Annotated in this window: 49 protein-coding genes (2 of these 49 only partly in view); 18 read left to right on the top strand and 31 right to left on the bottom strand. The window is 43.7% G+C overall.

Annotation, left to right across the window (positions count from 1 at the left end):
• The 3 genes from IDJ75_RS12115 to IDJ75_RS12105 form a co-directional block, all read right to left on the bottom strand.
• On the bottom strand, positions 1 to 657 hold the start of the coding sequence (locus IDJ75_RS12115; RefSeq protein ID WP_191175881.1) for a penicillin acylase family protein. 1,533 nt of this gene lie to the left of the window's left edge; only the first 657 of its 2,190 coding nucleotides appear in the window; its start codon is at positions 655 to 657; the stop codon falls past the left edge of the window.
• Between the two features lie 424 nt (positions 658 to 1,081).
• Positions 1,082 to 2,164, bottom strand: a complete 1,083-nt coding sequence (locus tag IDJ75_RS12110; protein WP_191175880.1) for a DUF3810 domain-containing protein — start codon at positions 2,162 to 2,164, stop codon at positions 1,082 to 1,084.
• Positions 2,165 to 2,280: 116 nt separating this feature from the next.
• On the bottom strand, positions 2,281 to 2,796 hold the full coding sequence (locus IDJ75_RS12105) for a DUF2911 domain-containing protein (RefSeq protein WP_191175879.1): 516 nt from the start codon (positions 2,794 to 2,796) through the stop codon (positions 2,281 to 2,283).
• A 261-nt stretch (positions 2,797 to 3,057) separates the two neighbouring features.
• Between IDJ75_RS12105 and IDJ75_RS12100 the strand changes: the two genes are divergently transcribed.
• A complete protein-coding gene (locus tag IDJ75_RS12100; protein ID WP_191175878.1) occupies positions 3,058 to 4,710 on the top strand; it encodes an ArnT family glycosyltransferase in 1,653 nt (550 codons plus the stop codon).
• A 4-nt stretch (positions 4,711 to 4,714) separates the two neighbouring features.
• Here IDJ75_RS12100 and IDJ75_RS12095 read toward each other — a convergent pair whose 3' ends face one another.
• The 4 genes from IDJ75_RS12095 to IDJ75_RS12080 all read right to left on the bottom strand — a co-directional run bounded on the left by IDJ75_RS12095 (position 4,715) and on the right by IDJ75_RS12080 (position 10,569).
• Positions 4,715 to 7,141, bottom strand: coding sequence for an MG2 domain-containing protein (locus tag IDJ75_RS12095; RefSeq protein ID WP_191175877.1), 2,427 nt, complete (start codon positions 7,139 to 7,141; stop codon positions 4,715 to 4,717).
• Positions 7,142 to 7,335: 194 nt separating this feature from the next.
• Positions 7,336 to 7,524 (bottom strand): hypothetical protein, encoded by a 189-nt coding sequence (locus IDJ75_RS12090; protein ID WP_191175876.1) that lies wholly within the window; start codon positions 7,522 to 7,524, stop codon positions 7,336 to 7,338.
• A gap of 60 nt (positions 7,525 to 7,584) precedes the next feature.
• Positions 7,585 to 10,065 carry a TonB-dependent receptor domain-containing protein gene (locus IDJ75_RS12085; RefSeq protein WP_191175875.1) on the bottom strand — a complete coding sequence of 827 codons (2,481 nt, stop codon included), beginning with the start codon at positions 10,063 to 10,065 and terminating at the stop codon, positions 7,585 to 7,587.
• Positions 10,066 to 10,155: 90 nt separating this feature from the next.
• A complete protein-coding gene (locus IDJ75_RS12080; protein WP_191175874.1) occupies positions 10,156 to 10,569 on the bottom strand; it encodes an EamA family transporter in 414 nt (137 codons plus the stop codon).
• Between the two features lie 177 nt (positions 10,570 to 10,746).
• Here IDJ75_RS12080 and IDJ75_RS12075 point away from each other — a divergent pair, with 177 nt between their 5' ends.
• Together IDJ75_RS12075 and IDJ75_RS12070 are read left to right on the top strand one after the other, a co-directional pair.
• Positions 10,747 to 11,775 carry a fatty acid desaturase gene (locus IDJ75_RS12075; RefSeq protein WP_191175873.1) on the top strand — a complete coding sequence of 343 codons (1,029 nt, stop codon included), beginning with the start codon at positions 10,747 to 10,749 and terminating at the stop codon, positions 11,773 to 11,775.
• Positions 11,776 to 11,845: 70 nt separating this feature from the next.
• Complete coding sequence (locus IDJ75_RS12070; protein ID WP_191175872.1) at positions 11,846 to 12,757, top strand: hypothetical protein; 912 nt, start codon at positions 11,846 to 11,848, stop codon at positions 12,755 to 12,757.
• On the opposite strand, the gene IDJ75_RS12065 is transcribed toward IDJ75_RS12070, so the two are convergent.
• Together IDJ75_RS12065 and IDJ75_RS12060 are read right to left on the bottom strand one after the other, a co-directional pair.
• Positions 12,750 to 13,490 (bottom strand): hypothetical protein, encoded by a 741-nt coding sequence (locus IDJ75_RS12065; protein ID WP_191175871.1) that lies wholly within the window; start codon positions 13,488 to 13,490, stop codon positions 12,750 to 12,752. The two genes, IDJ75_RS12070 and IDJ75_RS12065, sit on opposite strands and share 8 nt — an antisense overlap.
• Positions 13,491 to 13,516: 26 nt before the next feature.
• Complete coding sequence (locus IDJ75_RS12060; RefSeq protein ID WP_191175870.1) at positions 13,517 to 14,395, bottom strand: AraC family transcriptional regulator; 879 nt, start codon at positions 14,393 to 14,395, stop codon at positions 13,517 to 13,519.
• A gap of 182 nt (positions 14,396 to 14,577) precedes the next feature.
• On the opposite strand from IDJ75_RS12060, the gene IDJ75_RS12055 reads away from it, so the two are divergent.
• Genes IDJ75_RS12055 through IDJ75_RS12040 form a run of 4 tightly spaced genes read left to right on the top strand, consistent with a single transcriptional unit; the run spans position 14,578 to position 18,069 of the window.
• Entirely contained in the window at positions 14,578 to 15,219 is a 642-nt protein-coding gene (locus tag IDJ75_RS12055) for an RNA polymerase sigma factor (protein WP_191175869.1), read from the top strand.
• Positions 15,216 to 16,547 (top strand): hypothetical protein, encoded by a 1,332-nt coding sequence (locus IDJ75_RS12050; RefSeq protein WP_191175868.1) that lies wholly within the window; start codon positions 15,216 to 15,218, stop codon positions 16,545 to 16,547. Before IDJ75_RS12055 ends, IDJ75_RS12050 begins: the two co-directional genes overlap by 4 nt.
• Before the next feature lie 7 nt (positions 16,548 to 16,554).
• Entirely contained in the window at positions 16,555 to 17,097 is a 543-nt protein-coding gene (locus IDJ75_RS12045) for a YceI family protein (protein ID WP_191175867.1), read from the top strand.
• A 24-nt stretch (positions 17,098 to 17,121) separates the two neighbouring features.
• A complete protein-coding gene (locus IDJ75_RS12040) occupies positions 17,122 to 18,069 on the top strand; it encodes a DUF5777 family beta-barrel protein (protein ID WP_191175866.1) in 948 nt (315 codons plus the stop codon).
• A gap of 85 nt (positions 18,070 to 18,154) precedes the next feature.
• Here IDJ75_RS12040 and IDJ75_RS12035 read toward each other — a convergent pair whose 3' ends face one another.
• From IDJ75_RS12035 to IDJ75_RS11975, 13 genes are all read right to left on the bottom strand, one after another.
• Complete coding sequence (locus tag IDJ75_RS12035; protein ID WP_191175865.1) at positions 18,155 to 19,399, bottom strand: NAD(P)/FAD-dependent oxidoreductase; 1,245 nt, start codon at positions 19,397 to 19,399, stop codon at positions 18,155 to 18,157.
• 118 nt (positions 19,400 to 19,517) lie between these two features.
• Complete coding sequence (locus IDJ75_RS12030; RefSeq protein WP_191175864.1) at positions 19,518 to 20,519, bottom strand: 4-hydroxyproline epimerase; 1,002 nt, start codon at positions 20,517 to 20,519, stop codon at positions 19,518 to 19,520.
• 82 nt (positions 20,520 to 20,601) lie between these two features.
• Entirely contained in the window at positions 20,602 to 22,173 is a 1,572-nt protein-coding gene (locus IDJ75_RS12025; protein WP_191175863.1) for an aldehyde dehydrogenase (NADP(+)), read from the bottom strand.
• A 227-nt stretch (positions 22,174 to 22,400) separates the two neighbouring features.
• Positions 22,401 to 23,348: a dihydrodipicolinate synthase family protein gene (locus IDJ75_RS12020; protein ID WP_191175862.1), complete on the bottom strand. Its 948-nt coding sequence runs from the start codon at positions 23,346 to 23,348 to the stop codon at positions 22,401 to 22,403.
• Between the two features lie 126 nt (positions 23,349 to 23,474).
• On the bottom strand, positions 23,475 to 25,481 hold the full coding sequence (locus IDJ75_RS12015; protein ID WP_191175861.1) for a glycoside hydrolase family 127 protein: 2,007 nt from the start codon (positions 25,479 to 25,481) through the stop codon (positions 23,475 to 23,477).
• 400 nt (positions 25,482 to 25,881) lie between these two features.
• Positions 25,882 to 26,478 (bottom strand): hypothetical protein, encoded by a 597-nt coding sequence (locus tag IDJ75_RS12010; RefSeq protein WP_191175860.1) that lies wholly within the window; start codon positions 26,476 to 26,478, stop codon positions 25,882 to 25,884.
• Between the two features lie 30 nt (positions 26,479 to 26,508).
• A complete protein-coding gene (locus tag IDJ75_RS12005; RefSeq protein WP_191175859.1) occupies positions 26,509 to 27,840 on the bottom strand; it encodes a TldD/PmbA family protein in 1,332 nt (443 codons plus the stop codon).
• A gap of 3 nt (positions 27,841 to 27,843) precedes the next feature.
• On the bottom strand, positions 27,844 to 29,481 hold the full coding sequence (locus tag IDJ75_RS12000) for a TldD/PmbA family protein (RefSeq protein ID WP_191175858.1): 1,638 nt from the start codon (positions 29,479 to 29,481) through the stop codon (positions 27,844 to 27,846).
• A 127-nt stretch (positions 29,482 to 29,608) separates the two neighbouring features.
• Complete coding sequence (locus IDJ75_RS11995; protein WP_191175857.1) at positions 29,609 to 31,321, bottom strand: hypothetical protein; 1,713 nt, start codon at positions 31,319 to 31,321, stop codon at positions 29,609 to 29,611.
• 44 nt (positions 31,322 to 31,365) lie between these two features.
• On the bottom strand, positions 31,366 to 33,489 hold the full coding sequence (locus tag IDJ75_RS11990) for a hypothetical protein (protein WP_191175856.1): 2,124 nt from the start codon (positions 33,487 to 33,489) through the stop codon (positions 31,366 to 31,368).
• Positions 33,482 to 34,936, bottom strand: a complete 1,455-nt coding sequence (locus IDJ75_RS11985; RefSeq protein WP_191175855.1) for a BatA domain-containing protein — start codon at positions 34,934 to 34,936, stop codon at positions 33,482 to 33,484. The genes IDJ75_RS11990 and IDJ75_RS11985 overlap by 8 nt, the downstream gene beginning before the upstream one ends.
• 3 nt (positions 34,937 to 34,939) lie before the next feature.
• A complete protein-coding gene (locus tag IDJ75_RS11980; RefSeq protein WP_317173765.1) occupies positions 34,940 to 35,818 on the bottom strand; it encodes a DUF58 domain-containing protein in 879 nt (292 codons plus the stop codon).
• 77 nt (positions 35,819 to 35,895) lie between these two features.
• Complete coding sequence (locus tag IDJ75_RS11975) at positions 35,896 to 36,891, bottom strand: AAA family ATPase (protein ID WP_191175854.1); 996 nt, start codon at positions 36,889 to 36,891, stop codon at positions 35,896 to 35,898.
• A 340-nt stretch (positions 36,892 to 37,231) separates the two neighbouring features.
• On the opposite strand from IDJ75_RS11975, the gene IDJ75_RS11970 reads away from it, so the two are divergent.
• The 6 genes from IDJ75_RS11970 (at position 37,232) to IDJ75_RS11945 (ending at position 43,597) form a co-directional block, all read left to right on the top strand.
• A complete protein-coding gene (locus IDJ75_RS11970) occupies positions 37,232 to 37,858 on the top strand; it encodes a DUF4159 domain-containing protein (protein ID WP_191175853.1) in 627 nt (208 codons plus the stop codon).
• Between the two features lie 49 nt (positions 37,859 to 37,907).
• Entirely contained in the window at positions 37,908 to 38,540 is a 633-nt protein-coding gene (locus IDJ75_RS11965) for an RDD family protein (RefSeq protein WP_191175852.1), read from the top strand.
• A gap of 245 nt (positions 38,541 to 38,785) precedes the next feature.
• Complete coding sequence (locus IDJ75_RS11960) at positions 38,786 to 39,541, top strand: DUF2971 domain-containing protein (protein ID WP_191175851.1); 756 nt, start codon at positions 38,786 to 38,788, stop codon at positions 39,539 to 39,541.
• A gap of 363 nt (positions 39,542 to 39,904) precedes the next feature.
• A complete protein-coding gene (locus IDJ75_RS11955) occupies positions 39,905 to 41,539 on the top strand; it encodes a TldD/PmbA family protein (RefSeq protein WP_191175850.1) in 1,635 nt (544 codons plus the stop codon).
• A gap of 4 nt (positions 41,540 to 41,543) precedes the next feature.
• Positions 41,544 to 42,881, top strand: coding sequence for a TldD/PmbA family protein (locus IDJ75_RS11950; RefSeq protein WP_191175849.1), 1,338 nt, complete (start codon positions 41,544 to 41,546; stop codon positions 42,879 to 42,881).
• A gap of 233 nt (positions 42,882 to 43,114) precedes the next feature.
• Positions 43,115 to 43,597 carry a hypothetical protein gene (locus IDJ75_RS11945; RefSeq protein ID WP_191175848.1) on the top strand — a complete coding sequence of 161 codons (483 nt, stop codon included), beginning with the start codon at positions 43,115 to 43,117 and terminating at the stop codon, positions 43,595 to 43,597.
• A gap of 193 nt (positions 43,598 to 43,790) precedes the next feature.
• Here the strand turns inward: IDJ75_RS11945 and IDJ75_RS11940 are convergent, their stop codons facing one another.
• The 6 genes from IDJ75_RS11940 to IDJ75_RS11915 all read right to left on the bottom strand — a co-directional run bounded on the left by IDJ75_RS11940 (position 43,791) and on the right by IDJ75_RS11915 (position 50,597).
• Entirely contained in the window at positions 43,791 to 46,463 is a 2,673-nt protein-coding gene (locus tag IDJ75_RS11940; protein ID WP_191175847.1) for a TonB-dependent receptor, read from the bottom strand.
• Positions 46,460 to 47,392 carry a GLPGLI family protein gene (locus tag IDJ75_RS11935; protein ID WP_191175846.1) on the bottom strand — a complete coding sequence of 311 codons (933 nt, stop codon included), beginning with the start codon at positions 47,390 to 47,392 and terminating at the stop codon, positions 46,460 to 46,462. The genes IDJ75_RS11940 and IDJ75_RS11935 overlap by 4 nt, the downstream gene beginning before the upstream one ends.
• A 131-nt stretch (positions 47,393 to 47,523) precedes the next feature.
• Positions 47,524 to 48,192, bottom strand: a complete 669-nt coding sequence (locus IDJ75_RS11930; protein WP_191175845.1) for an RDD family protein — start codon at positions 48,190 to 48,192, stop codon at positions 47,524 to 47,526.
• A gap of 46 nt (positions 48,193 to 48,238) precedes the next feature.
• On the bottom strand, positions 48,239 to 49,240 hold the full coding sequence (locus IDJ75_RS11925) for a LiaI-LiaF-like domain-containing protein (RefSeq protein WP_191175844.1): 1,002 nt from the start codon (positions 49,238 to 49,240) through the stop codon (positions 48,239 to 48,241).
• 2 nt (positions 49,241 to 49,242) lie between these two features.
• Positions 49,243 to 49,857 (bottom strand): PspC domain-containing protein, encoded by a 615-nt coding sequence (locus tag IDJ75_RS11920; RefSeq protein WP_191175843.1) that lies wholly within the window; start codon positions 49,855 to 49,857, stop codon positions 49,243 to 49,245.
• A 26-nt stretch (positions 49,858 to 49,883) separates the two neighbouring features.
• A complete protein-coding gene (locus IDJ75_RS11915; protein ID WP_191175842.1) occupies positions 49,884 to 50,597 on the bottom strand; it encodes an SDR family oxidoreductase in 714 nt (237 codons plus the stop codon).
• A gap of 94 nt (positions 50,598 to 50,691) precedes the next feature.
• On the opposite strand from IDJ75_RS11915, the gene IDJ75_RS11910 reads away from it, so the two are divergent.
• The 5 genes from IDJ75_RS11910 (at position 50,692) to IDJ75_RS11890 (ending at position 55,389) form a co-directional block, all read left to right on the top strand.
• Positions 50,692 to 51,423: an MlaE family ABC transporter permease gene (locus IDJ75_RS11910; protein ID WP_191175841.1), complete on the top strand. Its 732-nt coding sequence runs from the start codon at positions 50,692 to 50,694 to the stop codon at positions 51,421 to 51,423.
• Positions 51,420 to 52,172, top strand: coding sequence for an ABC transporter ATP-binding protein (locus tag IDJ75_RS11905; RefSeq protein ID WP_191175840.1), 753 nt, complete (start codon positions 51,420 to 51,422; stop codon positions 52,170 to 52,172). Before IDJ75_RS11910 ends, IDJ75_RS11905 begins: the two co-directional genes overlap by 4 nt.
• Positions 52,173 to 52,283: 111 nt before the next feature.
• Positions 52,284 to 53,171, top strand: a complete 888-nt coding sequence (locus IDJ75_RS11900; RefSeq protein WP_191175839.1) for a class I SAM-dependent methyltransferase — start codon at positions 52,284 to 52,286, stop codon at positions 53,169 to 53,171.
• Between the two features lie 68 nt (positions 53,172 to 53,239).
• Positions 53,240 to 54,304: a hypothetical protein gene (locus tag IDJ75_RS11895; RefSeq protein WP_191175838.1), complete on the top strand. Its 1,065-nt coding sequence runs from the start codon at positions 53,240 to 53,242 to the stop codon at positions 54,302 to 54,304.
• A 122-nt stretch (positions 54,305 to 54,426) separates the two neighbouring features.
• Entirely contained in the window at positions 54,427 to 55,389 is a 963-nt protein-coding gene (locus tag IDJ75_RS11890; protein ID WP_191175837.1) for a Gfo/Idh/MocA family protein, read from the top strand.
• A 165-nt stretch (positions 55,390 to 55,554) separates the two neighbouring features.
• Here the strand turns inward: IDJ75_RS11890 and lepB are convergent, their stop codons facing one another.
• The 3 genes in view from lepB to IDJ75_RS11875 are tightly spaced (at most 36 nt apart) and all read right to left on the bottom strand, a layout consistent with a single transcriptional unit that may run on beyond the window.
• Positions 55,555 to 56,691: a signal peptidase I gene (gene lepB / locus IDJ75_RS11885; RefSeq protein ID WP_191175836.1), complete on the bottom strand. Its 1,137-nt coding sequence runs from the start codon at positions 56,689 to 56,691 to the stop codon at positions 55,555 to 55,557.
• Between the two features lie 30 nt (positions 56,692 to 56,721).
• Complete coding sequence (gene dapB / locus IDJ75_RS11880; protein WP_191175835.1) at positions 56,722 to 57,471, bottom strand: 4-hydroxy-tetrahydrodipicolinate reductase; 750 nt, start codon at positions 57,469 to 57,471, stop codon at positions 56,722 to 56,724.
• A 36-nt stretch (positions 57,472 to 57,507) separates the two neighbouring features.
• Positions 57,508 to 57,671: the final stretch of a DUF5683 domain-containing protein gene (locus IDJ75_RS11875; protein ID WP_191175834.1), read on the bottom strand. Its footprint extends 532 nt past the window's final position; only the last 164 of its 696 coding nucleotides appear in the window; the start codon falls outside the window, past its right edge — the gene reads right to left on this strand; its stop codon occupies positions 57,508 to 57,510.

The following is a 57,671-nucleotide window of genomic DNA, read 5'->3' as shown; positions in this document are numbered from 1 at the left end:
ACTTGCCGACCGCGACGGCGCAATTGCAAACCCATTGGAGCCTATCTCCCGCTCGCCCGTATCTTTGATAAGCGGCTGCGACTGGTATGTTGCCCCTGTTTTATAAGTATCACCAGTATAAAATGCCTGTGTTTCGCGCGGGCTGATATCGCCGGTTTCTGTAGCGGCAACACTGCCATCAGTAAACATAAGGGCATACCAGGGTTTAAATTTTGTAAAAACAAGCGGCTTAACTTCGGGATGTTTATACAGGTAGTAGTTGATACCATCAGCAAAGGCATCCATCAGCTTTTTAAAATATGGGGAGCTTTGGTTGTAATCTTTTATGGCATCAGCACTATCGGCAATAAGTTGCAGCTGTACATCTTCAAACAGCTTGCCTTCGCCATCGGCTTCGGCCTGGCGCCCCAGTTGGTACAGGTAATTACGTTCTATGCCTTTAAAATTATCTTCGCATTGCGTATACATTAGTCCAAAAACCACTGATGCATCTGTACTACCATAAATATGCGGCACTCCGTAATTATCGCGGATGATGGTAACCGACTTTGCTTGCTGCTTATAACGGCCTATCTCGGCAGTAGAAAATTTGCGTACCTGTGCAGTCGCATTAATACTTATTGTATACAATAAAAACAATGTGTATAGTTTTTTCACAGTAATGAATTTAAGCCGTTGGGTTAAAATTAATAAATCATTAACACTAAACAGCACTTACAAAAGCTCCATGTTGATTTTACAAATGTCATTTTAAAACAATAAAAAATGTATTTGTAACATTTGCATGTTAAAAAACGACATAGTAGATAATATGTTTTAAAGCGCCCCGTTCATTGTGTATCTTTGACACATCTATTCTTTGGAAAGATTAGGAACAGTTTTTGCATTCTAACATACAGAATATAAATACATTAAATATAATATTATGCTACCGCAGTGGTTTAGCTATAAAGAACTTGGGTAAACTTGCATAGTTATCTGAGGTTTAGTTGATCAACATTATTTGAATGATGTTGTAGTGCGTTCCGGGGTGAGATACGGAACGCATTTTTTGTCCCGTATTTTCCTGATCCCAAACTCCTCACTTACTTTTATACATTGCCATAATGAGCAATACCATCCTGTTATAAGTATCAAGGCCCTGGGGCTGGTTATTCACCTTTAAAAAGTTATCGTAAAAAATGCTGGTAAAGGTGTTTAGTTTATTTTGATACGATAGCCAGTACAACCGTTCCTCTTTAAAATCGGCCAGTACCGCGGGCGATATCCGGGTTTTAAGCTGCTTAAACACCACCGTATCTGTATACCGCATGGTGTGCATAAATTCGTTCAAGGCTACATTATAAGCCGAATAGCGCAGCAATTTATCATCCGAGCGGCTTGATGCTAAAAAGCCTACAAAGTTTGCTTCATCCTCGGCGCCATACCCCATTTGGTGCGACATTTCGTGGCAGGCCACAAAAGGGCGGTTAAACACCGGCATCTGGTAGTTTATTTGCGCCTCGCCGGTAAAGGGGTTGTAATAACCCGATGTACTGATGTAGTTAAGCAATGGCGTAAGTAATGATGGCTTTACCGCCGGGCTGTAAGTACTAAACTCGGCCGATGTACCCGAGAGTTTCACCACTGCTCTTACTGCCGTTTTATATATAGAATCATTACCACGCCTCAGATCGGCCGGGGTTACTCTTGCCCGGCTGGCATTGGCGCTGTCTATCAGTATAGTGGTTACCTTTTGCAGTTCGGTTTTGGTGTAGGTACTGTCGCGCAGGTTTAGCCGCTCCCCTGCCGAAGGCCTGAAGTAGTTTAGGCCCCAAAAAAGGTAAAACATAAGTACACCCGCAAACACACCAATGCCAACGCCCGTAGCTAAAAGCCCTGCCTGCATAAATCTTTTTTTAATGCAATGGGCAATGAGGCGGATAAACGCATAAATTAAATAAACAATAATAACCAGGTAAAGTACATCACCAAAACTAAACGGGAACAGGTTAAACACCGGGTGCAGTATATGGCAAATAAAAGGGTAAAGGCCCTCTGAGTAATACCACTCTACCGCCTTGGGGTGATCGGCAAAAACATTTAACAGGTAAATAGCTACGATAAGGGCAAGTATAGCCACCCCTCTTTTTATTAAAGCCTTTTTACCCTTTTGTTTATTCATTTTATGGCGATAAATATAGTATTTAAATTAAAGGCAAATATTAAGCTTTATTATAATTTGACCCAACAAAAAACCCCGGGCAAAGCCGGGGTTTAGTATTTTAAATAATCTGTTGGTTATTTCACTTTAACCGGAACAGATAATTTATCCCAATTTAAAGAGAAGCCTTTGGCGTTTATTTTATAAACCAAACGCTCGTTCATTTTGCTTTTTACAGGCTTAACCGTTACCCGCAAAGCATCCTGTGCTTCATCATATTTGTAAGCGCCCCATTGTTTAGCCACTTTGTTGAAAATGATTGTCCAGGTGGTTGCTGTTGGTATAGCAAAAAGGCCATAGGTGCCTGCAGGTAATTTTTTACCTTCAACCAATATATCCTTGCTTGTTGTAAACACAGTAGCTTCGTTTGCACCAGCGCGCCATACTTTACCATATGCTTCCAGTTCGCCAAAAACCTTACGGCCTTTTACTGACGGGCTGCCATAGTTAATGCTGATAGTAGCACCGTGAATGGTTGCGCTAACACTATCGCGCGGGCTTTCAACAGGTTTAGTTTGGGCAAATGTAACGGCTGAAAACAGCATAGCAAACGCAAACAGCGCTGCCGCTTTTAATTGAATTGTTTTTTTCATGATAGTATAATCGTTATAGTTTATGTGCGTAAAGATAGACGTAAACAAATAACAATATGAAAAAAGTTTGCAACCGGTTATCTGTACAAAAACTTTCACTAAAACAGTGTGTTATACAAACTGAACTCGCATTGCAGTTAGGAATTGACCGAAAGGTTAAACAATTGTTGTGAGTTTTTGGCCCCCGCCTTGCGGCGGGGGTTTTTTATACCTGTACTTCAATAAACTTTGGTAGCATTAAACTTATATTTGCTGCCAGTGATGACCAATAATTACAAGCCTTTTTACCTGCTGATCTTTATACTGGCACTAATGGTTAGTTTTGCCGGCATCACTACCGATTTTTTTACCGACGACCAGGGCCTGTACGCAGCCATTGCAAAAGCTATGGTACAGAAGCATGATGCACTGCAACTTTTTACCTATAACCGCGACTGGCTCGACAAACCGCACTTTCCGTTTTGGATGGTGATGCTGAGTTTTAAAGTATTTGGTATTAGTACCTGGGCCTACCGCCTGCCTGCCTTGCTATTTTTTTTATTGAGCCTGCTTTATACCTACTTATTTGCCCGGAGGTTTTATAGTAAAGAAGTTGTCTTAACCGCAGTTTTAATATTGATGACAGCGCAACACGTATTGCTATCAAACCTTGATGTACGTGCCGAACCTTATTTAATGGCACTTGTAATTGGAAGCATTTACCATATTGCCCGCTATAACGACAAGGCTATTTTCAGACACCTTATACTGGCCGCCCTCCTTACTGCATGCGCCATCATGACCAAGGGCCTATTTGTTATTGTAGCCATTTATGGCGCTCTCCTGGGCCAGCTTATATTCCAGAAAAAACTTGTGCAAGTTTTTTACGGCAAGTGGCTGCTGCTTTACCTGCTCACCTTTATTTTTACCCTGCCCGAGTTTTACGCTTTATATATACAGTTTGACCTGCACCCCGAAAAGCTGGTTTTTGATCGCCACCATGTAAGCGGTATCCGCTGGTTTTTATGGGATAGCCAGTTTGGGCGCTTTGTAAACAACGGCCCCATCAAGCAACAAAAATCGGGCGATATCTTTTTTTTCACACATACCATGCTGTGGGCCTTTTTACCATGGTGCCTGCTTTTTTATTATGCCGTTTATAAAAGCCTGAAAAACATTAGCCAAAAAATAAAACTGCCCGAATATTACACCTTAAGCGGCGGGCTGTTACTGTTGCTTATCTTTTCAGTGTCGCGGTTTCAGCTGCCGTTTTACACCAATATTTTATTCCCGCTTTTTGCCATTATAACAGCTCCGTATTGCTTTAAACAATTAAGTCGCGCAGGCCAATATTACAGGCAGGTGGCTTTATGGTTATTTATAGTGGCATTACCGCTGGTTATTGTGGTAATACATATTTATTTAAAGCCGCAATCAAATATATTTTTTGTGGTAGATTGCCTCATTTTTGGAGCGATAGTTTTGCTTATCACACTGAAAGTAAAAACCCGCAGCCACAAAACCTTCATGTTCACCTGCTGCTCGGTTTTGTTTGCTAATTTTTACCTGAATACCGTTCTATTCAAAACTATTGCTTCCTACGGCGGGCAGGTGGATGCGGCTAAATACATCAATCAGCCACAGTTTAAGGATGCAATTATTTATTCATTACGGCCATCAAACAACATCTTCCAATTTTACAGCAATAAGCCTGTTAATTATATCCCGATGGAAGATTTTGGTAAGCTTATCTCTATCGGTAAAGATATCTTTTTTGTTAACCAGCCTACGGTTGATTACCTCACCCAAAACCATCAGGATTTTAAGGTGATCGCATCGTTTACAGATTACCCGCAGGAAAACATCTTACCCAGGTTTGTAAACCATGCTACACGCAACACGGTGCTGGCAAAGGTTTACCTTATCAGTAAATAACGGCTTATTTCACCGTGTACTTGTATACAGCCCTGCCTATATTGCCTGCATTATCAATACCCTCAACAATAACACGATATTGCCCGGGGCCATCGTTAAAATAATCAAACATAGCGTTACCGGCATCGTTAGTTATCAGGTTTGGTTTCCAATATATAGTGGCGCGGTCTTTTTCAGGCCATTTTTTAGCAGCCTCATAAACCGGCGAATAAAACTGGCGCGCAACATAAAACCCTTTAGGGCTTATAGATAAGATACCAGAGGACATCTCCTTACTTATCACCTCATCATTAGTGCCGCCCATCCTGGTATTGATAACTATTACGCCTGCCCCTGCGCCTAAACCATAGGCAGATGCATTTGCCCCTTTTAATATTTCTATATTATCAATATCGGTTGGTAAATAGCTATCAATGTTGCCATTTTGCGTAATGGCACCATCTACAACTACCATCATCGGTTCCTGTACAACGCTCTTACCTGAAAATACCGCATTGTTACGAATATAGGCCTTACCTTGTACAAAATCGATATTACGGGCTATTCCTACCAAACCCTGAGACAACGACGGGGCAGCTAAAATATCTTTTCTTAATATTACCTGGTCGGCATTACCCGCCCCACCCAAACTTGATGAACGGTACGTCACCTTGTCTTTTATATTAACTACTTTCAGTTTACGTACTTTATTCCGATCGGCGTCAGGCGCATCTTCATATGTCCCGTTATAATCGGGCAGCTTCATATCTATTTGCCTTTCGGGCGAATTACCTTTATTTATAGGTAACCCGGCCCCCGCCTTATCCAACAAAAATTTGGCCCTGTTGCGAATAGATTTATTCTCGATATTAAGTAAAAAGCTGGTTTTATCTGTAAAATCCAGGTCCGGGAAACTAAACCTGCCGTTTGCATCCGTCACCGCATTCATAGATTGCATGGTAGATGCCAGCATAAGTGATATTTTTTCGTTTGGCACAGGCTTGCCTGCATTAGTTACGAGAGCGCCTTTTATATCCATCCCAACCTCGGGCTTGTAAGCAATTGGGGTCGGTGCTTCATTTAAAAGCTGCTTCCACTCAAACCGGCGGTAACCTTGCGTAAGCATTAAAATATCCAGGTTGTTGCGGGTATCGGCATTTACATTATTAAAGTAGTAACCGGGCTGCTCTACATAGCCACGCAGCTCAGATGTAAGCAACAGATCTGACAGTATAGAGCTTTCCATATCTTCGTTTATTTGCACTTTGCTTTCGTCCACCACAGCCACAGAGAAATTGCCTATGGATGCTTTATCGGCCGAGGCCAATTTTGCATTAAGGGTAATATGTGCTTTATCATGGCTGGCATAGGTAGTTTTATCACTGTTGATGGTAAAATTAATATCAACCGGGTTTTGAATAAACACCAGGCGTTCGCTTAATGGTACGCCATTGTCAGAGAAAAGAGTAATTTGCGCAATGCCGCTTGCCAGATCTTTTTTCGGAAGATCGAACCCGATCACCTGGTTATCAAGCACAGTTTTAACCGTTTTTACAACCCCTGCCGAGTACACCACCACATTTAATTCTTTGTTCTTATTCTCGAGGTAATAAGCCTTATTAGCATTAATATCTATCGATAGTTTGGCCAGGTCGCTATTATTAACGTTAAGTGATATGCCTTTTGCTTGTGGTACGGGCAATTGTACCACGTTCATCGAACCATCCGGGTAAGTCACTTTAGCATTATACGTTTTACCATCCTCGGGTGTTATAAATATCTGCCCCATACCCAAGTGCGCCGAGGTAAATTTGCCAACCTCAACGTTGTTATTATCAACTACAATGCCTTTTACATAAATGCCCATACCGTTACTCCCAACTGCTTTAAATGCAATTTTGGCCGGCAAGGCCGCTACAAAAGTCCCCCCTTCCGGAAAAAACTGTACATCGGCTTTGGTACCTGTTGCTTTTGCGGCATAAACCGGCGCTATACTTTTACCATTAACCGGAATGGTTTTATCAAACACATAAGTATTACCCGTATTTTGCATCCACTGCGTATAGGCCCTAATGCGGTAATTCCCTTTAGATGTATAGCCGGGTAGCGCAAAATCGCCCCAGGCAAGCCCGTTCTTTAACTGCAGTATTAAAGTTTGCATCACCGAATCGCTTTTGCTGATCAGGTCTACGTGCAGCACACCGCTTATTTTTGAAAGTTCGTGGCGTTCGCCCGCGGTTACATAAGCTTTAAAATAGATGGTATCGCCGGGGCTGTAGTAGGGTTTATCAAAGTGCAGGTATGCTTTTTCTATTATCCTGTCTGTTGAAAGCGACTGCAATTTGGCCACTACCTCTTTAGTAGTACCCTCATTTTTTACAGCAGCAACCTGTGCATGCAAAATGCTATTATAGCAGCTTACAGCAAACATTAGCAGCAAAAGTTTTTTCATGATTGTGAGATTATTTAGTTGAAATACAGCACGAGTGGTTAACCCGGCATAATTGGCAAATAAATATACTGATAATCAGCGAACTACTGCAAATAATATTTTACCTAAAAATTAAATTAATGGAGACTATTACACCGGATAGGGCATACTATCCCCTTGCAGATTTGGGAGTTCGGAATGAGAGATACGTTTTATTAGTCTTTAATTTCTTCCCAATAAACAGTTTCCTGGTTAATACGGTTCTTTGTAGCAACCTGGGCCCTTATTTTATCAAGTTCGGCCTTTTGTTCATTAGGGGTTAGGGTTGTGCTTAACGACGAATAAAAAATTACATAGCCAGTCTTACTGTTTATGAATTTGAAATGTTTATCAGCAGTATTCATAATGATAATGCTTTTAATATCATTATAGTAATACTTTAAAACGGCATATTGTTTTTAATATTACTTACCGCCTAATGGCTCGGCAGGCATCTGGCCACCGTTATCTTCACGGCCCTCTTTATCTTTGTTTTTTGAAAACTCGAGCTTACCAAATTTGTAGCTTAATGTTATACCGAAAGAGCGCAATGGCAACTGCCTTAAACTTGCCTGGCTAAAGCCCGGGCCCGAAGTAGTTGACGACTGGTTGATATACTTGCTGAACGCGTTATTGGCCACCAGGCCGATGCTTGCTTTTTTATCCAAAAACTGCTTGCGCACAGCAATATTGTACCAAAAAAACTGCGGCCGGTTACCCTGTAAGGTGCGCGATGATGAGTTATAGTTACCAAACGCCTCGGCCAAAAAGTTAGACGGGAACTGGTAGCTGGCGTTTAAATTAAGCCTGTATTGAAATGCTGTTACCTTACCTACGCCCGGGGCATCATTTGTACGGCTCACTAAAAATATATTGGTGCGCAGGTTAAGCTTGCTGGTAACGGGTACCGATGCAAACACATTACCACCTAATGATGCCTGGGTACCCAGGTTGGCGCGCTGGCTAAGCAATACATTGCTGTATGTTTTGCCATTTATGCTCAGGGTATCGTACTGCGTAGTAAATTGCTGTATATCTTCGCTGTTGTGACGGTAAAAACTACCGATATAAATGTTGGCACCACCATCAAACGATTTATTGTACCCCAGTTCAAAGCTGTTGCTTATCTCGGGTTTCAGGTTAGGGTTACCAGTGCTGATGTTATGCGGGTCGCTGATGTTATAAAAAGGGTTTACCTCGCCATAATCGGGGCGTTCTATACGGTACGAGTAGCTAAACTTGATACTTTGTGTACCGCCTATTTTATGCGATATAACAGCTGATGGCGCAAGCGTATTATAACCCGGTATTACTACACCGGGAAAATTGGCGTTAGTAGTAGTGTACTCGTTACGCAAACCCAGTTTTACATCTAAAAATTTTTTAAATAACGATGCCGATGTGCTTAGGTATGCCGCGTAAATATTGCGTTTGTAGTTAAACCCGTAGGTTTGATCGGCATTGTTCATGTAACTGCCATCGGCTAAAAGTGTATCAGTATTGGTAACGTTCTTCAAATCTTCAATTACCAATTTGGCACCACCTTCAATAGTAAAGGTTTTGGTTATGGGGTGGGTGTAATCTACAGAAATATTGGTCTCCCTGTCATTACCTGGGTTAAAACCGCGGATACCTGTCGAGATCATGCCAGGCGTCTCATAATCCTGGCGCTGAAAATAATTCACTGTGTTTTTACTGTAACTGCTGGTAAATAATATATCCAGTTCCCGCCCTTCTTTGGCAAAGGTTTTCTTATAATCAAGGCTGTAATCGGTAGAGTATGCGCTAAAACGGCTGTCAGAATTACGCAGACTGATAATATCAGAAACCAGATCACCAGCACCGTTGGTAATAGATTCCTGCTGATTAGTTAAGCCGTTGCTGTGGTTACCAAAATGGTCAAACCCTACTGATGCCGTTAAGGCATCCTTTGGGGTAATATCCCAGTTTAAGCTAAGACCCGATTGATAGCCGCTGCGTTTTGTAGCCGCACTACCTTTTTGAAACAGGTGGGTGGTGCTATCGCCGGGGCCGCTTGTATTACGGTTATTAGTGCTTAGTACCGTAGTGTTTAACTGCGCGTTACCGCTAAAAAATGCATTTACACCAAAATTACCTTTACGGGCATTCAGGTTAAATGAGCCGTTTTCCTGACGCGTGCCGCCGGTTAAGTTTATGCTACCATTTATACCCTGTACCTTACTATCTTTTAATATAATATTAATGATACCGCCTGTACCGGCAGCATCGTATTTAGCGCCCGGGCTGGTTATTACCTCAATGCTTTTTATCTGGCTGCCGGGTATGGCCTGCAGGGCATCGGCCAGGCTTGCTCCAAAAATACTGCTTGGCTTACCATTTATCAGGAAACGGATATTACCGTTACCCTGCAACTCTACGTTACCGTCAATATCAACCGTAACCTGCGGTACTTTCTTGAGTACATCAATAGCTGCACCGCTTTGCGCGGTAAGATCATTGGCGGCATTATACACCATCTTGTCTATCCGGTTTTCAATAACCGGGGCTTTGGCGGTAATGGTAACGCCGGCAAGCTGGTTTTGTATCGATTCTAATGCGATATTCCCTAAAGTAACATTACCACCAGTAGCAACAATTACATGCTCTATAACGTGTTTTTTATATCCTAAAAAATCTATGGTAAGGCGGTAATCTCCGGGGGCAATATTATCTAAGGTAAAATTCCCTTTGGGATCGGTACTGATGCCGTTAAAGGGGCTTGTACCACCTTGTTTAAATACCGATACGGTAGCATAATCTACCGGTTGCCTGGTAACGGCATCTATAACCTTCCCGGCTATTTTCCCTTTACCTGCATTAGGGGTTTGGGCATTAATACTTAATGTGGTAACAAACAGAAAAACAAGAACAAATAACCTACGCATATAACCTCTTTATTTCGAGGCGCAAAACTGTTAAGAAACTTTGGATTAATTATGGAGGTTTCGTAATTGTTACATTTACATTATGTCATATTAAAATATCAGCACCAATGTGCCCGATATAATAAGTAAAGCGCCCATCCCGGTTTTAAGGGTGAGCGGCTCGCCCAAAAACACAACCGATAATATGATGGCAATCGCCACACTCAACTTATCTACAGGCGCAACCTGCGATACTTTGCCCAACTGCAACGCTTTAAAATAAAAGATCCACGACAGGCCGGTTGCGCAACCCGACAGCACCAGAAAGGTCCAGTTAAGTTTGCTTAACCCGCTTATGCCGTGGTTTGTACCTTTGTACAATACAATTGCCCATGCTATAAGTAAAATAACTACCGTACGTATAGCAGTTGCCAGGTCGGTATCAACTCCTTTGATACCTATTTTTGCAAATATTGCTGTTAAAGCTGCAAACAGCGCTGATAATAAAGCATATATCCACCACATAATTAAGTATTACTGGTTAATTTTTTTATAAATCCCCTTTAACAAATGAAAACTTTAAAGAAATTAATTTCTTTAAAGTTTATAAAAGTGGGCGTTTTTCCACACAAATTACTGAATTTTCATAATTAAATCATTTTTTTAACACGTTATTCTTATCTTCATCGTTTTAACCCTAATATGAAGAAGACTGATTTTGTTTATTCCCAGGAGTCGGAACCGCACCGTATACGTACCAAAAAGATACTGAAGCAGTTTCCGCAGTTAAGGAATTTAATAGGTAAAAACCCAAAAACCATTTGGGCTATTGTAGGGCTTGTAGCCTTCCAGGTTATACTGGCTTGGTTTCTGCGCGATCAATCGTGGTGGCTGGTATTTGGCGCGGCCTATTTATTAGGTGCCTTTGCAGACCATGCATTGTTTGTAATGATACATGAGTGTACCCACCAATTATTATTTAAAAACCGTAACGCCAACCGCTGGGCATCCATGCTTGCCAACTTGCCGCAAATACTGCCAAGCGCTATATCGTTCGAAAAATATCATATCAAACACCATTCATTCCAGGGGATACATGAGTTAGACGCTGATTTGCCAAACCGATGGGAGGCAAAACTGATCAACAACTCGTTTTTTGGTAAAGCTTTATGGCTATTATTCTTCCCGATATTCCAGTTGTTCCGTCTATCGCGCCTGCGCGAGATACACCCTTTTGATGGCTGGATATTAACCAACTGGATAGTACAGGCTGTATTTACCGGTGTTATATACTATTTTATGGGCTGGCATGCATTAGCTTTCCTGCTGTTAAGCTTCTCGTTCTCGGTAGGTTTACACCCACTTGGCGCCCGCTGGATCCAGGAGCATTACTTAACCCACAGCGTTGAGCAGGAAACTTACAGCTATTATGGTAACTTTAATGCGGTAGCATTTAACGTAGGTTTCCATAACGAGCATCATGATTTCCCGTCGATACCTTGGAATAAACTGCCGGAGATCAAAAAAACTGCGCCCGAATACTACGATACTTTATACTATCATACCTCCTGGACCAAACTTTTCTTCCAGTTTTTATTTGATAGGGAGATCTCCTTATTTAACCGTATACTACGTAAAGAGCGCGGTAAAGTAGCCATTACCGATGTATCGAAACCTGATGCAGAAATGAGCTTTGCAAAAGAACCCGCATTAACCTCACAAAACTCGTAAAAGCTAATTTTAACATATAACAGAACGGCCCATAATAATATGGGCCGTTTTTTGTTCTATATGCTTAGTTATGTTTAAAAGTAAAACTTTAAAAATATTTGCACCCATACTTGCCCTGTGTTTTATAGCGGCATTTGCCAAGCACCGCTTAGTTGATAATAAGCAATTACCCGAAAGCCATTTATATTCAAAAGAAATGGATGAAACCTCGGGCCTGGCAGCATCGGCCTTAAATCCCGGTATTTATTATGCCCATAATGATAGCGGCGATACCAGCCGTTTTTTTGCCATTACTGCCGATGGTAAATTAAAAACCACCGTATACTATACCGGCGATATAAAGGTGCGCGGTCGTGGGGTGATAGATTGCGAGGACATTGCCGTAGGCCCCGGGCCGGTTAAGAACAAAAGTTATGTTTATATGGGCGATATTGGCGACAATGACGCCCGCAGAAACTATATAACCGTTTACCGCATGGAAGAACGGAAAAACTGGGGGACAGATGGCATTGCGCACGCAGTACCTATACCACAACACTTAAAATATCCCGACGGCGCAAAAGATGCAGAAGCCATGACTATAGACCCTATTGAAAAACTTTTATACATTATTACTAAACGGGGCGATAGTGTTGGTGTTTATACTACGCCGCTTAAATACAAAGCAAATGATACGCTTACCCTTGCATTTAGAGGCAAACTGTTCTTTAAAGGATTAAAACCCTTTAAATGGATAACAGCTGCGGATGTATCGGCGGATGGTAAGCAGATACTGGTGAGGAACTACGAAAAGGTTTTTTACTGGCACCGCGCTGCAGCCGAGCCTATTTGGCAAACTCTGAAAAAAGAACCGCGTGAATTGCCTTACAAACAGGAAAAGCAAGGTGAAGCTATTGCTTTTACACACGATGGCAAAGGTTATTATACTACCAGCGAAGGTATATATGCACCTATTTATTATTATAAAACTCCCGTTAATTAAACCCTTTGATAAGCGCCTTAAAATCTATCTTATCAAATACAAACTCGGGCATTTTGTCGGTTTTGCAGTAATTGTGTACCATATCAAAATTTTGAGCAAATTGTACCGGCACATACAAACCGTATCTATAGTCTGCCGGTAAGGCTGTATCTTCCCAAACAGCCACCTTGTTTTTAGGGTCGATAATATAGATATTGATGTTTGACTTTTTTACAAACTGGTAAAAGGGCTGCGATGTGAGTGAATATTTACTATCGTTTATTTTTTTAAAACTTAGCAGGGGCTTCAGATCGGGGCCGTCAACGCTCCAATAAGTTAGTGTACTATCCGTAAGTCTGCGCCGGCCTGTGTTTCCCCAATCGCTTGGCGCATATAAATAATATTTGCCTTTATAGGCGTATAAAGGTAACCAATCTTGCCCCAGGCTTGCTACATCATACTTTTTAAGCGGTTTTTTAAACTTCACTTTAAGTATTTTATAGTTTTCGTTATATGCTATGCTATCGTAATGGTCATACTTAAAATCAAGTAAACGCTTATATACTTTTGATTCCCTGTTCTTTTCGATGAAAACTGCATGATAAAAACCTTTCTGCGCCTCTTTCAATAAAAAAGTAGTGTCGGCAGGTCTCATTGCCCCGGAAGAATCGGGCTGTACGGTAGCCTCCAACTTTTTATCCGGGTTACTTTTACAGGCCGAAAGCAGTATTAACAGGTAGAATAGCTTTTTCATACCTAAATATAGTTATAAAAATCCCTTTACTTCACCCTGTGGGTGTAATCATTCACGTAATCTCTTGGCGATTTGCCCATTATTTTTTTAAACGTTAAATTAAAATTGTTAATGCTGCTAAAACCGCAACTGTAGGCAATATCGGCAATAGTATTCAATTCACCGTTTATAAGCAGTTTGCAGGCCTGGTTTACCCGTACCTTATTTACAAAGGCCACAAATGTTAACCGGGTATGTTTCTTAAAATAGCGGCAAAATGCATTGGGGGTTAAATGAGCCTGCAGGGCAACATCCTCAAGCGTTAGGGTGCTGCTGTAATTATGCATAATATAATTTAATACCGATGCTATGCGCATACCCTCAGGGTCTGTAAGGGGTTGGGTATGGCTGGCAACCGATAAGGGTTGTAGGTTTTCTATCCCCATCAACAGGTTAACCATCCTTAAAAATACCGACATGCGGTAAACGCCCCTTGTATGCTGTACCATATCAATTTGCTCCCTAAAAGCACCCGTTACCTCAACCGGGATCTTAAACCCCACCTGCCATTTTTCAAAAAATGTTTTTACGGCCTGCATCTCTGGCAGGTCAAACAAAGCCGATAGTTTTCCCGTGGGGTCAAAAAATATGGTAAGTTCCTGCACATCCAGTTTGTTGCTTTCATCAAAATATTCGGGGCTGCTTCTAAATAAATGCGGCAGGTTTGCACCAAGTACATATACCTCGCCGGCTTTAAATGAATGCATACTGTTACCTGTAAGCAAAGTTCCCTCGCCGCGTTTTATCCAGGTTATCTGTATTTCTGCGTGTCGGTGCAGATGCGGATAAAAGTGACTCTGCATCTCTTCCTGCACAATTATAGTTTGCCCCTCGGGCACAGGTATGGTAAAAGGCAGTACTTTCATTAAGGCATTTAGTAAATTACTAAGTTATTGATTTAATTATAGCTAAATTTCTTTAATATTTGGCCTGCGGATGATTATTCAAACAAACAGATATTTTTTTTACGTGGCGGGCAACCTTTACACCACATCTATCGTGATGTATGCAGATAAGGTGTTAAATTAAGGCAAACAGAAACCCAAACATGGGCGAAGAAGAATTATATCAACTGGTAAAAGGCTGTTTAAATAACGACAGGTTGAGTCAAAAACTGTTGTATAAGGCTTACTATGGCTTTGCTATGGGGATATGCCTAAGGTACGCGGCCAACAGGTATGAAGCTTCGGAGATCATGAACCAGGGATTTTACAAAGTATTCAAAAACCTTACTAAGTATGATATAACCAAGCCTTTTAAGGCCTGGCTGGGCCGTATTATGGTTAATACGTCTATAGATTATTATCGCTTTAACCTAAAAATTGCTTACACCGAGGAGCTTGATAAGGCCGAGCATATTAACGATACCGATTTTGCCGACAGGAATTTAAATTACAACGAGTTACTGGATATGATAAGTCAGTTACCGCGTGCATACCGTACTATATTCAATTTATTTGCGATTGAAGGTTACACGCACGAAGAAATAGGCGGTATGCTGAACATTAGCATAGGCACCTCAAAATCAAACCTGCATAAGGCCAGGGAAAAATTAAAAATTATGATAACCGAGAGCAACAAAACGCCCGGCCAAATAAATAAACAAGTAAACGACAACATAGTACCCATTAACCATACAAAGCACACAGACCTATCCATCTCCTTTGTGAATAACGTAACCAAAAGATGAAAGAGGAAAAAGAAAATAGTATTGATAAATTGTTTAGCCAGGGCCTAAGCGAGCCTGGCGACAATGCATCATACCGGGAGGAGGACTGGGATGCTATGGAGGCTATGCTTGATGGTAAAAAGCCAAAAGGTATCACCCGCAGTTTAATACTACTGGTTAGCACCATTGCAGCCATGTTGCTGCTGGTTATTGGCTGGTTATTTTTAAACCCTGTATCAAAACCCGATAAAACAACACAGGTGGTAAAAAAAACAGCGCCTGTTCAAAAAGATTCCGGTAAATACGGCCCGCCTGTGCAGCAACTGGCAGATCTCAAAAGTAATACGCTTTCGGCGAATGATAGCAGCGCGATGAATGCGGGTGATATGAGCCGTAAAAGTAAATCGTTCTTCACCTTATCTGCTGTACCGGGCGGCCGTAAAATTACCGGAATTGATACCTATGGCGTTAATACATCCTATATAACAAAAACACCCGGTGTTGTTACAGACAACGCCGCTAATAACATAGTAGATAATGTTACAAAACACGATACTGCGATTACTGACAAAGCCGCCAATTATGCTAAGGTTGATACTATTATAACTGATAAAACCGCTGTAATGGCCAGTAATAGCAATCAGGCCGACACCCTCAAAAAACGCGAACTGGTATCGGTAATGGATGATGTGAAGCCAAATAAAAAACCGGCCAAATACCGTCATAGTGCATCGGGTGGTGCGGCTATGGCTTTTAAACCAACTTTAGCATTAAGCTTTGTAGCATCTCCAGACGTTAACAGTGTTAAAGGATTTTCGCAAAAAGTAGGTACAAATGCGGGGCTGCTGCTAACTGTAGGCGTAACACGTAAGTGGAGCATTACTACCGGCGCTATTTATGCCGATAAACCTTATCTGGCAAACTTCGCCAACTATACATCGGCGTACAAATTCAGTTCAAACCCCGAGAGTGTAAGCGCAAGTTGTACTGTATTGGATATACCTATCAACGTGGGTTACCAGGTTTATAACAAAGGCGTAAATAAATTCAGTATGGGCACGGGCCTATCGTCATATTTTATGCTGCGCGAAAATTACACATTCAACTATGCCGGCGGATACCCCGGCGGGCCTGCAACATACAATATCCGTAACAAGAACCAACATATTATGGGCATCCTAAACCTTAATATGACTTATCAGCGCGAGATAAGCTCAAAATTTGGTGTAGCTGTGCAGCCATATTACAAAGTACCGCTTACGGGCATAGGCTACGGGCAGGTAAATCTGAAATCGGCAGGGGTTGCCGTAGGCGTAACGTGGAACATAAATCCGGGAACAAAACCTTAGAAAAAACATGAAGTATATCGCTCTAATTTTACTCGTCTGGTTTAGTACAAACCAAGCGGGGCAGGAAATCTATGTCTGTAAAAATGCTACTGTAAGCATCTATTCAAAAGCACCAATTGAAGATATCGAGGCCAAAACAGACAAAGGCACCTCGGTTTTTAATGCCGCTACCGGCGAGCTTGCCTTCAGCGTGCCTATCCGCTCTTTAAAGTTTGATAAAGCTTTAATGCAGGAGCATTTTAACGAGAACTATATGGAGAGCGACAAGTATCCGCAGGCCAGCTTTAAGGGTAAGCTTGCGCAAACGCCCGATGTAACTAAAGATGGCGTGTACCCGGTAATGGCCAGCGGAGTATTTGAAGTACACGGTGTAAAGCAAAGCCGCACCATTCCGGGTAAGCTTACGGTTAGCGGGGGTGCTATCAGCCTGTCCTCTGAATTTATCGTTGCCTGTAAAGATCATAAGATAGAGATCCCCACGCTGGTATTCCACAACATTGCCGAAACCATTAAGGTGCAGGTTAACGCAACTTATTCGCCATATAAATAATAATCCCTAACACTTATAATTATCATGAAAAAATCCCTCTTATTTATTACGCTGTTATGTACAGCCGGCTTGTTAAAAGCCCAAACCATTAAAAAAGACACAGCAGCCAAAAACAGCACCGATTCGTTAATGAATACGCTAAGCGCCCCTGAAAAAGGTGAGCCTGTTATTGCTACTTTTAAGGCAACTCGCTTAATACTATCACAAACCACCGAAACGGTTAAAAAGAAAGAGCTTAACTTTTTGGTGATACACCGTTTTGGTGATATTGGCAGCTCGGCAGGTGGCGGTAAAACGCTTTGGGGCCTTGATAACTCATCTGACATTTACATCGGTTTTGAATACGGCCTTACCGATAACCTGAATATTGATTTTGGCCGCAGCAAATTTGAACAGATGCTTGAGCTGGGTTTAAAATACAATATATTGCATCAAAAAACGGATGAGAGCATGCCCGTTGCCGTTACCCTGATAGGTAAAACGGGTTTTAAAACATACCATACCGAAACTACGATGTTTGATGATTATGCAAACCGTTTCTCGTACTTAATGCAGGCGGTTATAGCTCGTAAAATTTCATCGGCATTATCGCTGCAGGTATCGCCCATCTATTTAAGGAATAACATCCCCTATCCATTTTTAGCAGGTAACGAAAAAAATATCTTCGCCTTATCTGCAGCAGGTCGTTTAAAATTCAGTAAGCGGATGGGGTTGGTGGTAGATTATGTGCATCCGTTCTCTAACTACAGGAACAATAGTGTTGATCCCAGATTTTATGACGGACTGGGTTTAGGTATAGAGATCGAAACAGGCGGGCACGTCTTTACTATAAACTTTACCAACGCGCAGGCTATCTCCGAATTTAATTATATCAACAACACCCAATCAAGCTGGAGCAAAGGGCAGTTCCGTTTAGGGTTCACCATCTCCAGGATCTTTGACTTCAACAAGAAACACAAATCGGCCTATTGATTTAATTAGTGAACGACCGATTTAGTGAATTAGTAATTTATATACTCAGCAAAATCACTAATTCAGTCATTCACTATATCGCTAATTAATATCTGTTTGGCGAAAACTGGCTGATACTGGCTGATGGGAGGGTGCTATTCATCACCTCATCAATCAGTTTACCGGTTGCAGGTGCAAGGCTTAATCCCATCATGCCATGCCCTGTGGCAACAGCCAGGTTTTTGTACTTGTCCGATAAGCCTATGTAAGGCAAACCATCAGGTGAGCAGGGACGGAAACCAAACCATATATCCTTTTGCCGCGGTAAGGCAGGCGTAAAATCTGGGAAATATTGAGGGATTGATTCCACGATGCCTGCCACCCGGTTCATATTTACCTGTTGGTTTATCTTGCCAATTTCCATAGTTCCCCCAAAGCGGATCTGCCCGTTCATAGGTGTTACCGATACCCTTGCCTCGCAAAGCAGGGCGGGGATGGTCATGCGGTGCTGTGGTTCATCAACCATAAAAGAATAACCTTTGCCCGGCATCAGTGGGATGTTTAGCCCCGCCAGTTTGGCAATAGCAGGTGTCCATGCGCCACCGGCCATTACGTAGGTATCTGCCATAAAGCTTTTATCATTGCTGATAGCCCGGGTTATCTTACCATCGATATGTTCTATTTTAGTAACAGGGGTATTCCGGTGGATCCTTACCCCGGCCTTTTCAAGATGATTAACCAGAGCCACCATTAATTTGTTGGGATACAGGTGCGCATCGCAATGGTAATGCACCGCGCCTAATACGTCCAGCTCAATGTCTGGCTGTAGTTTGCGGCATTCATCAGCGGTAAGGTATTGCGCATCAAGGCCAAGGCTAATAGCCTTTTCAGCGGTATGGCGCTCTTCATCTTCAAACTTCGAGGTTTTAAAAAGCATCAGGATGCCTTTATCGGCAAAGCCAAAATCAAAGTCGGCATCCTGCTCTAAATCCGTGTAAAGTTTTTTGCTGAGTAAGGACAGATCCCGCAGTGCCGTTGCCGAACGTTCCACATGTTGCTTATTGGCAGCCTTCAGGAATTTAAGTCCCCATCCTATCAGTTCCGGGTTTAAACTCGGCTTTACGTAAAATGGACTTTTACTATTAAACATCCATCTAAAGCCCTGCTCTATCATACCCGGCGCTGCCAATGGTATAAAATGACTGGGCACTATCATACCCGCGTTACCAAATGAGGCGTTATCGGTCAGGTCACCCTGCTCCAATATCTCTACTTCCCAACCCGACTTGTTCAGGTAGTAAGCTGAAAAAAGTCCTATTATTCCCCCGCCTATTATTATTGCTTTACTCATTACTTGTTAAATATTTTCAGGACGTCATTGCGAGCGTAGCGTGGCAATCCTTGACATGCTTGTAGCGAACTTTTCTATCGAAGATTGCCACGCTACGCTTGCAATGACGTTTTTTTAATTACAAAACCTGGAACCCAAATGCGTACGGGTCATCTTCATCATCAATTTTGATGGTGTTGTAGCCGTAAACTTTTGCCCATCCTTCAATACCGGGGATGATGGCTGGTTTATCGCCAAGCATTACTTCATCCTCTACAGTACCGATGAACTGGCTGCCAATAATGCTCTCATGAATGAACTTATCGCCCTTTTTCAACTTCCCTTTGGCATGCCATTGCGCCATACGGGCAGACGTACCTGTACCGCAGGGTGAACGGTCTATCGCTTTATCGCCATAAAAAACAGCGTTACGGGCCGTTGCCTCCGGCGATATGGTTTTGCCCGCCCACAGGATATGCGAACATCCGTTGATGGTTGGGTTTTCGGGATGCACAAACGTGTATTTTTCGTTTATCCTTTGACGCAAAACACGGCTCCATGATATCAGTTGATCTGCGGTATGGTTTTCCAGCCCTTTAAAGTTTTCCTGCGCATCTACAATGGCGTAGAAATTTCCGCCGTAGCTTACATCAACCGTTAACATCCCTAAATCAGGGCATTCAACATCCAGATTCTCTGCAGCCAAATAGCTTGGTACATTCACCAGCTTTACAGATTTTACCTTTTTGCCTTCCTGCTTGTAAGAGATCAGAACCAAACCGGCAGGCGCTTCCATGCGTACAGTGCCCGGCACTTTTGGTGTGATCAATCCTTCCTCAATGGCGATGGTGATGGTACCGATAGTTCCATGCCCGCACATGGGCAGGCAACCGCTGGTTTCAATAAACAACACCGCCACATCGTTCTGCGGATCATGAGGTGGATACAATATACTGCCCGACATCATATCATGCCCACGCGGTTCAAACATCAGCCCCTTGCGGATCCAGTCGTACTCTTTTAAAAAGTGCTGGCGTTTTTCGCTCATGTTAGCACCAATCAAATTTGGCCCGCCACCCGCAACCAGCCTCACCGGATTACCGCAGGTATGCGCATCTATACAGAAGAAAGTTTTATTCATGTTTTTTTAAGTCTTAAGTCGAATGTTCTAAGTCTTAATTTCCAGTCCTTTGACTTTGGACTCAAGGCTCCGGACTACTGACTTATTTGCTCATTTCCCCATTAACCAACCGCCATATATTTAGCGGGTTGCCGTCTTTCAATTCATCCGGAAGCAGATCATGCTCCCAGTTTTGCCAGCATACCGGGCGCACAAAACGTTTGATAGCGCCTGTACCAACTGAGGTAAACCTGCTATCGGATGTTGCGGGGTACGGGCCGCCGTGTTGCATGGCGTTGCCTACCTCAACACCAGTTGGCGGCCCGTTCAATATTACCCTGCCGGCCAGTTTTGCCAACTTATTTGTAATGCTTTTATAGTGTGATAGCTCTTCTTTTTCGGCCATGATGCTTGCGGTTAATTGCCCGTGCAATGAATCTACAACCTGTTCCAATTGGGTAGCATCGTCGGCAACAACAAGCATAGAGTACGGGCCGAAAACCTCTTCCTTGAATTTTTCGTTGGCTAAAAAATCAGTCGCGCTTATTTCGGCAACAACAGCAACGCCCTGGTTCACTTTCTCTGAATCTATTTTATCAGATTGTGCGATCACAGTAACCGCACTATCAACCATCATACCGCCTGATAGTTTGTTAAAGTTCGCGGCAATACCCGGTGTAAGCATGGTTGAGGAATCAACATTAGCTATTGCGATACCTAACGCTTTTTTAAATCGCCCTAATGCATCAGATTTAATTGCTAGCAGCAAACCCGGCTGCGTACAAAACTGCCCTGCATTATTGGTAATAGCCACCGAAAGGTTTGCCAGTTCTTCCGCGCGTTTCTCCAATGCTTTTGGTAATAATATAATAGGATTGGTGCTGCCCATTTCGGCAAATACCGGGATAGGTTCATCGCGCTCCTGCGCCATTTTCACCAGTGCCATACCGCCCTTAAGCGAGCCTGTAAAGGTTACTATTTTTGTTTTTGGATGTCTTACCAGTGCTTCGCCAACGGTATAGCCATCATCATAAAGCAAAGAGAAAACCCCGTCGGGCAAGCCGTGCTTTTCGGCAGCTTTTTTCACTGCTTCGCCAACCAGCGCGCTGGTACCCGGGTGTGCCGGATGTGCCTTCACTACCACCGGGCAACCCGCCGCCAAAGCCGAGCAAGTATCGCCACCGGCAACAGAAAACGCCATAGGGAAGTTACTTGCGCCAAATACCACTGCCGGGCCAACAGGCACCGCCATTCTCCGCAAATCTACCCGTGGCAAAGGTTTTCTATCAGGGATAGCGGTATCAATCACTGCATCAACCCAGCTGCCTTCTTCCAGCAAATTGGCATACATATTCAGCTGACCGGTTGTACGACCACGTTCTCCTTGCAACCTTGCCTCAGGCAGGCCACTTTCGGCCATGGCTTGGTGTATCAGGGTATCGCCAAGGGCGTTTATCTCGTCGGCTATGCTGCGTAAAAAAGCAGCTTTAGTTTTTCCGTCTGCAAGACTGTAAACAGCAAATGCTTTATCGGCCAGTTGCATCGCTTTGTCTGCATCTGCTAAGTTCGCCGCATTAAACTCTGCTTCAAGCTCTTTACCTGTCGCAGGGTTTATACCTCTGAAAGCTTTATCCCCTTTTATGTATTGGTATCCGATTAAATTCCGTGTTTCCATAATATTGTGTTTTATGGTATTAAGCTCAGTTTTTAACAGGCTTCCCATAACAATTGTCAATTAATGGCGGTATAAGTGTTCACGTTTACAACCGTGAACGCCGCGAAAACTTATTAAAGTATTTATAATCAGATGTTTTAAATTTAGCTACTGACAAAACATCGCCATTATTTATTAAATAAAATATCATATGCCTCTATTTTAAAAATGCAGGCTGACATTAAATATTAGCTCACCCCTGTCACATCAATCTCGGCTTCAACACCCCAGCTACCCGCAGGCAGTTCGGGGCGGTGTTTTACAGCGTTGTTAATAATACCCAAAACCCTGTCGCGCTCCTTGCCGGTAATTTTAGCCCTTGGCAACCTAACCGTTTCGGTACCCAGCCCGGTAACCGTTTCGGCCAGCTTAATGTACTGCACCAGTTTTGGGTGGATATCCAGCTCCAGCACCGGTAAAAACCAGCGGTAAATTTTTAACGCTTCCTGCATGCGGCCTTCTTTAGCTAACCTGAAAATGGCAACTGTTTCCCTGGGGAAGGCATCAACTAAACCGGCTACCCAACCATCAGCACCCATAAAAAGACTTTCTAAAGCCAATGTATCTACACCACAAAGTATGGCAAACCTGTCGCCAAAACGATTGATCATACGAGTTACGTTGCTCACATCGCGGGTAGATTCTTTCACCGCCTGGATGTTTTTGTATTGCGATAGCTCCTCAAACATATCCAACGTAACCTCTATCTTATAATCGTGCGGGTTATTGTAGATCATGATAGGCAGCGTAGTGCTTTTTGCCACAGCCGCAAAATAGTTTAATGTTTCCTGCTCATCAGCCAGATAACGTAATGGTGGCAGCATCATTAATCCATCGGCACCATATTTAGCAGCATTTTCGGCACAAAGCAGGGCAGCTTTGGTTGTTTGCTCCGCAATATTAAGTACCACGTAAGCGCGTTTTGCAACCACCTGTACGGTGTGCTTTAGCAACTCTATTTTCTCTTCATCGTTTAAAACGCTTGCCTCGCCCAACGAGCCACCGATGATAATACCGCTTGCACCTGCTTCCAACTGCGCTTCAATATTTTTATCAAAAGCATCAAAATCAAATTCATCATTCTCGGTAAACTTTGTTGTTACCGCTGGGAATACCCCTTTCCAAATTACACTCATGTTGTTATTTTTTTGTGTTCTTAAAATCGTTTTTTAGCATCTGTCTACCCCCACATGGCCCTTCTCAACAGAGGACCACTACTTTTTCAAGACCCCCCCTTTGCAAGGCTGGCCCAGGCAGAAAGCTTACCTTGTTATCAATTCAATATATTTTACCTGTTGCGGGAACCACACCGTCATCTCGCCTTTGCCCCGGTTAGCCCAGCTGTAATACGGAATGGCCGTCATGGTTTTATTTACAGTGCTGACGTTTTGCCCATCGGCACCAACCTGTATAGTTTTCACATCGCCTTTTATAATAGTTATACCGTTTAGCAGGTTGGCATTATAAACAGTACTAAATGTTGTGTTTTGCGGAACGATGATATTAGCTGCCTTGCCATCGTTATCCTTCCATTCGGCACAGTACATAATGGGGCCGCGCTGCAGGGCTATCTTACCGGCATCTTCGGTTAGCTTATCAGTAGCAATAACGCGCTGTACATCCATAGGCAGGTTCATTTCTACCTTGTCGCCTTTTTTCCATTTTTTGCTGATAACCGCATAGCCACCCTGTATTTGGTAATCAATAGGTTTACCATTCAGTTTGATCACGATCTTTTTGTTCAATGGTGTTTGATAACTATACAGATCTGACGGTACAGCCTGGTTTTGCGCCCAGCCCGGTATGCGGATCTTCAGGTTCAGATCCATACTGCTTGCCGGATTAACGGTAAAGGCCAGCGCTCCATCCCATGGGTAATTATTTTGCTGGGTTATTTTCAGGTCTTTATTGTTCACTTTCATATCACCAGTACCACTAATGAACAAGTTTACGTAAACATCTGTACCATTTTGTGCGTAGACATAGCCGGGGATAGACGGCATTAGCCTCACCACGTTGGTAGGGCAGCATGAGCAGGTGAACCACCCAGCACGCTCACGCTCAATATCGGGGTGGTTAAAGCCATCGCGGATTTGCATGGCATTTGTATAAAAGAAGGATTTGCCATCAAGGCCCACGCCGGATATTAAGCCGTTATACAGGGTTTTCTCCAGCACATCAATGTATTTGGCATCGCCATGCAGCAGGAACATCCGCTCGTTCCAGAATACGTTACCAATGGCGGCGCAGGTTTCATTATAGGCCGTGGCGTTAGGCAGTTCGTAGTTATCGCCAAAGCGTTCGCCATCGCCAACGGCACCTATGCTGCCCTGAACGTACATTTTTTTACCCACCATGTTGTTCCATATCTTATCAATTGCGGCTAGGTATTCTTTATCACCCGTTAGAGCAGCCACATCTGCCATGCCCGAATACAGATACATAGCACGCACAGCATGGCCTTCGGCTTCATCCTGATCGATAACAGGCTTGTCATCCTGCCAGTAAATGCCGTTCTCGTACACGTTTTTGCTCTTTTTGTTATATTCTTTATGGCCGCGTTCGTCAATAAAAAACTTGGCCAGATCCAGGTATTCTTTTTTGCCGGTAATGCGGTACAGCTTTACCAGCCCCATTTCTACCACCTGGTGGCCCGGCGCTACATGCCTTTTACCCGCCCCGAAAGTTCGTACCAGCAGATCGGCATTTTTGAGGGCGATATTGAGGAGATTACGTTTACCCGTAGCCAGGAAATGGGCGACGGCGCCTTCATACATATGGCCTGCATTATATAATTCATGGCTGTTCTCCTGTTCTTTTTCCCAGCGCTGGGTGCCCAGCCAGGGGCCAACATGCAGTGGGTCGATAGTGCGGGCGGTGTACAGGTAACCGTCGGGTTCCTGCGCACGGCCAATGATGGTAATCATTGAATCTACATAATGATCCAACTTTTTATCGGGGTGCAGGGCCAGTGAATATGACGCGCCCTCTATTGTTTTGTATATATCGGTATCGTCAAACGGGTAGGTGGTGCAGAATTTGCCCTTATGCTCTGCCGCCATCTGGAAGTTTTTTACACGCCCGGTACTCTCGCAACGCTCAAACGACGCCGGGATGGTTACCGTACGGTTTGTTTCGATGCGGGAGGTCCAGAAATGGTCGGTAAGTTTCACTTGAGTGAAAGCCACCGGCTGTATGGGATAATCCTGTTTTTGGGCCAGGGCGGTGAGGCTGTAACAGGAAAACATCATCAAACAAAACTTTTTCATGGGCGGTAAATATTTGATTTATTAAGATATTCAAAAGTAGCACATAAATAGATCGGAGTTGGTTAATAATTACCCTATTATATCAGCATATTACCATCATTTATTGTTATCAAATTATAAAAATGGTTAAAATACTGGAATTTTGATTTTAAAGAGGCATAAAAACTAAGAAAATTTAGGCGAACCCATAACTATGGTTAATGCCTGTTTTCAACAGCTTACAGGTTGCATTAAGGCTAAACTGATACTTATCCTGCAAAAATAAACCAACGGGTGTTAAATTGAACTAATAACAGGGAAATTTTGCATGCTATAAATTTTGAGGGCTACATAGAAACAAATTCGCCATTGCTTTTTGGCAATGGCGAGAAGTTAAATTTATAGGGCTTCATTTTAATGTTCATACGCTTAACAAGTTTGCTGCCCTTTTAGCCATATTTAAACCATAACATGATGTGGCAATAGCAAGCCCTACGCCTAAAAAAGCAAGTATGGAGTTAGCAGGCATTAGCTTTTTTAAGGTAAAAACTATGCCGCATACAGCAATTATGGTACTCCATGTAGCCAGGTAATAATCTATAGTGCGTTTAAATATTTTGCCCATAGGATAAAAATGCAGCCCTACTACCAATGCAATTACAGGTATAGTGAGTTCGGGATGGCCAAGGTTAACAACTATATTGATACCGATAAATATACCCAGTCCTTCTGCACCGAAAACTATACCGAACCATTTTCCTCTTCTTTTTTCCTCAGCAATATCTTCCTCATCAGTAAGCTTGGGGAAATTCTTAGCTATCCTAAATAAGGCTACTCCTTTTACAATAAAATAAATACTCAATAAAGGGAATATAAACAACAATAAAGCGTAGGCAGTTCCATGTAAACCACCATAGGCAATACCTGCCCATATCATAGTAAAAAGAGCCATCATAAAAAGGCCTGTTGCATTTCCCTTTACGGTTGCTTCTGGTACTCTATGTGGCTCCTTTTCCATTTTCTTATTTTTGATCTTATATTTCTATACTTACACCGCGTCCGACAGCGAACTGAATGTAAAGTCCCTGATCTTCATCGGCGGGATGAGGTAACTTCGGTAGCTTTCTACGCTAATACTGCGTTCCTGTTTGCCAAGGGCTTCCAGGTTGTTCAGCATAATCACCGGGCTCTCGTTAAACCTGAAGTTTTTTACCGGGAACATGATCTTGCCGTTCTCAATATAAAACGTACCATCGCGGGTAAGCCCGGTTAAAAGTAACGATTGCGGATCGACCATACGAATGTACCACAATCTGGAAACCAGGATGCCTTTCTCGGTACTTTTTATCAGTTCTTCGAGGGTTTGAGTACCACCATCCATAATAATATTGCTTGGGCCGGGCACAGGTTTTACACCTTTCTTTTGCGCCCAGTAGCGCGAGTACGAAAGGTTCTTCACCACGCCGTTTTCTATCCAGCTGGTTTTTTCGCGTGGCAAGCCATCACCACCCCAGGTAGAACCCGGCAGGTCGGTATTAAACGGATCTGAGTAGATATTTACTTTCGGATCTACCAGTTGCTCACCTAAACGGGTGCCGCCACCTTTTTTACTCAAAAAGCTACGTCCTTCTTCCGCGCTGCGTGCATCAAAACGGAACATATTCTCCAGCATGTAAGTAGCCGCTACAGGCTCCAGTATCACGGTATATTTACCGGGTTCAATAGCTTTTGCACCTTTAGACGCATTTGCTTTCATAGTAGCAACCCCTGTTGCCGAGGCTGTATCAAGTTTTGAAACATCGGTAAAGCCACGTGCGGCATAGCCGGATATACTGCCTGCCTCATCGCGTGTAGTTACCGAGAAGGTAACATCGCTGCTCCTGTTATAAGCAAACAAACCTTTAGAGTTCATCACCGCGTTAAAACCCGTAGAGTTTTCTAAAAAACCCGCTGCAAAAAGTTTGGCATCTTTGGTAACCTGTAAGCTTTTACCAACCATTTCGGCGCGGCTTTCGGGCGTCATGGCGGCTGTATTGGCGTTGTAGGTTATCGAGTCTTTAAATTCGCTTTGGCCAAGCATCGGCATATACTCCGGGTTCTCGGGTGCCAGTTGTGCCAGCTCTTCCGAACGGCGTACAACACGCTCTAAAGCAGCATCGTCAAACTCATCAATGCTGGCCGAACCAGCTTTTTTGCCATAAACAGATGTTACTGCTAAACCTGTAGTGCTTACATCGCCTGCGGTAGATACCGCGTTAAGCGCGTACCTGATATTACCGCCTTCGCTACCGAAGAGGCTTACTTCGCACTCATCGGCTTTTGAATAGCTAAGCACCTTCTTTAATAAAGCCTGTGCCTGTTCTTTTGTATATAAAGCCATACGTTATCCGATCTTTCTTTTTGTGTTGATTACATTAACACCATTAAACCTTGCTGTTGATGAGCCGTGCGACACCGCGCTGCTTTGGCTTGGCTGGCCCTTACCATCGTTAAATGAACCGCCCAAGCGGTAATCGCTTGCATCACAAACCTGCGCGCATGAGTTCCAGAACTCCCGGGTGTTGGCCTGGTAAGCTACATCATTCAGCATACCGGCAATTTTGCCATCTTTTATCTCGTAAAAAAGCTGCCCGCCAAACTGGAAGTTATAGCGCTGCTGATCGATAGAGAAAGAGCCGTCGCCAATAATGTAAATTCCTTTCTCAACGTTTTTGATCATATTATCTACACTCAGCGGGGTTTTACCCGGTTGTAATGATACGTTTGGCATCCGCTGGAATTGTACATCCTGCCAGCTTTGCGCGTAGCAGCAGCCCTGTGATTCTTTCAGACCGATGATATGCGCCTGGTCGCGGATGGCCTGGTAGTTTACCAGCGTCCCCTCTTTAATGATATCCCATTTTTTGGTGCCTACACCTTCATCATCATAACCTACGGCGCCTAATGAGCCTACTTCGGTTTTATCGCCGGTTACGTTTACCTGCTTGCTGCCGAAATTAAAATTACCCGATTTCCATTTATCTAAAGTTAAGAAACTGGTACCTGCAAAGTTTGCTTCGTAGCCCAACACACGGTCAAGCTCGGTTGGGTGGCCAACAGATTCGTGAATAGTTAACCACAGGTGGCTTGGATCAAGCACAAGGTCATATTTACCCGGGTCTACAGATTTTGCCGTTATCTTTTCTGCCGCCTGTTTAGTGGCAAATTTTATATCCTCCAGCATATCATAACGCTTTTTATAGCGGGTGGTAATACCGGTAACTTTTTCGCTTTCGGTAGGGTTAAGGTACTCATAGCCCATACCTACCGGCGAGCTTAACGAGCGCCTGGTTTGAAAAGAATTTGAAGCCGAATCAATTTTTGTAACCGTAAACGACGGGAAGATGCGGTGGATATCCTGATCAATGTATGAACCATCGGTAGAAGCAAAGTATTTTTGCTCATTCACCGCGAAAACGGTTGAATTTACAAAGTTAGCACCACCGCTAATAGCCGCCGCGTTGGCGCCAAGCAAAAGATCAACTTTTTCTTTGATAGGCACTTCAAAGGCGTTCTTCTCAATCGGGGTTTTCCAGCTTACTTCGCCATAGCCTTTTTGCGGTGCAAGCTGTACCGGCGCACTGCCCAGTTTAGCATTGGCCTTTGCAACGGCAACCGCACGTTTGGCAACTTTTGCAATACCTTCTTTGGTTACATCATTAGTGGCAGCAAAGCCCCAGCAGCCATCGGCAATTACGCGGATGCCCACACCGTACGATTCGGTGTTCGCCACGTTTTGCACCCGGTTTTCGCGGGTAATAACAAACTGGTTAAGGTAACGGCCAATACGCACATCGGCATAGCTGGCCCCGGCAGATTTTGCAGCATTAAGCCCTGCATCAGCCAGTTGTTTTTTAATGCGCACATCAACGCCTTCAAGCGCCTGCTGCACATCAATGTTTTTACCGAAACTGTTGAGTGACGGGAGCACCATAGCCCCTGCACCAACACCGGTTAAAAAAATAAAGTCTCTTCTTCTCAAAGTTTGTCCTCCTTTTATTAATTCTGCCCGCAGGCAATGTTTTAAATTTATTCAGCGCAGTCGCTCGCGTCATCGCGAGTGACGAATATTACGCGGCCGGAGCCGGGTGAGTGCATAAAAATATATTTTATGATATCTTAGTTTCTATCCACAAAAAAGTACATGCTGCCAGCAACAGGATATAAAAATATATTTTTGGCACATCAATCCGAACTTTTTGCTGTATCTGTTTTGTTACAATATGCCTGTTTGGATGCAAGGCTGCATATTGAGTGGTAGCAGCAGTTTTTTCTGCAGATCGCAGGGGTTTCCATTCGTTTTGAGGATAGGCATACCATGTACTAATTTTGTCGCCCTGTTTTAGATTTTGCCACCCGGCATTTGAAGGGCGGTAAGATGCATTCCATTCAAAAGGTATATCAGCATTTTGCGCCGGGGCTATCAATTCGTTGTTTACAACAATAGGCGATGAACTGCCTTGCGATACCTGTAACACTACCGGCTCATTGCTTACCGGCAATGATGAAAATTGAATGTAGTTTTTCACCTCATCGTTCTTCCTTGCGGCTTTGCTTAATAACACCGACCATAATTCTGTATAATCCTGCTTGTTGCCACCCAGCATCCAGCTAAAGGTATTGTTAAGGGTTGTAAAAACAATTTTGCCCGAGCCATATAAGGCAAGGCCGGCAAGAATACGCTCCTTTGTTTTTACCAGCGGCTGCGTACCATCCTGGTAAACAATATAAGCAGGCCCATAGGCAAGTTTACCCGAGCCACTTTTATTACCATTGATAATAAGCGATGCGGGTTCAGGTTCCTTGCCCGAAGGCCTGTCTACCGGGAACTGCTTTTGCAGCCATGATGTTTTGCCTGCACTATCAGCCCGTACAATAAGGCCCATGCCTTTATTGGCAACGGCCTGTTTCAACACATCGCTTTCGGTACTGCTTAAGGTACTTAAAACGGACAGGTCGCCAATAACCACATCAAATTGAGCGAGTGTTTGGGCGGAGAGTTTATCCAGATTAAACTGGGCTATATTGATATAACCGCTGTTATATTTCCCTTTGCTGATGGCGGAGCGCAAGGCTACCGAATACCCGTTTTCGCTCAGCCAGTTCTTTAAAAATTTGCTTTCAAAATCGGGCGAAGCTGACAGCATTAATACTTTTAGCGGCTTTACGGGTTGTATCTGAACCGGCAGGCTGCCTTGCAAAGCGGTATCAGCATTTAACGTAAACACCATTTTACCCGTTGCTTTCGGTGTGGTACTTAGCCCGAATGGTGTTTGTGCGTTTGGCGGTAGGATGATGGAATCCAAACCGGTACTCAAGCCTCTTAAAACCAGCTTTACTTTTTGTGCCGATGTATTATTGTATACGCCTTGCACCCGTAAAACCTCGCCTGCCTTTAATTGATCATTCCAGCTAATATTGCTTACCCCGGCAGGTATCTTTGCCGCATGAAGGATAACCGGCAGGCTGTCCAGCTGCACTAATTCATCCTTACTTAAACCATTACCATATACATGCAAAGGCGCTGTTTTACTCAATTCATCTAACCCGCTAATGAGTTTTACTTTTGGATAAGCTTTTTTAATGGATGCGTCCAACGTTATTAAGCTGGTATCTATACCGTCTGGCAGGCTATCCGCATTAAAACCCTGGGTTAGTAATATATTTTTATGCTGGATGGATTTGGTGATCGTGCTGTTATATTTTATTGGCAAAACAATACAGCCTAAGGCCGCTACTGCAACAAGCGCCGCTCCTATCCGCAGCAGCAAAAAGCGTTTATTGGCACGGCGGTATTCCAGCCATGCAAATAATACCGCCATAAAGATACAGAGCGCCCAAACCATATATATCCAACTGCCCTGCATCATCTGTTAGCCTGTTTTAAGTTTTTATAATACTGTTTAGACAGGCCCATATCCGTAATGTTAGCATTTGACGAAGGCATGTTTTTAGGTTTACTTAAGGTGCGCTGTAATGCCCTTTCTACCAGGTCTACATCTTTACTTTTTGCCGGGGCAGCTGATAAGATCCGGCGCATGGCGTTCAACGCAGGCAAATAAACACCCGGCTGTGCAGATGCTTTTAAGCCTAATTGCTGGTTAGCCAATTGCAAAATACGGTTATCCCCGCTGCTTAACACGGGATTAGTTTTCAAACCCTCCAAAACATTAACTGCTTTCTTCAGGGCGTCCATCTGATCGGCAGGGGGGTTAATATCCTGTTTGCTGATGGGTTGGATAATTTTATCCAACTCACCGCTTAAACGTTTTTCCTGCTTAAATGGAGGCGGATTGTAAGCCGTTTTGGCCACAAACGCCCTTGATTTCTGCTGCAGATCCTTCAGTAACCGCAGAGCTTTATAGGCAAATGGCAATGCCGCCTGTGGTTTGTAAAGGCGAAGCTGTAATTCGGCCTTCCACATTTCGGTAAGGGTGGCTTTTAGCTGGGCTTTTATAGCCGGTTCAAAAAAGCCCGCATCTTCAGCGTTATCGTGGTCATCAGTATATTCTTTTAATATTTTGGCGGCGTTGCTAAAATCAGCGGGGTCTGCTGGGTCATTACTCGGCGCCCCAATGGCATCTTCGCCTTCCTCGCCTAAAAACTTGCCATAACGCAGGCGTAATAACTTTTGGTCGATACCAAGGTTATTGCTTCGGTTATTAAATTTCTCAACACTGATGCTATCCTTTTCTTTAAGCAGTTGCTCGGCATCAATGATGATCTGCCGTTCGCTCCTGAAAAACTCCGGCTTAAGGTTTACCCCGTTGATTATACCGTTCATGCTCAGCAATTCGGCGGTATCCTGTACGCTTACCGTGTACACATCCGTACGGCTCAACTGCTTATGCGTATCCTGTGCCTGTACGTAAAAGTAAAGCTCGTCGCCGGGCTCCACATTCAAGGCCGGCAACTGGATCAGCTTCTGTACATCATACTGCGCATTATGCGCGCCAAAACCCTGCGCAAAATTCAGTTTGTATTCCTTAAATTTTACGCCCTCGCCCTTGCCCTTGGCAACTGTGGCTATAATTACCGCATCGGCAACGCCATAGTCATCATTAAGTGCTGCATTTATGGTAACTTTTGGTGCTTCGCCTGCATCAATATAAGTATATTGCTTTGGCGTTTTTATATGGATAACGGGCGGGCTATCCTTTACAACCTGCGTATAATACAAGTCGGATAGTTTCCCATCAATACTCACCTGGTAAAAACCAGGGCTTATAATGGCTTTGGTGGCATGCCAGTTGGTACCGTTGCTGCTGCTTTTTAAAGCAACGTGTTCTTTATCGTTAAAAAGAAGGTAAGCTGTTTTGATGGCTACATTGGTTTTGATGTGCCATTCTACCATAGCACCTTCCTCTGCCGACAGGTTAAATTTATCCTGTTCGCGCCTGCCTTTACCTGTATATGCAGGCGGGGCAATGCTTATATTTACGCTGCTTATCTGTGGTAAAACTTTTTCGGCCACTTTTGGCATCGGCGCGCATTCTGCCACCGGGCGGTTGTTACCGTAAAAAACACGCTCGATATGAAAGATCTTACCCAGTGCCCAAATAAATGCGGTGGCTACAATAAGCGATATAAAAGCAACCACCAAACGCCTGGCGAACGGGTTATGCGATATTTTAAGGCCGGTTAAAACAGCATCTGTTTTTGAGGAAGCAATAACCTGCAAAGGGTTCAGTTCAGCAGGGGGTAGCAGCAACAGGTGGCTGCTTTCCTGCAACTCGGGGTATTCTTTATTCAAAAAAGCAGCTATTTTTTGCCCGCTCATTTGCCATGGGCGGTTTATGGCTAATAAAATAATAAGCGCTACGGGGAAAACAATTATTCCCCACAATATTGATGGCGAAAGTAGATAGTATATAATAGCGCCAACATATAATGCCGCGTAAAGTGACAGCAGCACATCTTCCAGTATGTGGTAAACTATCCAGCGGAGGCGCAGTCCCTGTATTTTATGTAGCCCGCCCTGATCAGCCATTATTTGTTGTTTTTTTGTGCGACAAGATGCGTTCGGCAATGAATAAAAGAACCGCCAGCAGCCAGAAATATTTTGAAAGATCGGTTTGTTCGTTTGTTTTAGATGATAGCTGCGGCATTGATTGTGCAAATATTCCCGGTTGTAGCTGGCGGTTACCAAGGATACGGCGCTCGTGGCCTTTTGGTTGGCTTTGACCATTACCCAGTAACAGTTTTAACATCAGCTTAGGGAAATCATCGCTCCAAACCAGGTCGCTCCATAAGGGGTTAAAACGGCTGTAAAAATGCCAGGTGTTCCCACCCGACACTAACACTGGATTGCCAAAACCATCTTTCCATACGGCCTCATAACTGTTTGTTGAATTAATCCTTTTAGCCAAAGCAATATGGCCCGGATCTATCCACGAGGTTACATCGGTTACTTTTCCGGCCTCATATTGAAAAATATTCTTGCTGCTTTTTAACTGATCAGGTTTTACCGGCTGCTCTGACAACCAGAAAACCCACGCCTGCCCTGCAGGGATCTGCGCAGGCGAGCTATATTCTTTTATAACCCACTTCCGCCCCATAAAATCCGCAGCAGCTGATAAGGCCGCTTTGAGATAACCGGCATCAAGCTGGTGTTTATCGGTGTAGATTGCGATACGCAGGGTAGATGTATCAACCGGTACGGATTGCGCAGTATTTTTAAGGCTTACAAAGGGCTGCCCGTTTTGCACGTTAACAGTTACATCGTTATTGCCGCCGCCTTGTATGGTTTGCGTGGTAAAATATGTTGATGAAGGGATACTGTTACCAATGATTACTTTAATAGCCCCGTTATTATTTATAAATGCTTTGTCTATCCATTTAGCGGTAGAATCTTTAGCGGTGTAGGTTTGCCAGTGAAGCGCATTCAGCTTTACCTGGGGTTTACTACCTTTAAAATATTCGATACCGTTTTGGGTAAATAAATAAACAGGGGCATCGCCAACCTGGTTCTCCAACTGCTTTACCAGGCTCCAGTAATTGGCGTTTATGGTTGTATCTTTTAAGGATGAATCTGCCAGTATAGTTTTCAGGTCCTGCTTTGCAAAACCTCTATTAAAATAATGGAACTCGTAGCCCGCCTTATCCAACGAATCTATTGTCGGTTTAAATTTTTGATAAGTTTCTTTTAAACTCTCCTTTGGAATAAGTACCCAGCCCTTTTTTTGGGTAGCTACATACTTCTGCCAAACAGGTGCAGCCAGTAGCAGGGCAATTAATATCAACAACAGGCAACGCAGTATCAGCAATAAAATATCCAATAGCTTAAAGCTGCGCCTGGTACTTTTTGAGGCTTCGGTAATAAGTGAGATGCTGCCCACCTTCAGCGTTTTGCCTGGCCTTATATTCCACAAATGGATAATAACCGGGATAGTTATAGCGGCCAGCGCAAAGAACCATATGGGGTTTAAAAATTGCATTGCCTACTTTGCCCCCTTTTTACGCTGAATCAAAAAATCGCGCAGAGCTTCATCAAGCGGCTGCGAGGTACTCACCATGCGGTAGGCAATACGCTTACCTAAAAGTTCGCTCCGGATGGCAGCCAGATGGCCTTGTAATTTTTCCTTGTAAGCAGCTTTTGCACGCTGGGTGTTTACCTGTATGGTTTCGCCGGTTTCCAGGTCCTCCAATGTAGAAAATCCTTTAAAATCGAAATCCAGTTCATTTTGCCCCATCAGGTGGAACACTATGATCTCATGCTTCAGCGCCGATAAAGAATTAAGCAGGGCGTTAATTTCGCCATCGGCCTGGTACATATCGGTTATAAAAACTAATAGCTCTTTACGGCCTGTGCCGGCAAATAATTCTTTATAATGGATAGGTTTTGTAAATGTACCGGCAGGGTCAACCTGTTGCAGGTAGTAAAACAACCGCTGCAAGTGTTGCGGGTCGGGTTTAGATGGGATAGAGAATAACTCGCCATCCTTAAACACATTCAGCGCAACCGAATCGCCCTGCAAATTGGCAAGGTAAGCCAATGAGGCGGTTAGTGTTTTAGCATACTCTATTTTTTTGATCCCATTATCGTCATGGTTCATAGATGCGCTGGCATCCACCAAAAACCTGACGGAGATACTGGTCTCGATCTCCGATTCCCTTATATAATACCTGTCGCTACGGGCAAACATACGCCAGTCAAGCCAGCGCAGATCATCGCCCGGCTGGTAACTGCGGTACTGGCTAAATTCAAGCCCGGGGCCTTTTACGGTGCTTTTGTTAAAGCCATTCATAAAGCCATCAATAACCGTTTTCGCCAATAATGGCAAATCCTTAATGGTCATTAATACTTTAGGGTCGAGCACGATTTAATTTTAGATGTTAGATTTACGATTTTAGATCTATTCCCAAAACACTCTCTTGTGGAAATGGCAAGGTGAGGCTATAATGAACCTTTGCGTTCTATTACCTTTATCAATTCTTCGGTTACCCTGTCGGAGTTGATGCCTTCGGCTTCGGCTTTAAAATTCATCAGTATACGGTGCCTTAAAACGGCAGGCGCCATAGCGTGGATATCTTCCATTAAAACAGCATACCTGCCTTTTAGCAAAGCACGGGCTTTTGCTGTTAATATTAATGCCTGCCCTGCGCGCGGCCCTGCTCCCCAGCGTACCCATTCTTTTACGTAATTAACGGTGGTAGTATCCGGGCGGGTAGCGCGGATCATTTCGCTAACGTAACGGGTCAGATCTTCGTTAATAGTTACCTGCCTTACCAGCGCCTGCGCCTGAATAATCTCTTCGGCAGTAATAACCGCCTGTACCTCGGCCTTTTTGGTGCCGGTGGTACGGTTTAGTATCGCAAATTCTTCCTCGGGTGTTGGATAGCCAATTTTTATCAGCAATAAAAACCTGTCGAGCTGCGCCTCGGGTAGTGGGTAGGTACCTGCCTGCTCAATAGGGTTTTGTGTAGCCAGGATAAAGAAGGGTTTATCAAGCGGGTAAGTTTGCCCACCGTAGGTCACCTCAAATTCCTGCATCGCTTCTAAAAGGGCCGATTGCGTTTTGGGCGGGGTACGGTTTATCTCATCGGCCAAAATAATATTGGCAAACAACGGCCCCTTGTTAAATTTAAAGAAACGCTTGCCGGTGGCGTGATCTTCCTCCAGTATCTCGGTACCGACGATATCCGTCGGCATCAGGTCGGGCGTAAACTGGATACGCCTGAACGCCAAATGCAGCGCCTGCGACATGGTTTTAACGATCAGTGTTTTTGCCAACCCGGGCACACCCTCCAGCAGGCAATGGCCGCCGGCCAAAAAAGCAACCAGCAATTCGTCCAGTATGGCATCCTGCCCTACAATTACTTTTTGTATCTCGGCTTTTAGCTGCGGTAATTTTTCAAGCAGGTTTTTTATATTTTTCTCGGTCAGTTCCAATGTGTTTGGTGTTAAAATTTATTCCCGTAGTTTACTCACCCGGTCGTTGCTTCGCTCGACCACCCTCTCTTTGCTGCGCAGAAAGAGGGTTTTGCCATTTTTCCCATCTTCACCCTCTTTGCGAAAGCAGAGAGGGTCGACAAGCATAGCGATGTCGGGGTGAGTCAATTGACTGGTGAGCATATATTCACCCAATCCCCTCACAAGATATTACGCTTTTCACTAAATACCATGCATTTTTGTCAAAAACACAACAAAGTATCTAAAACTTTACAACCTGTTACGTTTATTAATGGAAGCAGGCAATAATTTTGTTTTAATTTTAGGGTTTTAGTAACAGATGGCACACGGGCAAAAATTCACTTTTACAAGGTTAAGCTACCAAAGCGGCGATTGGGATACCGACCAGCGCATGCCATCAAATATCCTTAACTCGCTGCTGGAGTACACCACCATCCCCATCAACGAGCATGAAAAGGTTATCCCCCTAAGCAGCGACGATATTTTTAATTATCCCTTCTGCTACCTGAGCGGGCATAAACTGGTACAGTTTGATGGCAAAGAAAAAGCCAACTTTAAAAGCTATGTACAGAACGGCGGCTTTGTTTTTGTTGACGATTGCAACCACGATATAGATGGGCTTTTTGCCAAATCATTCGAAGCGCAGATGGCGGCCTTGTTTGGGCCCGCGGCCATGAAGAAAATACCGAACAATCACAAGCTGTACAGCTCTTTTTTTAAGTTTGATAAAGGCCCGCCTACTACATCATTCGAATTGAACGGCTGGGGCGACGACCTGGTGCACGATTATTTAAAAGCTATAGAAATAAGCGGCCGCATTGGCGTGTTATACAGCAGTAAGGATTACGGATGTGAGTGGGACTACGATTTCCGCAACAAGCGCTTCCTGGCCGAGGACAACACAAAATTCGGGGTGAACATTATTGTTTACGCCATGAATTCATAAGTGCGCAATAATACAATAAGCGCTATATTTATCGGGATTTATAATTCACATGACAGACGGTTACTACATATCAATAAACGACGAAGAAAAAGGCCCTTTTACCTTAGAAGAAGTGCTTGAGATGGCCCCCGGGCTTGATACCATGGTATTATCGCCGAAGGCCGAAGATTGGGAACGCGCGGCAGACCTGCCCGAGTTTTTTTATTATTTTGAAGCGCAAGGCATTTACTTCCCCACCGAAGATAACCTTGCCAGCTTTTGGGTAAGGCTGCTGGCTTATTTTATTGATTATATTCTCACCAGCATCGTATTTTCGTTTTTTGTACCGCCAATTATTTTAGCCATATACAAAAGGCTGCTGAACAACACCTACACCATGGGTGATTTGAATACCTATTCGCTATTCCTGTTATTAACATTTATTATAGTTGTTTTTTACAACACCTTTTTCGAGGCAAGCAAAATGCAGGGCAGCATAGGCAAAAGGATGTGCGGTATTGTAGTGGTTGATGCCGACGGCCGAAGGCTTAGCTTTATGAAAGCTTTTTTTCGCAACCTGGGCAAATTTGTTTCGGGTACGGTATTGGGCATTGGTTACCTCGCTATTTTATGGGATGACCATCGCCAGGCCTGGCACGATAAATTTGCCAAAACCTACGTGCTAACACGTAACAGGCAGTAGATGGGTTGATTGAGTGAATTGTAAGTGGTTGTCATGGTGAGCCTCTCGAACCATTAACTGCCGTATGTTCACGTTCACTACCGTGAACGCGCGCTAAAATCATAAAACGTTAATAATGAGATGTTTAAAATTTACTCTACTAGCGCACGCGCGCGTCAGCAGAGATGTATCTCTTGACATTTCCCAAAATGTAATAAAGTCGTTTTTTCCAAAACGTACATTTAGTAGTATATTTAAACATGTCTATGCCAAAATATATTTACAAGTATGTAAGTGCCAAAACCTTATTAACGATATTGAAGGACCAAACTCTCAAATTTTCTTCGCCAGAACAATTTAATGACCCGTTTGAAGGGCATTTATTTCAGCCCCCGATATACACATTAGGAACAGCAACTAAGTTTGTTGAAGAGAAATTTTCAAAATTAAAGGAGTACTTTTTAAATGGTACTGATAAGGACAATGACCTTCCACTAATGTACAATATACGTTGCTTCATGATGCAACTAGCAAAAACGGGCGCATTTTGTTGTACAGAAAATCACGAAAATATCTTAATGTGGTCTCATTACGCTGATTGTCATAAAGGAGCCTGTTTAAAATTTAACACTGAAATTTTGCAGAAACAGTTTTCGGATATAAGAAGAGTTATTTATGCAAGTGGAATGGACCATCTTAATATTTTTGAGAATGCTAATTATGCAATAAAAAACGCAATGACATATAAGGCATTAGATTGGCATTATGAAAAGGAAATCAGAGTTTTTAATCAACCAGGAATTATTAAATATGATGTTGCTGCACTTGAAGCAATTTATTTAGGTGTTAATTTCATTAAAAATATAGATATGAAGATTTTTTTTGATGCTTATCAGTCCGATGAAAGGTACGCGAAAGTCAATATTATGAGAGGTCAAATAGATGATAGTGCTTTCGTTATACATTTTAATGCACATATTAAAATAGGTGGCTTTAACGAAAACACATTTAAAAAAACATAGAACATGATATTTCTCGCGAGTTCACACGCGTACCACATTGCTCAATTCATAGCCCCACCTCTAAACCCGATAGCAGCGTATACCATGTATAGCGGATAGCGGGACTACCGTGACCAAAGCACCACAACACTTGATTTTCTAAATAAACTTTTATGCCAGTCTAAGCTTGTCGAAGGTCTGTGTGTGCGACTAATGACTCGGCACGCTCGCCATGACAATTTTAAAATCGCTTTTATAACACAACCCCTAACCCCTCTCAAGAGGGGAATTAAAATCATCTGCATATTTTCTCATCCGCACATCAGCACATTTGCATATCCGCACATCAATTTACTATATTTAGGCAATTAATACTGACCCACTTTGAAAAGAAAAGATTTCCTTTACCTTACGGGCATGGGCATCAGTGCCTCCATGCTCAGCCAGTTTACCGCGCTTGGTTCGCCGGTTGTACCGGGCACCCGTATGCGGGACGTTGACGTAGCCATAAAAAAACGCATGAGCGATGTAGCCCTTAATGCCGCACGCGCAAAAGGCGCCACTTATACCGATGTGCGCCTTGGCCGCTACCTTAATGAGTTTGTGGTTACCCGCGATAAAAACATCGAAAATATTGTGGATACCGAAAGCTACGGCATGGGGATCCGCGTAATTGCCAACGGCTGCTGGGGCTTTGCCGCAACAGATAAGCTGGACAACGATAGCATAGCGCGCGCTGCCGAACTGGCCGTAGCCATTGCCAAAGAAAACTCGCGCATACAAACCGAGCCGGTGCAGCTTGCACCGCAAAAAGGGTATGGCGAAGTAACCTGGAAAACACCTATAGAGCGCAATGCTTTTGAGGTGCCGATGAAAGAAAAAACCGACCTGTTACTGTCTGTTAACGACGCCGCTTTTAAAAATGGCGCCAACTATGTTAACTCGGTACTGTTTATGGTGAACGAGCAAAAATACTTTGCCTCAACTGATGGTTCATATATCGACCAGGATATCCACCGCATCTGGCCGGTATTCGGGGTTACCAAAATTGATGAGAAGAGCGGCAAGTTTGAAACCCGCAGCTCATTAAGTGCACCTCGTGGCATGGGTTACGAGTACCTGATGCCTAAAGAAAGCGAAAAGATAAAAAGCCAAACCACTTTATACCGCGACCGCTACGATATGCTGGAAGATGCAGGGGCTGCAGCTTTGCAGGCCGCCGAAAAGCTGAAAGCAAAATCGGTTGAGCCGGGTAAATACGACCTGGTGCTTGACCCAAGCCACCTGTGGTTAACCATCCACGAATCTGTTGGTCACCCGTCAGAGCTTGACCGCGTGTTGGGTTACGAGGCTAACTTTGCAGGTACCAGTTTCTTAACATTAGATAAATGGAAATCGGGTAAATTTAACTTTGGCAGCAAAAACGTAAACATAGTGGCCGATAAATTACAGCCGGGTTCGCTTGGTGCTGTGGGTTACGATGATGAAGGCGTTGGTACTAAACAATGGGATATTATTAAAGATGGTATCCTGGTAAATTACCAGGCCATCCGCGATCAGGCGCATATCATCGGCCTGAAAGAATCACAAGGCTGCTGCTACTCGCAAAGCTGGCGCGATGTACAGTTTCAGCGCATGCCGAACATATCACTGCAACCGGGCAAGGAAAAACTTTCTCCTGCGGATATGATCAAAAATGTGGAGAAAGGCATCTACATCATTGGCGACAGTTCCTTTTCTATCGACCAGCAACGTTACAACTTCCAGTTTAGCGGGCAGCTTTATTACGAGATAAAGAATGGCAAGATAGCAGGCATGCTTAACGATGTAGCTTACCAGGCCAATACCCAGGAGTTCTGGAACGCCTGCTCGGCAGTTTGCGATAAGGACGACTACCGTTTAGGCGGATCTTTCTTTGACGGTAAGGGCCAGCCTATGCAGGCCAGCGCGGTATCGCACGGTTCATCAACAGCCCGTTTTAACGGGGTTAACGTAATTAATACAGCAAGAAAAATATAAACATATGGCTATTTTAACTGAAGATGAATGCCGCGCTATCATGAAAAAAGCGCTCAGCTATTCAAAAGCCGACGAATGTGAAATAAACCTGAACGGGTCTGACTCGGCCAATATAAGGTACGCACGCAACACGGTATCAACAAGTGGCGCTATAAGCAGTACCAGCATGGCCATATCATCGGCATTTGGTAAAAAGCTGGGGGTTATAACCCTGAATGATTATAGCGACGCCGCTATTGCAGCAGCCGTAAAAAAATCAGAAGAGCTGGCACAACTGGCGCCCGAGAACCCGGAATACATGCCGATGCTTGGCCCGCAAACTTATGGCCCTGCAGCACAAACATTTGTACCTGCAACCGCGGCTATGACACCCGCGCAGCGCACCACCCTGGTAGGCGATAGCCTGCAGATATCAAAAGACAACAAGCTTACCGCTGCCGGCTTTTTGGAAAGCAGCGCAGGTTTCAGCGCCATCATGAACTCTAAGGGTTTGTTTGCGTACAATAAATCAACCGATATCAACTTCTCGGTAACTTTACGTACCGCCGATGGGCAGGGATCGGGCTATGCCACTAAAGATTATAACGATGTTGCTAAAATGGATGCTGTTACCTTTACCAAACGGGCAGCACAAAAAGCAGCAGGATCAACCGGTGCCAAGGCTATTGAGCCGGGTAAATACACCGTGATACTTGAACCCGCCGCCGGCATTGTACTGCTTGAGCAATTGTACGGCAGCCTCGACGCCCGCAGCGCCGATGAAGGCCGCAGCTTTTTAAGCAAACCAGGCGGCAAAACCCGCCTTGGCGAAAAACTGGTGGACGAACGTGTGAATATTTACTCAGACCCATCAAACATAGAACTGCCCGCCAGCAACTGGGCCGGCGATGGCCAGCCGCTGGGCAAAATGAGCTGGATTGAAAAAGGTGTGGTTAAGAATTTCAGTTACTCACGTTATTGGGCGCAGAAGAAAGGTGTTAAACCTGTTCCGGGCCCTGCTAACATTATTATGGAAGGCGGCACCCAAAGCCTGGAAGACCTGATAAAAGGAACCGAAAAAGGCATACTGGTTACCCGCTTGTGGTACATACGCCCGGTTGACCCGCAAACATTACTGTACACCGGCTTAACCCGCGACGGTACTTTTTACATAGAGAACGGGCAGATCAAGTTCCCTATTAAAAACCTGAGGTTTAACGAAAGCCCTGTTATTATGCTGAACAACCTGGATGCCCTTGGTAAAGCAGAACGCACCGTGAGCGGCGAAAGCAGCCAAAGTGCCCTGATACCGCCAATGCGCATAAGGGACTTTACATTTAGTTCGCTGTCTGACGCTGTGTAGGTCAGTTTGCAGTAGATGGTTTGCAGTTTGCAAGCCTCCTGATAAAAAAAGCGATGGGTAAAACCCATCGCTTTTTTTGTTATCCAACCTGTCATTTCGAACGTACCGGGGAGGGTTTGCGTGTGGGGTTGAGGAGAAATGACAGGTTGGCAACGCAAGATATAGACGAACGAATTGCCCGCGCCTATTCCTGCTATTATCCAAAATGCCTATCTTTCCTTAAAATCTAAATTATGGCTTTTGCATACGGCACTTCAATTACAACACCCAACGGAACTACCCCAATAGAGCAATTAACCCAGGGCAACATAGTTTCGGCCTGGACACCCGATGGCACGGTACCAAAAGCGGTTATATTTAGTGACGGTACCCCCGGCGGGTTTCCGGTAAACGGCCTATTTTTCCTTGAGTTTGGCGAAGGCTCTTTAATTGTTACACGCGACCAGCCTTTTGTATTAGCTGATAATACGGTAAAAAAAACAACTCAGCTTAGGCCAGGCGACCAACTGCTTAAGGCAGACGGACAAACGGTAATGTTACAGATGATATCGACAGGCCAATGGGATCGCGGCCTGCATGGTATAGCAATTGATAGCCCCGGGCAGTCGGGCAATCACCTTATTATAGCCGATGGCATTGTTTGCGGCGATTATGTGATGGAAATGATGCCATCGCCGCCTGATGACAGCGATGACATGCCCCTTTTTGGAGAATAAGAGTATAACTAACATATTTTCCCTCGCAAATAGCCTCTCCCCGTGCGTCATTGCGAGGTACGAAGCAATCTCAAAACTATGCTTAACCGTCTGGCATGCGTCACTGCCCATCTGGAGATTGCTTCGTACCTCGCAATGACGGTTTGGTTAGATATGCCAGGATGCCACTCACAACTTAACTACTCACCACTCACTAAAGATTAAATGTCACCTTAGCCAGTAAAAACCTGCCGGGTATGGTGTATGAACTGCTGGTAAATGTATTTGCCGATAAATACAGGGCGCTATACGTTTTGGTATTGAACAGGTTTTGTGCGCTTATCTCTATATCTGCTTTTATTTTATTGAATTTGTAGCGCATAGATGCATCTGCAAAAACGTATTTCAAGTCGTTAGACTGCTGCTGGTGGGTGTAGTAATGATCGGCAGAGGCACTCAGGAACAGGTTACCCAACGGGTTATAATTTACCACTCCCTGCTGTATCAACCGCTCAAACTTGCTTTTTTGCGCTACTACGGATGAGCTGCTGGTTGTTTGGCTATAATTGGCCTTGTAGGTAAAGTTTACTTTATCGCTCACCTTGGTATCAGCACCTACACTATAAACGGTTGAAATGGTATTATAAGGCAGGATGATGTTATTCTGAATTTGATTTAGTTTGGTAGTTTGTACCGATACACCCGCACTCAGCGTGGTACGCAGGCTAAAGGCATACTTACTCATGTAGCCGCTCCCCACCCACGAATCCATATTATTATCAAACGGCAGCACAATACGCTGCTGTATATTATTGGTTAATATGCTTGATGAAATGTTGTTGGCATTCATGTGCGTGTAGCCTGCATTTACACTAAAAAAGAACAGCGTAATAGCCTTGCGGTAATTAAAGCCCAGGTTGGCCGATTGCGTTTTACGCTCGGTAAGGTCGGCATTATTGGCGTATAGTGAACGGTAATTTTGCAGGATATAGCCATTGTAAACGCCCTGTATATTACCAATATCATTACGGAAATTATAGCCTAACGAAACATAGTTTTCTACACTGGTTTGGTATTTTACCGATGCACGCGGGTTAAAATATAACCGGGTAAGGTCCTTATTCAGGCCATAATAACTATCCTTATAACTGATCTGCTGCAAATTTATTGGTAACGAAACAGTCAGCTTTAGTTTATCTCCCGGGATATCAAACCCCGCCTCGGCATACACCTTACGGCGCTGCCAGTGGAGGTTGTTCACCGCACTGTCTGACACCAGGTTAACAGAATTATCCAGCTGGGTTACATTCAGTGCCGATTGCAACTTTTGCGACTGGATGCTAAACCCGGCCTTATAACTCTGGGTCATTAAGTTCCCGGGGATCTTATAGCTCACATAGTTATTGGTAAACCACGATGGTATATCAACTGTTTGGGTTAGCTGCTTGTATACAACGTTATTATTAAAAATATCAGGGTTCAAGCCGGGGTCTATCACGCGGTTCTCGGGCTCGGTGCTGCGGTTAAGGTAACTGTAAACCTCGATGATCTTGTTGCCTTTAAAGGTATTCATCAGGTTAAACTCGTTAGACAGATCCATCAAATTATCCTTAAAAACCTGGTTAACAGGCGTACCGTTTGTGTTGAGCGCCGAGTACCCGGTATTGCGGCTATAGTCGGCAATAAAATTATTGTTCAGGTAGTATTTATCCTTGTTTACATTTAACGCAAGCTGGCTATGCAAAATATCCGGCCTGCGCCTGTTGTTTTGCACCTCGGCGTACCTTATGGTATCATTAGGCAAATAATACTCGCTTAACTTGGTGTAGCTCTGTTTCTGATTATCGTGCAGGTACGATACATTGGCACGCAACTGTACATCCTTCTTCAGGTTAACCAAGTTATTTAAATTTAAGATGCCCGATTGATTGAACAGGTAGCGGTTACGCGGCAGATCAGGATCGCCGGCGGTGCCTAACGAAAGCACCGTGCCGGGTTTGTCATTATCCAGCCTTGACAGGTAGCTTGATAAATTGTGCGAGATAAGATCATTTGCCACATCATTACTGGTGTTATTGGCTTTAAAGTAGTTGATGCCCTTGTATTTGTCCTTAAACATCATGGCGTTTAGGTCGGCGTAGTACTTATCAGGCAACCCACCGCCAACGGTTTCCTGCCCGACCCATTGCATTTTGGCATCTTTTTTCATGGTGAGGTTAAGGGCTACATCCTCGCTTACTACTTTATCTTTCAGCATTTTTACAGGCTGATGGTTTTCCATTACCTGTACTTTGTCAACCACGCCATTAGGGATGCTGTTGGTGGCAATGTTATACTTATCATCCAGTAAATTATCGCCGCCTATGTACAGGTTAGATATGGCCTTACCATTGTAACTGATCTTGCCATCTTTGGCAACATCAATACCCGGTAGTTTTTTGATCACATCGCCAATAACCCTATCCTGCGGGCTGCTAAAGTCTGACACCTTGTAATCAGTTGTATCGCCATGCACACGCAGGCGGGGCCGGTTATCCTTAATAGTTACCGTTTGCAACTGGTTAATAGCTTTGGTAAGCTTAAAATCATAAGCGGCGGTTACTGATGCAACCTGTTTACTTTGTTTGCTAAACCCAACACAGCTTACTTCAATTGCCAGTCCGCTTTTATCGGCATCAGCGGGGATCTGTAGTATATAACTCCCCTTATTATCGCTGCTGGTGTAGGCAATAATTAAATTGCTGCTGTTTTTAAGATTAATGCTGGCGTATGATATAGCCTTGCCCAGGCTATCGGTAACCGTACCTTTAAGGCTTTGGGCAAAGCCCGCGGCAGAGCACAGCATACAAATAATGAATGCCGTGTTCAGTTTGTATATCCGGCTCATTTTTTCTCAGGCAGTTCTAACGGGTTGTTGATAACCGGGCCTGACGAAACCTGAATTTTATCTTTAGAGCCGCCGGGAGCCACCTTAAAGCTTGCGCCCGAGCCGGCCAATGCCGATTGCATAAACGCCTGCGGGTCTTTTTTCATGGCGTCCTTTAGGTTGGTAAACTCTTTTTCGCTGGCCTTGATACCTGTTGAGGGCAGTGCAATTACAGACGGGTCGTCGGTATCATCGCCCACGCCAACTATCTTTACAATAGCACCACCGCTTTGTATGGTACCGGGCTCGCTGCCTGGCGCGGGCTTTTCCAGCTTATCGGCGTTATCCAATCCGTCAAACTTAAACACCACCTGTTTTTTGGCATCATAAGCCTCTACAATTAAACCCGGCAAACCCATTAATTTCCACGGCCCGCTATGAAAGGGCAGATCGGGACAGAACCATGCGGTGTAATCGCGGCCGGCAAAATGGCCGGTAGCCTTTTGGCACTTTAAGCCCGAAAAACTTGCCGTATCTTTGGTTATGCTCCATTTAATAACCGGCATGGGCTCTTCTATAAGATAGTTATTTACCAGCTTTTCTTTTCTGATGAATTTCTTCTGTTCGGCAAATGTAAAGTACTCGGTATTGCTGGCCCGGCCGCCTTTAATCCTTATATTGATAGTGCCACCGCCACTTGTGGCAACCTGCTCTGCCACTTGTTTACGCATCATGGCATCCTGCGTTTTGCGGTCAAAGCTTTTATAAACGCTTGCGCTCCTGCCTAAAAACAGCACCATGTTCTCAGTATAAATATCATCGGGTTTGGTGGTATCGCGCAGGTGCGAAAACTTATAATGGGCTACCGCTCTGGTGCTATCGGTTTTTTGCGCTTTTGCAATTGTAGCTATAAGGCACACGCCTAAAAATAAAGTAATTAGTTTTTTCATAACTGTGATATATCTTTAAACTTAAGGTTGATTAATAATACATCACAAACATAACTAATAAATTAGTCATTCTACGAATAATTCGTAGAATTAACACTTTTTAACAATTATTTGCGGATAAAGGGAGAGGGTTATCCGTCGAGCCGGTCCTTAATCACCAGGGTTTCGGCAAGCATATCATGCAGGCATTGCTGTTTTTTAGTGAAAAAACACATCAGGTATCCAATAAAGAAAGTGGCTACACACAGGTATTTGCCCAGGTTACGCCCTAATGCCTGCGAGGTGGTTATCTGTTCGCCATAAATATCACATACGCGGATCTTCATGAGTTGCTTGCCAATTGTACCCCGTTTGGGGCTACTTTCCATTTTTATATTGTAAACGAGTTTGGCAATGGGTGTAAGTGCCACAATGCCTATGGTAATACCAATGCGAATCATCTTATTATCATCGCCGGGGAGGGCCAACAGCAATATAAGCATTACTACAAAGGCCGCCAACACAAATGCTGCTAAAACAATCAGCCAGTCTATAACAGCGGCGGTTGCGCGCTGGTCAAAACTACCGAAGTATTGCATGGGTAAAGGCCTCCTGCTAAAGCCAAATAGCTGCCTTAAAGCAGCTATTTCATGCGCTTCTTTGTAATCGTCCATCGCCGGATTTTTTACAAAGTCGCTGGGTTTAATTTTATGCTCCCGCAATTGTTCAATACTGAACGGCCCCTCAGGCTTACCATTGATGACCATGATATATTGGTCGTTAGCAGTAGGTTCAGAAATTAAATTGCCGGATGGTTGCATGATCTTCAAATTTAAGCATTGTGCAACCCATCCGGCAATAAAACAATTAATATTTAATTACTTTAAAATCAGATATACCGCCTTTTAAGTGTATAACTATTTTGTTTGTAGCAGCGCCAAAGCCCTGGGTTTCGTATGTATTATCCGCTTTTTTATCAAACCCGTCAAACTCTGTTGATGACAGGCCCGAGTCTGATGTGATACGGCATGCTGCGTTTGCAGGCACTTTTATCTCAACCTCTGATACGCCTGTTGATACTTCAACATTAGTTTCGGCAACAGGCTGGCCAAGTTTAACATGGAATGATGCTGCACCACCATTGATGATCAAATTCCTGATCTTAAATGGTGCCAGATCAAAATCAAGTTCGGTTGCGCCTGCTTTTACATTAATATCCCATTGCGGGTTTGTATTTAGTTTAATGGTTGCTGAGTTACCCTTATCAGTATCCCACTGGATATGGCCTTTTTTATCTTTCATGTGCAGGTCAAGCACTGGTACGGTGCCTTCCATAGTATGTGTATATTCATACCTGTTGTAACGCTCGCGGGTAGTTGCTGTAAAAAGTTGGTTGGTAGTATCTTTTAAAGTATATAAAGTACCGCCTCCGCTGATGTTAAGTTTGGCTACTGTTGCGGTTGCCGAATATGGCTCGGTGTAGGTGCTGCTGCCTTCAACTTTTACAATGCCGGTGCTATCGCTATCATTGTCATCATCGTCGTTGTCATCGTAGTCGCCGCCATCATTTTTGTACCAGCCCTTGTCATTAAAATGCCAATTGCCGCCGAAAGGAGAAAACCAGCGGTTTTCGAAATGCCCAAATACTAATAAGCCAAAACCCAGTATAACTACCCCTACTTTAAGGGCTGTAGCCCAGGGTGCCCTATTGTTGGCAAATACCAGGTTTACACCACCCATTATCAAAAACATGGGCCATAGGTGCCATAAATTGCCCCAGCGAAAATCTATTACATGATAATTATCTAACAGGAACACGGTTCCTAACAGAACCAGGATCAGGCCCGGTATAATTTTTTCGTATTTCATGATTATATAGTTGGAGTGTTATCGTTTGGTTTATCTTCTGTTGTATCGGTTTTGGTATCGGCGCTAAAGTCGGCCTGCTTTTTATCTTTATCGGCATGCCAGCCTTCTTTTTCCCATGGCTGTTTTTTTGTACTAAATAATAAAGTTAAACCAACTGCTACCAATACTACAGGCCATAGTTTTTCAAAGTCCCAATCGGGGATAAAGTCGAACTGGTCAAGTAAAAATATAGATCCAAGTGCTATCAATATCACTCCGAATATTACACCCGAGTTTGATGTTTTTTTAACCGGAGGGTACTGACCAAACGGCTGGCCCACTGTATGCGGAGGCGGCACGGTATAATCAACCTTTACATCGCCAAAAGGCTGGCCATATTTAGGGTTAAACCCGGGTGTAAAGCCCGGTTGGTAGGTAGGGTCGGTATAATTGAACGGTTTTTTTGGCAATACTATCCACAATACAATGTATGGCAGTATACCTATACCTTTTAAAAATACAGCCAGTACAAATATTACCCGTACTACTGATACATCAACGCCGAAGTAATCGGCTAAGCCTGCACAAACACCGCCAACTGTTTTGCGTTGTTCGTCTCTGTAAAGTTTCTTTTCCATTATCTTTTAGTTTAAGTGTTTGGTTACTATATCTGGCCCGGTGCAGGTTTTATTATCAGTTCGTCAACATTTGCACCGGCGCTCATATTTAATATGTTTGTTATTGCCGATGCTACATCCTCCGGGAGCACCATTGTGTTTTTGTCAACCTCAATGCCTTTCCAGGAATCTGTTAATGTTGACCCCGGGATTATTGCTGTTACTTTAACACCTTGTCCCTGCATTTCGAGCCTCATTACCTTATTAAGACCTAATAACGCATACTTAGTTACACTGTATACACCCGCCTCTGCTATGGGGTTTAGGGCTGCTACAGAGCATATGTTGAAAATATGCCCTTTACCGACCGAAACCATACTTTTACCGAAGAAACGGTACAGTTCATAGGATGGCATCAGGTTGGTATCTATCTGTTTTTGGAAAGAATCTCCGCTATCATTAAGTATAGAAACATGCTTGTACATACCCACATTATTCACAATAATGTCGACGAACCCCAGCTTTTTCTCGGTGAATGCGGCAAAATTTATCACCTCATCGCGCTTACTGCAATCGGCAAGCAGGGTAACAACTGTAATTTGAGGGTTAATTTTATGCAGCTCCTGTTTAAAATCAGATAATTCTTGCTCGTTACGAGAACAAATCGACAGGTTTATTCCTTGTTTAGCAAAAGCAATTGAAACAGCGCGGCCAATGCCTTTGGTTGCTCCGGTTATAAGGGCGTTTTTAGTTTGTATCATACAATAAATATCTAATTAAATTAAGTGAATTAGAACAGGCAATATAGCCTTAATATTAAAAAATGTATTTTTAACCGAATTTCACAATTAGCAGATGTTTCAAAGTTTAGGAAAATATATACTATTACTGGGTTTAAGTTTTAAAAGGCCGGAAAAATTTAAGGTTTATTGGGCCGAGGTAATGCGCGAAATGGTATCGGTAGGTATCGGCTCGTTGGGCATTATCAGCATTATATCGATATTTATTGGCGCGGCCACCACTATACAGGTAGCCTTCCAACTGGCAAGCCCCTTGGTGCCGCTTAGTATCGCCGGTAAAATATCGCGCGACTCCAACATCCTGGAGTTTAGCCCAACCATATCATCACTGGTACTGGCGGGACGTGTGGGCTCAAACTTTGCATCAAATATTGGTACCATGCGGGTAACCGAGCAAATTGATGCCCTGGAGATAATGGGTGTTAACGCGCCGGGTTATTTAATAGCCCCTAAAATATTAGCCTCTATTACCATGGTGCCGTTGCTGGTAATTATATCCATAACACTGGGTATAACAGGCGGTTACATTGCCTGCCTTGCCGGTAGCGAAATTACCCCATCTGATTATATTGCCGGTGTAGTTGATGGCTTTGATGGCCTTACCATACGTGTAGCGCTGGTTAAAGCTACCGTTTTTGGTTTCCTGATAGCATCAATATGCTCATACCAGGGTTTTTATACATCAGGCGGTGCACTTGAAGTTGGGCAATCGGCTACACGCGGTGTAGTTTACAGTTGCGTTATGATACTATTTGCCGACCTTGTAATAACACGTTTGATGCTATGATCGAGATCAAAGATATTTATAAGACCTTTGGTGATAATGAGGTACTTAAAGGCATTAGCGCTACTTTCCAAACCGGTAAAAACAACCTTATTATTGGGGGCTCGGGCTCGGGTAAAACAACGTTGCTAAAATGTATTGTGGGCCTGCACGAGCCTACAAAAGGCAAGGTATTTTTTGAGAATGAGAACTTTACCGATATGGATTTTACTGCACGTGTGCCTATCCGTACACAAATAGGGATGCTTTTCCAAAACTCGGCCCTGTTTGATAGCATGACGGTTGAAGAGAACATTATGTTCCCGCTTAACCTGTTCACCAATCAATCAATAGCCGAAAAACGCGACCGGGCCAACTTTTGCCTGGAAAGGGTTAACCTTAAAGATAAAAACAAGCTTTACCCGGCAGAATTATCAGGCGGGATGAAAAAACGTGTGGGTATAGCCCGCGCCATATCCATGCAGCCAAAGTTTTTGTTTGTGGATGAACCAAACTCCGGGCTCGATCCAAAAACTTCCATCCTGATTGATGAACTGATTGCCGACCTTACTGTTGAATATGATATGACCACGGTTGTAGTAACACATGATATGAACTCGGTAATGGGTATTGGCGACCATATCATATTTTTACACCAGGGCCAAAAATGGTGGGAAGGCAGCAATAAAGAAATTGCCAAAACCGATAATAAAGAACTAAACGACTTCGTATTCGCCAGCAAGTTTATGCAGGCAGCAAGGGAGAAGCTGTAGTTATGTTAGTATTGAGTAGCAAGTATCAAGTAATTATACACGGCATTGACGCCTAAAATTCTGATATTTGTAAAATCTTGATACTTGATACTAACTACTTGATACTTTAAAATGATCCAACTGCTTACCCCAACCCACTGGAAAGATTACGAGCTGATTGATTGCGGCGATTTTGAAAAACTGGAGAGGTTTGGCAATACTATATTAATACGGCCCGAGCCACAAGCTGTTTGGAGCAAGGCACTTAGCCCTGCCGAATGGCAGCGCCTGCACCATATAAAATTTAAAGGCCGCAGCGCAACCGCGGGCGATTGGGTAAAGAAAGACCCTAAAACGCCCGATCGCTGGCACATTGAATACAAGAACAACGATGTAGCTATAAAATTCCGTCTGGGGTTAACGTCGTTTAAGCACCTGGGTATTTTCCCTGAGCAGGCCGTTAACTGGGATTATATATCAGGCAACATCAAAAAGTTTAAAACACTAACACCAAAGGTGCTTAACCTGTTTGCCTATACCGGCGGAGCATCGTTAATTGCCAAAGCGGCAGGTGCCGATACCACGCACGTTGATTCTATTAAACAAGTAGTTACCTGGGCCAACGAAAACCAGGAGTTATCGGGGTTAAAGGATATCCGCTGGATGGTTGAGGATGCCCTGAAGTTTGTAAAGCGCGAGGTAAAGCGCGGTAAAACCTACAACGGCATCATCCTTGACCCGCCCGCTTACGGCAACGGGCCCAATGGCGAAAAGTGGAAACTGGAAGATAACATCAACGAGATGATGAGCGATGTAATGCAGTTGCTTGATCCGGAAGAACACTTCCTGATACTCAATACTTACTCACTTGGTTTTTCATCGGTAATTATTGAAAACCTGATCAAAAACGCGTACCCTAAAGTTGAAAACCTGGAAATTGGCGAATTATACCTGCAGGCTACAGCAGGCTCTAAATTGCCGCTGGGCGTATTTGGTAAATTTTATAAAAATAAAAGCTAACCGGATACAATAATTATATTAACAAGCATTATATTTAACCACACACACTCAAATACCTCCATCTATCTATGAAATTAAAAAGCGTATTTTTCTCAGCACTGATCGTATTAGGTTCGGTAGCATTATTACCTGCTTGCAAAAGCAACAGTGGCGGTAAAACAGCAGATAAAAAAGCCGGCGATACCACCGCAAAAGCCAAAGGCGAAGAAGCCGATACCCTAAGCGTTGTAAAATCATCTTACCCGCCGGTTGATAAAAAACTGTACGATTCGTTACTGAAATTTAACGCCCATACTGATACCAGCGGCAGATGGCCGGTAAAAAATCAGCCTTACCCGGTGGGTGGCGCTATTTTGCCATTTAAGCGTGTGGTATCTTTTTACGGTAACCTATACTCTAAAAAAATGGGCATCCTTGGCGAATTGCCGCCAAACGAAATGCTTGCCAAACTAAAGGGCGAAGTAAAGAACTGGGAAAAAGCCGACCCTAAAACGCCTGTACAACCTGCCTTACACTACATAGCCGTAGTTGCGCAGGGCGATGGTGGTAAAGATGGCAAATACCGTTACCGCATGCCGTTTAAACAAATTGACAGCGTATTGGTACTGGCTAAAAAAGCACATGCTATTGTGTTTTTAGATGTGCAGGTAGCCTTAAGCACCATACAGGCTGAGTTGCCTTTATTTGAAAAATACCTAAAAATGCCACAGGTGCACTTTGGTATGGACCCTGAGTTTTCCATGAAGGATGGCAGCAAACCGGGTAAAAAAATTGGCACCTATGATGCTGCCGACGTTAACTACGTATCGGGCTACTTAGCCAACATTGTTAAAAAGAACGGCCTGCCGCCAAAAATTTTGATAGTACACCGTTTTACAAAGAAAATGGTAACCAACTATAAAAATATAAAATTGCGCCCCGAGGTACAGGTGGTGATGGATATGGACGGCTGGGGCGAACCCGACCTGAAAACCGGCACCTACCGTTACTTTATTAACCAGGAGCCGGTACAGTTCACAGGCTTTAAATTGTTCTATAAAAACGACATTAAGAAAGCACCTCATCACATGTTAACACCACAAGAGGTATTATCAAGATACAGCCCGTACCCAATTTATATCCAATACCAATAACAAGTCGAAAGTCTTTAGTCAGAAAAGCCTTAAGTTGAAATATCAGCTTAAGGCTTTTTTATTGGAAACTAAATCGCATTTTTAACTTCTGACTAAAGGCTCTGGACTTAAGACTTTATACTATGACCAAATGGGGCATCATTGGCTGCGGGCGTATTGCGCACCGTTTTATGCAAGGCTTAAACGCACTGCATGGCAATGTGCTGGCTGCTGCTTATTCGCGCAGAATAGAGACCGTAGAGGCCTTTATTAACCAATATGGCGGCAAAGCCTGCAATAGCGCTGATGAATTGCTTGCAAGCGACATAGATGCCGTTTACATAGCCACCCTGCCCGATACCCATGCGGCTTATACCATAAAAGCCTTTAATGCCGGTAAACCTGTATTGTGCGAAAAACCCGCTACCCTGAACCTGCCGCAACTACAGGAAGTGCTTGACATAGCCAAGGCAAAAAATATTTTGTTTATGGAGGGCATGAAACCGCCCTTTTACCCGCTTTATAAGAAATTAAAGAAATATTTAGCCGTAGACCCGATAGGCCCGGTGGGGTATGTACGGGCGGGTTCATCCGTTGCAGATATCAGCTGCGACCACCCAAATTTTAGCCATGCACTTGCAGGCGGCGCTTTAATGCAGATAGGTATTTACGAAGCTTTTTTAGCCATAGACTGGCTGGGCAATACCGAAGAAGTACAGGCCATGGGCCGCTTCAGCGGGATGGAAATAGATATGTTCAGTATTTTTCAAACCAGGCACCAAAATGGATATGCCCAGTTGTATGGCGGTTTCGATCTGCATGGCAAGGGTGATGCTTTAATTTGTGGCACCATCGGCCATGTCACCATCCACAAAAACTGGTGGAACCCGGCAAAAGCTACCATCAGCTATCTTGATGGCCGCACCGTAGAAATTGATGAACCATTTACAGCCGGAGGTTTAAATTACGAAATAGCCCATTTTGTGGAGTTATTAAAAGCCGGCAAAACTGAAAGCCCTGTTATTACACATGAAATGTCTCGCCAGATGATCAAAATGATTGATAACGCAAGGGGGATTGTTGGGTTAAAGTACATTGGGGAATAGGTAATACTCTCTCCACGCGTCATTGAGCGTAGCGTAGCAATCTTCGATAGAAAAGTCGGCGATAAGCATGTCGAAGATTGCCACGTCGCTACGCTCCTCGCAATGACGCGTGGGTTATAAAAAAAGCCCCACTCTACAAATGGGGCTTCAATATCCTAAGGGAAATTAGTGTATGCCCATAAACAACCTGCTCCAGCGAATTTTGCTGAAGAACGATGCATTATCATCCCAGCTCATCCATACAAACAGGGCTTTACCTACTATATGATCTTCGGGCACAAAACCCCAGTAGCGCGAATCGGCGCTATCATGGCGGTTATCGCCCATCATCCAGTAGTAATTCATTTTAAAGGTATAGGTAGCAGCCTCTTTATCATTGATAAATACCTTGCCATCTTTAATCTGCAGCTTATTACCCTCGTACACTTCAATTGCACGGCCGTAAACAGGCATGGTTAAACTATCAAGCTTTACTGTCCAGCCTTTTTTAGGGATGATGATAGGGCCGTAGTTATCAACATTCCAGTCAAAATCTTTATTCGTAGCGTAAAGCTTGTATTTGGGATACGCTGCCGGGAACACCGGGTTCATCGGATCGGCAATACCGGCAGGTTTATAATTTGGTGTAATAGCCTTTATGTTTGAATAAGCTTTCAATTTTAAAGCACTCTCCTTGGTCATGGTAGGAGCGCCAACATTATCATATAACGACACATTAAGATCTGAGTAGATCTGCGGGTTTATGTCCGTTCCGTTAGTGGTAACCGTATAGTCAGTTTGTTCGCCCGGAGGGTTTGGTGCGGCTTTGCCATTTACATATACCTGTGCATTAATGAGGCTAATTGTATCGCCGGGCGCACCCTGGCAGCGTTTAATATAATTCTCCCGTTTATCAACCGGCCTGAAATAGGGCGAGTCGGCCTCCATAGGGTAGTTAAACACAACCACATCTCCTTTTTTAACTTCGCTTAAACCGGGTAAACGATAGTAGGGCAATTTAACACCATCCCAATAAGCCTTGGTACCTAATATTGGCATAGTATGATGCGCAAAAGGGAAGGCAATTGGCGTCATAGGGGTGCGGGCACCATAGTTAACCTTGCTTACAAACAAAAAATCGCCCACTAAAAGCGAGCGCTCCATTGATGGGGTTGGTATGGTGTACGCCTCTATAAAAAGTGTGCGGATAAGGGTTGCGGCAACAACAGCAAAGATGATAGCATCAGTCCATTCGCGGGCTGCGCTCTTTTTTTTCTTTGCTTTATCCTTAGATTTATTTTTATTCCAGAATTTCCAGTTCATTACTTAATTATTGGGGCAGTAAATTAATTACTATTTATTAAAATCAAACATATCTTCAACCGAATAAAAGCCTTTTTTATCTTTTACCCATTCGGCAGCAAGTACGGCGCCTAATGCAAACCCGTTACGGTTGTGGGCTGTGTGCTTAAATTCAATGGTATCTATTTCAGAATCGTAAATTACGGTGTGGGTGCCGGGTACGTTCTCGATACGTAATGATTCGATAAGCACTTCGTTAGTGGCAACAACTTCATCGTCGGGCTTGTCATCGCTTACCAAAACGTTCTTCCATTCTTTTTTGCTGTCAAGGTTTTCTATGATCCCCTCGGCAATAGTAATGGCGGTACCGCTTGGCGAATCGAGCTTTTGCGTGTGGTGGATCTCTTCTACCTGTACATCATAGTACGGGTAGTTATTCATCAGCCGGGCCAGTATTTTGTTTACGTGGAAAAATATATTAACCCCAACGCTAAAGTTGGTAGCATGTATCAGCGATCCTCCGTGGTATTCGCATTGTTCTTTTATCTGCGCAATTTCGTGGTGCCAGCCTGTGGTACCAACAACAACAGGCACGCCTGCCTTAAAGCATTTTTCAATATTCCCTAAAACGGTTGATGGGGTGCTGAACTCGATGGCCACGTCGGCTTTCTGAAGGTTTTCCTCGGTCAGTTCGTCAAGGTTGCTGTAATCTATTTTTAATACAATTTCGTGCTTACGATCGTGGGCTATCTTCTCGATTATTTTGCCCATTTTTCCGTAACCTAACAACGCTATTTTCATTGATAAAATTTATTAGCTAAATGCTTTGTATTTATTTTAAAGCGTAAAGGTAATTTTTATCCCCGGAATAAACGCACTGTTAAAATTTGAAGCATACATAGGCTGCTGTTGCCCCCCCATTAAGGTTGGGCTAACCTTAAATGACAGGTTATTATCTACCGTATAGGCATTAATAAACTTGGCTGTAATATACGCCTCAA

It is taken from the genome of Mucilaginibacter rigui (assembly GCF_014773275.1).
Taxonomy (GTDB): Bacteria; Bacteroidota; Bacteroidia; order Sphingobacteriales; family Sphingobacteriaceae; genus Mucilaginibacter; species Mucilaginibacter rigui_A.
Note: the sequence above shows the minus strand (reverse complement) of the source record. Positions and strands in the feature narration are given on the sequence as shown.

Coding starts and splice junctions, on each gene's coding strand:
- IDJ75_RS12110 (WP_191175880.1), bottom strand. CDS start 2,164: ATGAATAAACAAAAGGGTAAAAAGGCTTTAATAAAAAGAGGGGTGGCT.
- IDJ75_RS12105 (WP_191175879.1), bottom strand. CDS start 2,796: ATGAAAAAAACAATTCAATTAAAAGCGGCAGCGCTGTTTGCGTTTGCT.
- IDJ75_RS12100 (WP_191175878.1), top strand. CDS start 3,058: ATGACCAATAATTACAAGCCTTTTTACCTGCTGATCTTTATACTGGCA.
- IDJ75_RS12095 (WP_191175877.1), bottom strand. CDS start 7,141: ATGAAAAAACTTTTGCTGCTAATGTTTGCTGTAAGCTGCTATAATAGC.
- IDJ75_RS12090 (WP_191175876.1), bottom strand. CDS start 7,524: ATGAATACTGCTGATAAACATTTCAAATTCATAAACAGTAAGACTGGC.
- IDJ75_RS12085 (WP_191175875.1), bottom strand. CDS start 10,065: ATGCGTAGGTTATTTGTTCTTGTTTTTCTGTTTGTTACCACATTAAGT.
- IDJ75_RS12080 (WP_191175874.1), bottom strand. CDS start 10,569: ATGTGGTGGATATATGCTTTATTATCAGCGCTGTTTGCAGCTTTAACA.
- IDJ75_RS12075 (WP_191175873.1), top strand. CDS start 10,747: ATGAAGAAGACTGATTTTGTTTATTCCCAGGAGTCGGAACCGCACCGT.
- IDJ75_RS12070 (WP_191175872.1), top strand. CDS start 11,846: ATGTTTAAAAGTAAAACTTTAAAAATATTTGCACCCATACTTGCCCTG.
- IDJ75_RS12065 (WP_191175871.1), bottom strand. CDS start 13,490: ATGAAAAAGCTATTCTACCTGTTAATACTGCTTTCGGCCTGTAAAAGT.
- IDJ75_RS12060 (WP_191175870.1), bottom strand. CDS start 14,395: ATGAAAGTACTGCCTTTTACCATACCTGTGCCCGAGGGGCAAACTATA.
- IDJ75_RS12055 (WP_191175869.1), top strand. CDS start 14,578: ATGGGCGAAGAAGAATTATATCAACTGGTAAAAGGCTGTTTAAATAAC.
- IDJ75_RS12050 (WP_191175868.1), top strand. CDS start 15,216: ATGAAAGAGGAAAAAGAAAATAGTATTGATAAATTGTTTAGCCAGGGC.
- IDJ75_RS12045 (WP_191175867.1), top strand. CDS start 16,555: ATGAAGTATATCGCTCTAATTTTACTCGTCTGGTTTAGTACAAACCAA.
- IDJ75_RS12040 (WP_191175866.1), top strand. CDS start 17,122: ATGAAAAAATCCCTCTTATTTATTACGCTGTTATGTACAGCCGGCTTG.
- IDJ75_RS12035 (WP_191175865.1), bottom strand. CDS start 19,399: ATGAGTAAAGCAATAATAATAGGCGGGGGAATAATAGGACTTTTTTCA.
- IDJ75_RS12030 (WP_191175864.1), bottom strand. CDS start 20,519: ATGAATAAAACTTTCTTCTGTATAGATGCGCATACCTGCGGTAATCCG.
- IDJ75_RS12025 (WP_191175863.1), bottom strand. CDS start 22,173: ATGGAAACACGGAATTTAATCGGATACCAATACATAAAAGGGGATAAA.
- IDJ75_RS12020 (WP_191175862.1), bottom strand. CDS start 23,348: ATGAGTGTAATTTGGAAAGGGGTATTCCCAGCGGTAACAACAAAGTTT.
- IDJ75_RS12015 (WP_191175861.1), bottom strand. CDS start 25,481: ATGAAAAAGTTTTGTTTGATGATGTTTTCCTGTTACAGCCTCACCGCC.
- IDJ75_RS12010 (WP_191175860.1), bottom strand. CDS start 26,478: ATGGAAAAGGAGCCACATAGAGTACCAGAAGCAACCGTAAAGGGAAAT.
- IDJ75_RS12005 (WP_191175859.1), bottom strand. CDS start 27,840: ATGGCTTTATATACAAAAGAACAGGCACAGGCTTTATTAAAGAAGGTG.
- IDJ75_RS11995 (WP_191175857.1), bottom strand. CDS start 31,321: ATGGCGGTATTATTTGCATGGCTGGAATACCGCCGTGCCAATAAACGC.
- IDJ75_RS11990 (WP_191175856.1), bottom strand. CDS start 33,489: ATGGCTGATCAGGGCGGGCTACATAAAATACAGGGACTGCGCCTCCGC.
- IDJ75_RS11985 (WP_191175855.1), bottom strand. CDS start 34,936: ATGCAATTTTTAAACCCCATATGGTTCTTTGCGCTGGCCGCTATAACT.
- IDJ75_RS11970 (WP_191175853.1), top strand. CDS start 37,232: ATGGCACACGGGCAAAAATTCACTTTTACAAGGTTAAGCTACCAAAGC.
- IDJ75_RS11965 (WP_191175852.1), top strand. CDS start 37,908: ATGACAGACGGTTACTACATATCAATAAACGACGAAGAAAAAGGCCCT.
- IDJ75_RS11960 (WP_191175851.1), top strand. CDS start 38,786: ATGCCAAAATATATTTACAAGTATGTAAGTGCCAAAACCTTATTAACG.
- IDJ75_RS11950 (WP_191175849.1), top strand. CDS start 41,544: ATGGCTATTTTAACTGAAGATGAATGCCGCGCTATCATGAAAAAAGCG.
- IDJ75_RS11945 (WP_191175848.1), top strand. CDS start 43,115: ATGGCTTTTGCATACGGCACTTCAATTACAACACCCAACGGAACTACC.
- IDJ75_RS11940 (WP_191175847.1), bottom strand. CDS start 46,463: ATGAGCCGGATATACAAACTGAACACGGCATTCATTATTTGTATGCTG.
- IDJ75_RS11935 (WP_191175846.1), bottom strand. CDS start 47,392: ATGAAAAAACTAATTACTTTATTTTTAGGCGTGTGCCTTATAGCTACA.
- IDJ75_RS11930 (WP_191175845.1), bottom strand. CDS start 48,192: ATGCAACCATCCGGCAATTTAATTTCTGAACCTACTGCTAACGACCAA.
- IDJ75_RS11925 (WP_191175844.1), bottom strand. CDS start 49,240: ATGAAATACGAAAAAATTATACCGGGCCTGATCCTGGTTCTGTTAGGA.
- IDJ75_RS11920 (WP_191175843.1), bottom strand. CDS start 49,857: ATGGAAAAGAAACTTTACAGAGACGAACAACGCAAAACAGTTGGCGGT.
- IDJ75_RS11915 (WP_191175842.1), bottom strand. CDS start 50,597: ATGATACAAACTAAAAACGCCCTTATAACCGGAGCAACCAAAGGCATT.
- IDJ75_RS11910 (WP_191175841.1), top strand. CDS start 50,692: ATGTTTCAAAGTTTAGGAAAATATATACTATTACTGGGTTTAAGTTTT.
- IDJ75_RS11905 (WP_191175840.1), top strand. CDS start 51,420: ATGATCGAGATCAAAGATATTTATAAGACCTTTGGTGATAATGAGGTA.
- IDJ75_RS11900 (WP_191175839.1), top strand. CDS start 52,284: ATGATCCAACTGCTTACCCCAACCCACTGGAAAGATTACGAGCTGATT.
- IDJ75_RS11895 (WP_191175838.1), top strand. CDS start 53,240: ATGAAATTAAAAAGCGTATTTTTCTCAGCACTGATCGTATTAGGTTCG.
- IDJ75_RS11890 (WP_191175837.1), top strand. CDS start 54,427: ATGACCAAATGGGGCATCATTGGCTGCGGGCGTATTGCGCACCGTTTT.
- lepB (WP_191175836.1), bottom strand. CDS start 56,691: ATGAACTGGAAATTCTGGAATAAAAATAAATCTAAGGATAAAGCAAAG.
- dapB (WP_191175835.1), bottom strand. CDS start 57,471: ATGAAAATAGCGTTGTTAGGTTACGGAAAAATGGGCAAAATAATCGAG.